This is a genomic window from Baekduia sp., from assembly GCF_035996765.1.
Taxonomy (GTDB): Bacteria; Actinomycetota; Thermoleophilia; order Solirubrobacterales; family Solirubrobacteraceae; genus Baekduia.
In genome coordinates this window covers 1-57,671 of sequence record NZ_DASYJG010000035.1, presented here as the reverse complement: position 1 = coordinate 57,671, position 57,671 = coordinate 1, and the positions used below count along the sequence as shown (strand labels likewise).

The 57,671-nt window shown below is 70.4% G+C and carries 48 protein-coding genes (1 of these 48 running past the window's edge); 17 read left to right on the top strand and 31 right to left on the bottom strand.

The annotated features are described in order from the left end of the window. Positions 1-495, top strand: partial view of a DUF1003 domain-containing protein gene (locus VGO10_RS07735; protein WP_327466878.1) — the 3' portion only. The gene continues 6 nt to the left of window position 1, outside the view; only the last 495 of its 501 coding nucleotides appear in the window; its start codon lies off the left edge, out of view; it ends in the stop codon at positions 493-495. A gap of 25 nt (positions 496-520) precedes the next feature. Here the strand turns inward: VGO10_RS07735 and VGO10_RS07730 are convergent, their stop codons facing one another. The 11 genes from VGO10_RS07730 to VGO10_RS07680 form a co-directional block, all read right to left on the bottom strand. Continuing rightward, positions 521-1,273 (bottom strand): hypothetical protein, encoded by a 753-nt coding sequence (locus tag VGO10_RS07730; protein ID WP_327466876.1) that lies wholly within the window; start codon positions 1,271-1,273, stop codon positions 521-523. A gap of 17 nt (positions 1,274-1,290) precedes the next feature. Further along, entirely contained in the window at positions 1,291-1,623 is a 333-nt protein-coding gene (locus tag VGO10_RS07725) for a hypothetical protein (protein WP_327466874.1), read from the bottom strand. Continuing rightward, positions 1,620-3,005 (bottom strand): hypothetical protein, encoded by a 1,386-nt coding sequence (locus tag VGO10_RS07720; RefSeq protein ID WP_327466872.1) that lies wholly within the window; start codon positions 3,003-3,005, stop codon positions 1,620-1,622. Before VGO10_RS07720 ends, VGO10_RS07725 begins: the two co-directional genes overlap by 4 nt. A gap of 4 nt (positions 3,006-3,009) precedes the next feature. After that, complete coding sequence (locus VGO10_RS07715) at positions 3,010-4,257, bottom strand: hypothetical protein (RefSeq protein ID WP_327466870.1); 1,248 nt, start codon at positions 4,255-4,257, stop codon at positions 3,010-3,012. A 223-nt stretch (positions 4,258-4,480) separates the two neighbouring features. Next, positions 4,481-6,445 carry a diguanylate cyclase gene (locus tag VGO10_RS07710; RefSeq protein WP_327466868.1) on the bottom strand — a complete coding sequence of 655 codons (1,965 nt, stop codon included), beginning with the start codon at positions 6,443-6,445 and terminating at the stop codon, positions 4,481-4,483. 72 nt (positions 6,446-6,517) lie between these two features. Beyond that, positions 6,518-6,967: an SRPBCC domain-containing protein gene (locus tag VGO10_RS07705; protein ID WP_327466866.1), complete on the bottom strand. Its 450-nt coding sequence runs from the start codon at positions 6,965-6,967 to the stop codon at positions 6,518-6,520. Further along, positions 6,964-7,095: a hypothetical protein gene (locus VGO10_RS07700; RefSeq protein ID WP_327466864.1), complete on the bottom strand. Its 132-nt coding sequence runs from the start codon at positions 7,093-7,095 to the stop codon at positions 6,964-6,966. The genes VGO10_RS07705 and VGO10_RS07700 overlap by 4 nt, the downstream gene beginning before the upstream one ends. Next, entirely contained in the window at positions 7,092-7,829 is a 738-nt protein-coding gene (locus tag VGO10_RS07695) for a DUF899 domain-containing protein (RefSeq protein ID WP_327466862.1), read from the bottom strand. The genes VGO10_RS07700 and VGO10_RS07695 overlap by 4 nt, the downstream gene beginning before the upstream one ends. After that, positions 7,826-8,140 (bottom strand): metalloregulator ArsR/SmtB family transcription factor, encoded by a 315-nt coding sequence (locus tag VGO10_RS07690; RefSeq protein ID WP_327466860.1) that lies wholly within the window; start codon positions 8,138-8,140, stop codon positions 7,826-7,828. The genes VGO10_RS07695 and VGO10_RS07690 overlap by 4 nt, the downstream gene beginning before the upstream one ends. 39 nt (positions 8,141-8,179) lie before the next feature. After that, positions 8,180-8,821, bottom strand: a complete 642-nt coding sequence (locus VGO10_RS07685) for a MerR family transcriptional regulator (protein WP_327466858.1) — start codon at positions 8,819-8,821, stop codon at positions 8,180-8,182. 40 nt (positions 8,822-8,861) lie between these two features. Next, complete coding sequence (locus tag VGO10_RS07680; RefSeq protein ID WP_327466856.1) at positions 8,862-8,996, bottom strand: hypothetical protein; 135 nt, start codon at positions 8,994-8,996, stop codon at positions 8,862-8,864. Positions 8,997-9,069: 73 nt separating this feature from the next. On the opposite strand from VGO10_RS07680, the gene VGO10_RS07675 reads away from it, so the two are divergent. Then, entirely contained in the window at positions 9,070-10,398 is a 1,329-nt protein-coding gene (locus VGO10_RS07675) for a D-arabinono-1,4-lactone oxidase (protein WP_327466853.1), read from the top strand. Continuing rightward, on the top strand, positions 10,398-11,606 hold the full coding sequence (locus VGO10_RS07670) for an amino acid deaminase/aldolase (protein WP_327467048.1): 1,209 nt from the start codon (positions 10,398-10,400) through the stop codon (positions 11,604-11,606). The genes VGO10_RS07675 and VGO10_RS07670 overlap by 1 nt, the downstream gene beginning before the upstream one ends. Before the next feature lie 775 nt (positions 11,607-12,381). Here the strand turns inward: VGO10_RS07670 and VGO10_RS07665 are convergent. Then, complete coding sequence (locus VGO10_RS07665; RefSeq protein ID WP_327466851.1) at positions 12,382-12,657, bottom strand: hypothetical protein; 276 nt, start codon at positions 12,655-12,657, stop codon at positions 12,382-12,384. A gap of 203 nt (positions 12,658-12,860) precedes the next feature. Here VGO10_RS07665 and VGO10_RS07660 point away from each other — a divergent pair, with 203 nt between their 5' ends. Genes VGO10_RS07660 through VGO10_RS07645 form a run of 4 tightly spaced genes read left to right on the top strand, consistent with a single transcriptional unit; the run spans position 12,861 to position 16,742 of the window. Then, entirely contained in the window at positions 12,861-13,724 is an 864-nt protein-coding gene (locus tag VGO10_RS07660) for an ABC transporter permease (protein WP_327466849.1), read from the top strand. Between the two features lie 35 nt (positions 13,725-13,759). Then, a complete protein-coding gene (locus VGO10_RS07655) occupies positions 13,760-14,800 on the top strand; it encodes an ABC transporter substrate-binding protein (protein ID WP_327466847.1) in 1,041 nt (346 codons plus the stop codon). Continuing rightward, on the top strand, positions 14,784-15,554 hold the full coding sequence (locus VGO10_RS07650) for an ABC transporter ATP-binding protein (RefSeq protein ID WP_327466845.1): 771 nt from the start codon (positions 14,784-14,786) through the stop codon (positions 15,552-15,554). Before VGO10_RS07655 ends, VGO10_RS07650 begins: the two co-directional genes overlap by 17 nt. 27 nt (positions 15,555-15,581) lie before the next feature. After that, positions 15,582-16,742: an LLM class flavin-dependent oxidoreductase gene (locus VGO10_RS07645; RefSeq protein WP_327466843.1), complete on the top strand. Its 1,161-nt coding sequence runs from the start codon at positions 15,582-15,584 to the stop codon at positions 16,740-16,742. Here the strand turns inward: VGO10_RS07645 and VGO10_RS07640 are convergent. The 8 genes from VGO10_RS07640 to VGO10_RS07605 all read right to left on the bottom strand — a co-directional run bounded on the left by VGO10_RS07640 (position 16,625) and on the right by VGO10_RS07605 (position 25,639). Next, on the bottom strand, positions 16,625-17,275 hold the full coding sequence (locus VGO10_RS07640; protein WP_327466841.1) for an RBBP9/YdeN family alpha/beta hydrolase: 651 nt from the start codon (positions 17,273-17,275) through the stop codon (positions 16,625-16,627). The genes VGO10_RS07645 and VGO10_RS07640 overlap by 118 nt on opposite strands. 53 nt (positions 17,276-17,328) lie before the next feature. Then, entirely contained in the window at positions 17,329-19,341 is a 2,013-nt protein-coding gene (locus VGO10_RS07635; RefSeq protein WP_327466839.1) for a hypothetical protein, read from the bottom strand. A gap of 126 nt (positions 19,342-19,467) precedes the next feature. Then, the gene (locus VGO10_RS07630) at positions 19,468-20,097 is read right to left on the bottom strand and encodes a hypothetical protein (RefSeq protein WP_327466837.1); all 630 of its coding nucleotides are present in this window, start codon (positions 20,095-20,097) and stop codon (positions 19,468-19,470) included. A 181-nt stretch (positions 20,098-20,278) separates the two neighbouring features. Next, positions 20,279-21,331, bottom strand: a complete 1,053-nt coding sequence (locus VGO10_RS07625; RefSeq protein ID WP_327466835.1) for a hypothetical protein — start codon at positions 21,329-21,331, stop codon at positions 20,279-20,281. A 142-nt stretch (positions 21,332-21,473) separates the two neighbouring features. Then, entirely contained in the window at positions 21,474-21,767 is a 294-nt protein-coding gene (locus VGO10_RS07620; RefSeq protein ID WP_327466833.1) for a DUF2149 domain-containing protein, read from the bottom strand. Next, a complete protein-coding gene (locus VGO10_RS07615) occupies positions 21,764-22,444 on the bottom strand; it encodes a MotA/TolQ/ExbB proton channel family protein (protein WP_327466831.1) in 681 nt (226 codons plus the stop codon). The genes VGO10_RS07620 and VGO10_RS07615 overlap by 4 nt, the downstream gene beginning before the upstream one ends. 14 nt (positions 22,445-22,458) lie before the next feature. Then, positions 22,459-22,968 carry a hypothetical protein gene (locus VGO10_RS07610; RefSeq protein ID WP_327466829.1) on the bottom strand — a complete coding sequence of 170 codons (510 nt, stop codon included), beginning with the start codon at positions 22,966-22,968 and terminating at the stop codon, positions 22,459-22,461. Further along, on the bottom strand, positions 22,910-25,639 hold the full coding sequence (locus VGO10_RS07605) for a hypothetical protein (RefSeq protein WP_327466827.1): 2,730 nt from the start codon (positions 25,637-25,639) through the stop codon (positions 22,910-22,912). The genes VGO10_RS07610 and VGO10_RS07605 overlap by 59 nt, the downstream gene beginning before the upstream one ends. A 136-nt stretch (positions 25,640-25,775) precedes the next feature. Here VGO10_RS07605 and VGO10_RS07600 point away from each other — a divergent pair, with 136 nt between their 5' ends. Then, positions 25,776-27,518 carry an acyl-CoA dehydrogenase family protein gene (locus VGO10_RS07600; protein WP_327466825.1) on the top strand — a complete coding sequence of 581 codons (1,743 nt, stop codon included), beginning with the start codon at positions 25,776-25,778 and terminating at the stop codon, positions 27,516-27,518. Between the two features lie 104 nt (positions 27,519-27,622). Then, the gene (locus tag VGO10_RS07595) at positions 27,623-34,060 is read left to right on the top strand and encodes an RHS repeat-associated core domain-containing protein (protein ID WP_327466823.1); all 6,438 of its coding nucleotides are present in this window, start codon (positions 27,623-27,625) and stop codon (positions 34,058-34,060) included. A gap of 1 nt (position 34,061) precedes the next feature. On the opposite strand, the gene VGO10_RS07590 is transcribed toward VGO10_RS07595, so the two are convergent. The 7 genes from VGO10_RS07590 to VGO10_RS07560 all read right to left on the bottom strand — a co-directional run bounded on the left by VGO10_RS07590 (position 34,062) and on the right by VGO10_RS07560 (position 41,486). Continuing rightward, positions 34,062-35,861, bottom strand: coding sequence for an MOSC and FAD-binding oxidoreductase domain-containing protein (locus tag VGO10_RS07590; RefSeq protein WP_327466821.1), 1,800 nt, complete (start codon positions 35,859-35,861; stop codon positions 34,062-34,064). 93 nt (positions 35,862-35,954) lie between these two features. Continuing rightward, positions 35,955-37,076 carry a choice-of-anchor D domain-containing protein gene (locus tag VGO10_RS07585; RefSeq protein WP_327466819.1) on the bottom strand — a complete coding sequence of 374 codons (1,122 nt, stop codon included), beginning with the start codon at positions 37,074-37,076 and terminating at the stop codon, positions 35,955-35,957. A 159-nt stretch (positions 37,077-37,235) separates the two neighbouring features. Further along, positions 37,236-38,459, bottom strand: a complete 1,224-nt coding sequence (locus tag VGO10_RS07580; RefSeq protein WP_327466817.1) for an ABC transporter permease — start codon at positions 38,457-38,459, stop codon at positions 37,236-37,238. Further along, positions 38,456-39,115, bottom strand: a complete 660-nt coding sequence (locus VGO10_RS07575) for an ABC transporter ATP-binding protein (protein ID WP_327466815.1) — start codon at positions 39,113-39,115, stop codon at positions 38,456-38,458. The genes VGO10_RS07580 and VGO10_RS07575 overlap by 4 nt, the downstream gene beginning before the upstream one ends. A 29-nt stretch (positions 39,116-39,144) precedes the next feature. After that, on the bottom strand, positions 39,145-40,212 hold the full coding sequence (locus VGO10_RS07570) for an HlyD family efflux transporter periplasmic adaptor subunit (protein ID WP_327466813.1): 1,068 nt from the start codon (positions 40,210-40,212) through the stop codon (positions 39,145-39,147). Beyond that, a complete protein-coding gene (locus VGO10_RS07565) occupies positions 40,209-40,724 on the bottom strand; it encodes a hypothetical protein (RefSeq protein ID WP_327466811.1) in 516 nt (171 codons plus the stop codon). The genes VGO10_RS07570 and VGO10_RS07565 overlap by 4 nt, the downstream gene beginning before the upstream one ends. Positions 40,725-40,802: 78 nt before the next feature. Further along, entirely contained in the window at positions 40,803-41,486 is a 684-nt protein-coding gene (locus tag VGO10_RS07560; protein ID WP_349258930.1) for a M15 family metallopeptidase, read from the bottom strand. A 131-nt stretch (positions 41,487-41,617) separates the two neighbouring features. Between VGO10_RS07560 and VGO10_RS07555 the strand changes: the two genes are divergently transcribed. Together VGO10_RS07555 and VGO10_RS07550 are read left to right on the top strand one after the other, a co-directional pair. Beyond that, positions 41,618-42,313 (top strand): response regulator transcription factor, encoded by a 696-nt coding sequence (locus VGO10_RS07555; RefSeq protein WP_327466807.1) that lies wholly within the window; start codon positions 41,618-41,620, stop codon positions 42,311-42,313. Beyond that, on the top strand, positions 42,306-43,415 hold the full coding sequence (locus tag VGO10_RS07550) for a HAMP domain-containing sensor histidine kinase (RefSeq protein ID WP_349258928.1): 1,110 nt from the start codon (positions 42,306-42,308) through the stop codon (positions 43,413-43,415). Before VGO10_RS07555 ends, VGO10_RS07550 begins: the two co-directional genes overlap by 8 nt. 6 nt (positions 43,416-43,421) lie before the next feature. Here the strand turns inward: VGO10_RS07550 and VGO10_RS07545 are convergent, their stop codons facing one another. Then, positions 43,422-43,871: a VOC family protein gene (locus VGO10_RS07545; RefSeq protein ID WP_327466803.1), complete on the bottom strand. Its 450-nt coding sequence runs from the start codon at positions 43,869-43,871 to the stop codon at positions 43,422-43,424. 114 nt (positions 43,872-43,985) lie between these two features. On the opposite strand from VGO10_RS07545, the gene VGO10_RS07540 reads away from it, so the two are divergent. Then, positions 43,986-45,164 (top strand): NAD(P)/FAD-dependent oxidoreductase, encoded by a 1,179-nt coding sequence (locus VGO10_RS07540; RefSeq protein WP_327466801.1) that lies wholly within the window; start codon positions 43,986-43,988, stop codon positions 45,162-45,164. Positions 45,165-45,226: 62 nt separating this feature from the next. Here VGO10_RS07540 and VGO10_RS07535 read toward each other — a convergent pair whose 3' ends face one another. Next, complete coding sequence (locus tag VGO10_RS07535; protein ID WP_327466799.1) at positions 45,227-47,023, bottom strand: hypothetical protein; 1,797 nt, start codon at positions 47,021-47,023, stop codon at positions 45,227-45,229. A gap of 615 nt (positions 47,024-47,638) precedes the next feature. Between VGO10_RS07535 and VGO10_RS07530 the strand changes: the two genes are divergently transcribed. From VGO10_RS07530 to VGO10_RS07515, 4 genes are read left to right on the top strand one after another with little or no spacing between them, the layout of a single operon-like run. Beyond that, positions 47,639-48,319 (top strand): hypothetical protein, encoded by a 681-nt coding sequence (locus VGO10_RS07530; RefSeq protein ID WP_327466797.1) that lies wholly within the window; start codon positions 47,639-47,641, stop codon positions 48,317-48,319. After that, positions 48,312-49,079: a vWA domain-containing protein gene (locus VGO10_RS07525; RefSeq protein ID WP_327466795.1), complete on the top strand. Its 768-nt coding sequence runs from the start codon at positions 48,312-48,314 to the stop codon at positions 49,077-49,079. The genes VGO10_RS07530 and VGO10_RS07525 overlap by 8 nt, the downstream gene beginning before the upstream one ends. Then, a complete protein-coding gene (locus VGO10_RS07520; protein ID WP_327466793.1) occupies positions 49,080-49,835 on the top strand; it encodes a protein phosphatase 2C domain-containing protein in 756 nt (251 codons plus the stop codon). Next, positions 49,816-51,492: a hypothetical protein gene (locus tag VGO10_RS07515; protein ID WP_327466791.1), complete on the top strand. Its 1,677-nt coding sequence runs from the start codon at positions 49,816-49,818 to the stop codon at positions 51,490-51,492. The genes VGO10_RS07520 and VGO10_RS07515 overlap by 20 nt, the downstream gene beginning before the upstream one ends. Positions 51,493-51,496: 4 nt before the next feature. Here VGO10_RS07515 and VGO10_RS07510 read toward each other — a convergent pair whose 3' ends face one another. Next, complete coding sequence (locus VGO10_RS07510) at positions 51,497-53,716, bottom strand: FHA domain-containing protein (RefSeq protein WP_327466790.1); 2,220 nt, start codon at positions 53,714-53,716, stop codon at positions 51,497-51,499. A 1,619-nt stretch (positions 53,717-55,335) separates the two neighbouring features. Here VGO10_RS07510 and VGO10_RS07505 point away from each other — a divergent pair. Beyond that, complete coding sequence (locus VGO10_RS07505) at positions 55,336-56,823, top strand: hypothetical protein (protein ID WP_327466788.1); 1,488 nt, start codon at positions 55,336-55,338, stop codon at positions 56,821-56,823. Positions 56,824-56,825: 2 nt separating this feature from the next. On the opposite strand, the gene VGO10_RS07500 is transcribed toward VGO10_RS07505, so the two are convergent. Next, positions 56,826-57,515 (bottom strand): hypothetical protein, encoded by a 690-nt coding sequence (locus VGO10_RS07500; RefSeq protein ID WP_327466786.1) that lies wholly within the window; start codon positions 57,513-57,515, stop codon positions 56,826-56,828. Between the last annotated feature and the right edge of the window lie 156 nt (positions 57,516-57,671).

Genomic DNA, 57,671 nt, shown 5'->3' with positions numbered 1-57,671 from the left:
GATGCGCGCGCAACACCCGACGTTGGCCGGACCCCGGCCGGGCTGCGAATGGCCGAGCACCTGCACAGCCCCTTCGGGACCGATCGCTTCGGGCGCGCCGCCGAGCGCTTCGCCCGGTTCTTCGGCACCCCGCGGTTCATCATCGGCCAGACCGCGCTCGTCGCGGTCTGGATCGCGCTCAACGCCCTGGCCTTCAGCCTGCGCTGGGATCCTTACCCCTTCATCCTGCTCAACCTCGCGTTCTCCACGCAGGCCGCCTATGCCGCACCGTTGATCCTGCTGGCACAGACACGTCAGGCAGATCGCGACAAGGCCCGCAGCGAGGAGACCGCCCGAGCGGCCGATGCCCAGCGCCGGCACGTCGAGCAGCAGACCAGCGGCCTCCGCGACCTCCTCCAGGCCAACACCGAGCTCACGCAGCGCATCGCCGGCCTGACCTCCGGGATCCACGCTGTGACGTGCGAGCCCTCAGCCGCTCCTCTCGCCGAGCCGTAGGAGGCGGCGATGCTCGCATCGCCCGTCAGCCGCGCACGCGGAACGTTCGCGAAACCGTCGCGACCTGTCGGCCGCCCTGGCGCAGCGTGACCGCCGCGGTGTAGCGGCCGGCCTGCAGGCGCCCGCGGCGCAGCCGGATGTCCACGAGCCCGCCCGGCAGGATCCGCTGGGCGGCGATCGTCGCGCGCAGCGTGCCGGTCGCCCCCACGATCCGCGCCGAGCCCGTCAGCGGCTCGACCGTGTTGCCGGTGTTGCGCGTGGGCATCACGACACCCTTGCCGTCCGCCCGCGGCGCCCCGACCCGGACGCGCAGCCGGCGCTGCGCTGCCGGCGGGTTGAGCCGCAGGCCGCCGAGCAGGCGGTAGCGGGCCAGGATGCCGTTGCGGGGCCGCGCGCCCTGCGGCGTGCCGAGGACGTCGATGGCGCCGTAGAGCGAGCCGGAGCCCGGCCGCGCCAGCAGCGTCGCCGCGACCGAGCGCGCCTCGCCGGGCGCCAGCGTGAAGGCGGTCGCGCTCAGCCGCACCTGCGCGAGCGTCTTGGGGCCGTCGGGCGCGACGGCGCCGCCGCGCTCCTGGATCCACGGACGGGCGCGCACCGTGACGGTCAGCGCCTTGGCCGAGCCGTTGGTGACCCGGATCTCCCCCACCGCGCCCGGCTGGGCCTCGTGCTCGAGGAAGGCCGGCGCGATCGACAGGCCACCGGCCGCGGTGGTGCTGGCCGCGGCGGTGCCGGAGGCGATCAGCGCGGCGACGACCGCCGTGGTGCGGATGTGCTGCATCTTGGTGCTCCTTGCCCTCATGGGCCTTGCGGTCCGAAGGTGATGGTCTGCTCGGTCACGCGTCTGCCGTACGCCGTCCCGGGCACGGTCACCGGCTCGCCGGCCATCGGCTTGCGAAAGGTGCGCAGCAGGCGCAGATCCTTTCCTCGCTCAGCGACACTCAGCCGCGTGCCGCCGACGGTCGCGGTCACCGTCGCCGCGACGCGGCCATGCACCGACTGGACCAGCGTCAGCTCGATCGTGCTCTCGACCTGCCCGCTGATCCCCGTCTCCTCCGCGCCCGTCGGCGCCGACGCGGCGGCAAGCGCGACGACGGCCACCAGCGCCCCGTGAAACGCCCGGCACCTCACCGGCTCGCCGTCTTGCGCACGACGGTGATCGAAATACGCACCTGGCTGGTCCCACTGGTCGAGCGATGGCGGAAGATCAGCGTGCGCGAGGACCGATAGGACAAGATTATCGTCAACCGTCCGCCGGTCGCCGTCGTCGCGCCCGTCACCCCGAAGGTGCGGCGCCCGACGCGGTTGAGCACCTCGACCGGCACGCCGCGCGCGGCGCTGTGGCGCACCTTCCCAACCCGGCAGGTGAGCCGGCCGCGAAAGCGATAGCGCGCTTTGGCACGCAGGACGAGACGGCCGTGCGACACGCGCAGCGGCCGCTGGTCAATCGCCATCGAGAGCTGCGGCCGCGGGCACTGCGGGACCGTCCCCGGGGCCGTTGTCGAGCCGGCGCCGTGCGCAGCACCGCCCGGCGGTGCCGGCCGCGGGTCGCCGACCTTCAGCGTGACGCTCGGGGTGAGGACCGGATCCGGGCCTGCGACCGCGAGCTCGCCGTCGTAGACGGCGGCCTCGTTGCCGGCCGCATCGGCGACGCGCACCTCAAGGTGGTGAACACCCACCGGCTGACCGCTGAGATCCAGCGCCAGCGGCACGCGCAATACCTGCTGCGCGCAACCGCTGAGCGGCGCGTCGAAAGTCGGGGTCGCAGGGTCGAGGTCCGCGGCGCAGCGGGCGTCAAGCGCGGCATGGGCCACCGGCACGCCGTCGACGATCGCCCGCGCTGTGGCAAGGCCGACGCCCTCGTCGGTCGCGTCGACCTCGAGCGTGAGCGCGCCGCGCACCGGGCTGCGCAACCCGCCCACCGAGCCACGCGGCGGCGTCGGGTCGTCGACGTCGAGCACGAGCGCGCTGATCGTCAGCGCGCCGGGCGCACCGGCGACGCAGCGCTCGCCGGGCGGCCGCGGGCAGTCGACGCCGGCCGCCGCCGACGCGCCGCTCGCAGGCCCGGCGACCGTCCCCGGCGGCGTCGCCCAAACATCGAGCAAGTTGATGGACTCGATCGGCGCACCGCCGGCGCCGAAGCGGTAGCGCTGCGGCGACCCCGCTCCGTAGGGACCGGAGGCCATGGTGGGCGCGCGCACCACGCGCGCGCCCTGCAAGATGGTGTGGTTGGGCGTGTCCGCACGCCAGCTCGCAGCCGAGCCCCCGGCGGGGTCCGCGCGGGAGAACGACGCGACCAAGCCGGTCGCGCCCTCACAAGCGTCAGCGGCCGCAAAGGCGACACCGTCGCCGGCCTGTGCCGCGGTCAGCCCGGCCGCGCCGAGCGGCTGGCCGAGCGGGCCGTGGCAGCCCCACAGGGCAACGGGGCGCGCCGGGGCGGCGCCCGCGCTCAGCGCGAACACCGCCCAGGTCAGCCCGACGATCCGGGTCAGACGTGTGATCCGGATCGCCACCCGGCTACGGCGTGCCGGCCGACAGGGTGAACGTCAGCGACTTGCCGTACGTGCCCGCGGTCAGCGCATCCCCGGCGCCGATCGCCTGACGCAGCCCGACGGTCAGCGGCGTCGCGGCGGTGCTCGACCCGAAGGCGAGCAGTTGCTGCGAGGCGCCACCTAGCGACGAGTACGCGCAGGTCGGCGACGCGCTGCTGGTGGCGCAGACCTTCAGCGCCGAGGCCAGCGGCGTGCTGCCGTTGAGCAGGAAGCCCGGGTTGGTGCCCGCGTCCTGGACCGTCAGCACCGACGGACCGGTCGAGGTCGCCGTGCCGGTCACCGACGCGTCGTAGTTGGCGGCGACACCCGGCACGAAGCTGCCGAGGCTGGTGCTCGTGGCGTTGAGCGTCAGGCTCAACGCGTCAGCGACCGAGCCGTTGACGGTCAGGTCCTGGTCGGAGCCGACCGGCGGGTCCGGATCGGGATCGGGGTCGGGATCGACCGTCTTGGGCGCGAACGTCACCGAGAACAGCTCGTTCGGGCGATCGATCGTGAACCAGGGGCGAATGCCGTCGAACGGACCCGAGGTGCTCAGGTAGCCGACCGGAGCAGCCGCCGGCGTGCCCGACGGCGCGAGGTTGCTGATGGTGATCGAGCCGTCCGGGTTCTCGGTGGTGATCGCCGCCGAGCCATTGAGGGCGAAGACCGTCTGGCGGGCCGCCGCGGTGCCGTAGTCGACGGGCGGGTCGGTGGAACCGACCGTGCCCGCGGCCACCTGGCCGTTGGCGATCAGTCGGATCGACTGCGGCGCGTCGAACTGCAGACGCGGGTTGACGACGCTGAAGAACGTCGAGTCGTGGGCGGTGAACGTGAGCGTGCCCGCGAAGTTGATCGCGCCGGTCTTGGTCACCGGGTCATAGGTGCCGGTCGCGCCGGCCGGCGTCGCCGGGGTGCCGGTCGTCGTGCCCGGGAAGCCGAAGGCGTACTTGGCGCCCGCCGCCGACAGCGGGAGGCTCGTGGCGGTGATCGTCGTGCCGGTGGCTGGCGCGGTCGCGCTGACGCTGCCGTGCCCGATCGTGGTCGCGTAGTTCGACAGCGTGCCCGTGCCCGGCGCGGGCTCGTGCGGCACGCTCCAGGTGAGGTTCGCCGATCCGACGTCAAACGGCGCGGCCAGCGCCGGCGCCGATCCGGCGAGGGCGGCAACGGCAACCGCGCCGACGGCCGCCAGCGCGCTCGTCCGGCGGCGCGCTCCGCTCGTGATGGTCCTTGTCATGTCCTGCTCCTGTTCATGGATTGCGTTCCCGCGCGTTCCACAGTTAGGTCGCCCTAACGAGGCGGCAACATATCCGATCTCATGGCAGGATGTAGGGCGCCCTAATACGGGCCGCCGGTGGAGCTCGCCGCGGCGGCCGTCCTCGTCGCTTTCAGTTCCCGCGGGCGGCGAGGGCGGCCGGCGCGGCGAGAGCCCTAGCGAGGAGCGCGAAGGGTCGTCGGCGCTAGGCCACGCGCAGCGTGATGCCGGCGCCGTCGCACAGGACGGCGACGAAGGCGTCGACGACGCCGGGATCGAACTGCGTGCCCGAGCAGCGGCGCAGCTCGGCCAGCGCCTCGGTCTCGGACATCGAGGGCGCGTAAGGGCGGGCCTGGCGCATCGCGTCGAAGGCGTCGCAGACGGCGATGATGCGAGCGCCGAGCGGGATGCGCTCACCGGCCAGACGGTCGGGGTAGCCGTCGCCATCCCAGCGCTCGTGGCTGGCGCGCACGAGCCGTCCGACCGGCCGCAGCGATGGCGCCGCGGCGAGGATGCGCTCGCCGATGATCGTGTGCTGGCGCATCACCTGCCACTCAGCGTCGTCGAGCGGTCCGGGCTTGCGCAGGATCACCTCGGGGATGGCGATCTTCCCGACGTCGTGCAACTCGGCGGCGCGGGCGATCTCGTCGAGCGCCTCGACGTCGAGCCCCAGCCGGCGACCGACGGCCAGCGCCAGCAGGCTGACGTCGTCGACGTGCTCCTCGAGCTCGGGCTCACGCTCGCGCAGGATCTGCATCAGCAGATCGCGGCCTTGGCTTCCGGGTGAGCCGCGGCGCGAGCTCTTGTGCCCGTACATGCGCTCATCGGCCAGTTGCAGGGCGGCGCTCGGGGTCGGCGCTTCGGCCGGCAGGGAGACCAGGCCGTAGGAGCTCGAGATCGAGAAGCCCTCGCCGATCTCGACCAGCGCCTCGACGGCGCGCACGACGGCTGCGTCCTCGCGCGTCAGCTCGTGATCGAAGACCACGCAGAACTCATCGCCGCCCAGCCGGTAGGCGGTGCCCACGCCGGCGACGCTCTCGGCCAGCGCACCGGCCAGCCGCGTGAGCAGCGTGTCCCCCGCCCCGTGGCCGAAGTTGTCGTTGTAGCCCTTGAAGCCGTCGAGATCGAAGAAGACCAGCGTCGCCCGCTCATCGGTGCCGGGGTGCAGCATTCGCGCCAGTTCGAGCATCAGCCGGCGGCGGTTGGGCAGGCCCGTGAGCCCGTCCTCCAGCGCTTCCTGACGGCTCTGGGCCAGCAGCGTGACGTTCTCGCGATGGGTCAACCAGGCGCGCAGGCCGACGGCCACCAGCGAGGAGGCCGCGGCGACGACCGCCAGGCCGCCGACCTGATGGAACTGCGACCAGACGAGCACCCCGAGCGAGATCGCGGCGAACATCGCGGGGACGGCGAACACCCCATCGACGAGCCTCGTCCGCAGACGACGGCTCTCCGGGAGCCAGGCCGCGGCCGCAAGCACCGCCAGCGCCGTCGGCCACGTGCTGTTGACCCACGACACCGCCGAGTAGCCACCGACGGCCTGCTCCCAGCTGTAGACCGCGTCGCCCACCGCGCAGACCGCCATCGAGAGCCCGAGCGCCATCCACGGCAGCCCGGGCCGCCAGTCGCCGACGCCGAACGCGACGCCGACGAGGCAGAGCAGCACGACGTCGAGCACCGGATAGGCCAGCGTCACGGCCACGGCGGTGCTCGATCCGGTCGCCGAGTTGAGCACCGGCGCCAGGAACCCCGCGGCGCACAGCGCGGCCAGCGCGCAGCCGCCGATCAGGCCATCAAGCCACACCGACGCCCGGATGCCGTGGACCCGGCTGCGCAGCAGCAGCGCCATGCCCACCGACGCCAGCGCGTAGGCGGTGACATAGACCCCGTCGGTCCAGTTGGGCGATGGCGGCATGGCCTGTCCGGCAAAGGACAGCGTCCAGCCCAGGTCGCCCACCGACCACAGCGTCGCGAAGATCGCCAAGGTGCTCCAGGCCGCGCGATCCTCGCGGCGCGCCGCCACGCGCCACCACACCATCGCCGTCGCGAGGAACTCGATCGCGCTGTAAAGCCCGTCGGCCGTGGCCGCCGGGACGCCGGCCCACACGCCGGCGACCGTCCGCAGCAGGTAGACGGCCAAGCCCAGGCCCAGAAGACCGAACGCAAGTCGCATCGGCTGCGCACGGCTACAGGTCACGCCCATGTTTTCGGATGGCCGGACCTAGGCTTAAGGGCAATTCCGCTGCTATCGGTCTGGTCGGACCGCCTCCAGCATGCGTCCGAGGCTGTCGAGGATCCTGCCCCAGCCGCCCTCATGGGAGCGCACGGCCTCCTCGTCCCACAGGCCGCTGTGGGTGAAGCGGACGGTCGTCGCGCCGTCGACCTCCTCGAAGTCGATCTCGATCAGCGTCCGCCGCGTGTCGCCGTCCCAGAGCCAGGTGAAGGCGAGCCGGTTCGGTGGCTCGATCTCGGTGTAGGTGCCACCGCCGCCGTGCGCGACGTCCTTGTCGGGGTCGTACATGACGACGCGCACGGCGCCGCCCACGCGCAGGTCGACCTCGGCCTCGGAGGTCTCCCAGCCGCGCTCGGCCTGCCACCAGCGCCGCATCACCTCCTCGCTGGTCCAGGCGTCGAACACCCGCTCGGCGGGCGCCTGGTAGGTGCGCTCCATGCGCAGGGTGTTGTTGTCGGTCATGCTCCAGGCCCCCGCCGGCGACGCAGGCGCAGCGTCAGCCAGGCGCGCGCGATCACGAGCCCGGTGCCCGTGCCGGCCAGCGCCGGCAGCATCTCCTCCACCGGCACGCCGCCGACGTGCGCGATCACGAGAGCTGACTCTTCGCGCCGCGCTGCGAGTTCGTGACCTCCGACAGCGCTGCCGCGTGGACGGTCGGGTCGTCGTACTCGTCGTGGAGGTTCCACCACACGTAGGGCTCGGTCTGCGGATAGCCCTCGGGCGAGTCCTCCCACGTCTCCTGGCGGCCGAGCGCGGTGATGTCGAGATAGGACCAGGGGGTGCCCAGCGCCTCGTCACCACGCTTGTCGATGAAGTACGTCCGGGAGATCTGGCCGTCGTCCTCGCGGTAGAAGACGTTGGTGCCGTGCCACTCGTCCACGCCGAAGTCGACGTCGAAGTCGTCGGTGATCGTGTACCAGGGGATCTGCCAGCCCATCCGCGTCCGGTAGCGCTCGATGTCGGCCTGCGGCGCGCGCGAGACGTGCACGAGCGTGGTGTCGCGGGCGTTGAGATGCGCGAGATGGCCGACCTGATCGGCCATGAACGAGCAGCCGCGGCAGCCGCTCTCGGGCCAGGCGGCCACGCCGGGCTCGAAGAAGAAGCGGTAGACGACCAACTGGCGGCGGCCGGCGAACAGGTCGAGCAGGCTCACCGGACCATCCGGACCCTCGAAGGCATAGTCCTTCTCCACGGCCATCCGCGGCATCCGGCGCCGCTGCGCGGCCAGTGCATCGCGGGCGCGAACCACCTCCTTCTCCTTGACCAGCAGCTCTTCGCGTGCGGCCTGCCAGTCCTGCGGCGAGACGATCGGGGGCATGTTCATGCTGACTCCTCCTCCTTCAGATACTCATCGACGACATCGAACAGGCGTCCCCAGAGGACGCGTTGACGATCCATCCAGTCGGCGGCCACGCTGAGCACCTCCGGCTCGAGCGAGAGCCGATGCGTCCGGCCCACGACCACGCGCTTCACCACTCCGGTCTCCTCCAGCACCTTCAGGTGCTTGGAGATCGCGGGCTTCGACACACCAAAGCCACCGGTGGCCTCACCGACCGTCGCCGGACCTTCGGCGAGCCGCTCGACGATGCCGCGGCGGATCGGGTGGGAGAGCGCCTTGAACGGATCGTTCACCATAGGGTGAACAATAGCACGCCGACCGTCCGGCCCCGCGCGCTATGAGATCGAGGCGGCGGCGCTGTCGTCGGAGACGTAGTCCACGAGCCGGCGGAAGCCGCTGTCGCGCTCCGCGCAGAGGATCCCGCGCAGGGCGGCGATCTGCCACCGATCGAGGGGCCGCAGCGCGCAGGCCATCAGCGCCGCCGCCGTGAAGTAATGCCGTCGGCCGTCGATGACATGGGACGGCAGCAGGCCGGCCTTGTCCCAGTCACGGACCTGCTTGTAGGACACCCGGGCGAGCACGGCCAGCTCGGTCGCGTTGACCGGGTACCCGCGGTCCCTGCCGAGGACGCTGTGCGGAAGCTCGCACCGATCGATGTCCGCGGGATCAAGCGCATCGTAGACGCCGGATTCGCCCAGCCGCTGGACGTCATACTCGCCATCCCGGTACGCCGCCTCGAAGATCTCGCGCTGCACCTTCGTCGGCCCCGGGCGCACCCGGAGGAGCTCCTGCTGCACGGCCGACAGCGCATGGCCGAAGGCGTCCGCCCACTCGGCGATCAACTGGCGCTGGAAGGGCGGCAACTGCGGCCGATCCGGGAATCCATCGATGATCTCGTCACCTAGGCGATAGCCCTTGTGATTGTTGCGAAGTCGCGGACCGCTGAGATCGATCGGCGTGGCAGGAAGGTCGGGCATCAGCGTTTTCATGGTACCCCGCTCAAGTGACTTTCGAAAGTTATTCCGCGTAGCATTCATCTGAGAGCTGCCAGCTGCGGCTGCTGCCTTCCTCACGCACGCCGTAGCCGATGATCTGGGCCGGCAGGTGGAGGTCGGTGCCGGCATCCGCGCGGCGACTTGGGAGCAAGGCCATCCGCCATCGAGATCTATAGGCCACAGCGTTGGCAATTCGCCCCCCTTCCGCGAGGGATTACGGTTTGCCGTCCATGGCGGCGACGACCGAGACCTGGAAGAACTGGGCGGGCGATCAGCGGTGTGCGCCGTCGCAGATCGCACGACCCACGAGCGAGGACGAGCTGGCGCAGACGGTCGCGCAGGCCGCGGCCCGTGGCCTGCCGGTCCGTGCCGTGGGCAGCGGGCACTCCTTCACCGACATCGCCTGCACCGACGGGGTGCTGGTCGACACCACCGGGATGCACCGGGTGATCGACGCCGACGCCGAGTCCGGCCGGGTGACCGTGCAGGCGGGCATCACGCTGCACGACCTCGGGCTGGTCAACGCCCGCCACGGGCTGGCGCTGGAGAACCAGGGCGACATCGACGCGCAGACGCTCGCCGGCGCGCTGGCCACGGCGACGCACGGGACCGGCAGGCGCTTCGGCAACCTCTCCACGCGGGTCGTCGGCATGCGCCTGGTGACCGCGTCGGGCGATGTCGTCGAGGTCACCGAGAAGTCCGACGCGGCGCTGCTGCGCGCCGCGCGCGTGTCGCTCGGCGCGCTTGGGATCGCGTCGCAGGTGACGATCGCCTGCGTTCCCCTGTACACGCTGCACCGCCACGACCAGCCGCTCCCGCTGGCCGGGGTGCTCGATCGCCTCGACGAGCACGTCGACGGCAGCGACCACTTCGAGTTCTTCCTCTGGCCCTACACGCGCACGGCGCTGACGCGGTCGACGGTCCGCAGCGACGCCGCGCCGCGGCCGCAGGCGCCGTGGAAGCGCACGATCCAGGAGCGGGTGATCGAGAACCAGGTGCTCCGGCTGAGCTGCGAGACCGGGCGACGCTTCCCGAGCCGGGTCCCGCGGCTGAACCGGATGATGGCCGGCGCGATGTCCGAGGCCCACGCCCAGGACCAGGCCTACAAGATCTACGCCTCGCGCCGCGACGTGCGCTTCACCGAGATCGAGTACGCGATCCCGCGTGCCCACGCACGTGAGGCGCTGGAGCGCGCGCTGGCGCTGGTCGAGCGCCGGCAGCTCCCGATCCTGTTCCCGTTCGAGGTGCGCTTCGCCGCCGGCGACGACGCCTTCCTCTCAACCGCGCACGAGCGGGAGACCTGTTACATCGCCGCCCACCAGTACGGAGGCATGGAGTTCGAGTCGTTCTTCCGGGGCTTCGAGGAGATCATGGACAGCTACGGCGGGCGGCCGCACTGGGGCAAGCGCCACTACCAGTCGGCCGCGACGCTGCGCGAGCGCTACCCGCAGTGGGACCGCTTCCAGGCCGTGCGGGCGCGGATGGACCCCGACGGCGTGTTCACCAACGACTACACCCGCCGCGTGCTGGGACCCGTCGGCGCGCCGGTGCGGCCGTGATGCTCTCGCCCGCCGAGCGCCTGGCGCGCTACGAGACGGCCTTCGCCGGCATCGACGCGCCGTTCGCGTTCGTCGACCTCGAGGCGATGTGGTCCAACTCGGCGAGCATGCTGGCGCGCAGTGCCGGAAAGCCGATCCGCGTCGCGTCCAAGTCGCTGCGCTGCCGGGCGCTGCTGCGCACGATCCTCGACCGCGACGCCGGCTATCAGGGCCTGCTGGCCTTCACGCTGCCCGAGGCGCTGTGGCTGGCGCGCAAGGGGTTGGGGAACCTCGTCGTCGCCTATCCGACGACCGACCGTGGTGCCCTGCGCGAGCTCGGCGCGCTGACCGCGGAGCACCCGGATGGCGCGCCGGTGGTGATGGTCGACTCGGTTGAGCACCTCGACCTGATCGCTGCCGCGGCCGGCGACGTCGCCGCGCCGATCCAAGTGTGCCTGGACTTCGACGCGTCGTTCTGGACGGCGGGCTCGCGCGTCAAGATCGGCGCGAAGCGCTCACCGGTTCGCACCCCGGAGCAGGCGCGAGCGCTAGCCGAGGCGATCGTGGCGCGCCCCGGGTTCAAACTCGCCGGGATGATGTCCTACGAGGGCCACATCGCCGGCCAGGGCGACAGGATCCCCGGCGCGCGCCTGAAGAGCCTGGCGATCACGCGGATGCAGCGCACCTCTTACGCCGAGCTGCGCGAGCGCCGCGCCGCTGCGGTCGCCGCCGTCTTGCAGGTCGCACCGCTGGCGTTCGTCAACGCCGGCGGGACCGGCGACCTCGAACGCGTCGCGACCGAGCCGGCGATGACCGAGGCGACCGCCGGGTCGGGCTTCTACGCGCCAACGTTGTTCGACAACTACGCGAGCTTCCGTCTCGAACCCGCTGCGATCTTCGCCCTGCCGGTCTCACGACGGCCCGGCTCTGGCACCCTCACCGCGCTCGGCGGCGGCTACCTGGCCTCCGGCGCGGGCGCCAAGGACCGCATGCCTACGCCGTACCTGCCGGAAGGTCTCCGGCTCGACACGCTGGAGGGCACCGGCGAGGTCCAGACGCCGCTGCACGGAAAGGCCACCGGCGGTCTCCGCATCGGCGACAACGTGTACTTCCGTCACGCCAAGGCCGGCGAGCTGTGCGAGCGCTTCAACACGCTCTACCTGCTCGAGGGGGATCGCATCGTGGACGAGGTCCTGACCTATCGCGGCGAGGGTCAGTGCTTTCTCTGAAGGACCAACACCATGTTCATGGCCGCCCCGGGTGTCGGCCAGCTCGACGAGGGACGGGGTGCTGGGTTGGGGGTGCGGTGTGTGGTCGGTGGGGCCGGCGCTCCGCGACGATCGCCACCGCGCTCGTGTGGTCTGGGGTGTTGGGTGAAAGTGTTGCGCTGTGGTTCGGCGCTCATTTGTGTGGGCACCGAACGGGCGTCGCGCGGATGTCGACATCACGGATCGCCGCCTCGTCCCGACGCGCTCGCGCCGCCAACGCGCGTCGCGCGAACCGTCACGAGACTGTGACGGGACAGGCACGAGACACCGACGCCTGCCGGTCCTTGGCCCGGGCGATCTCTCGCGGTCGAGGTCCGGGTCGCTTCGTGATCAATAATTCACCACCAGACGCCCCGCATCGATCCGGGTCGTCTGCCCCTCGCATATGAGGGGGCAGACGACCCGGATCCGACGCCCGCCATCCTCGAGACCAAAGCGGACGACAGGCCAGCGCCGAGAGCCACCTATCCCGCTCACTCCCCTCGGTGACGACAGACCACGTCGCACACGCCGACCCCGGTTGCGCTGAGCGCCCGGACGTCGCGCGCCCGAGCGTTGTTGGTGTTGTCGCTTGTCGGACAGGAACTCGATCGACTCTTCAGCACTACACCAAAGCCACCAAGGCCCGAAGCACCTAAGCCCCAGAGCCCGCGACCCAGGCAGGTACGTTGACCGGGCCATTCCCAGTCAACGTACCCCGGCCCGTCACGAAACTGCGGAGAGGCCCGAAGCGCGCCTACCGGGCCTGCACTCGGCGCCCCTGACCGTATGCGCCGAGGTCGATGAGGAACGCCAAGATGACGAAGAACCACTCGAACCCGGCCACGTGGCGGCCGGCGCCCCAGTCCCAGAAGGCGGCGTAGACGAGCGTCGTCCACGGCAGGAGGAAGAAGCCGAGCAGCGGCACGATCCAACTGTCGAAGGCGCGGCTCAGCACGCTGCTGAAGATCCAGAGGACGAACAGGACCAGCCGCGGGGAGATCAGTGCCAGGAGCGCGAGGATGCAGCCCATGCGCTGAGTCTCGCTTCCTGTCGCGGCTGTGGCAAGCGGAGCTAGGGCCGGAGCGTGACTGTCCTGTTCACGCTCCGGCCGCCCGCCCCCGCCGGCACGGGTCGGATGCCGGCGTTGATCACAGGAGGAGATCCTGAGATGAGCAGGAGCGTAGCACCTTCTCGACAATCTTGGTCGAGATTAGGTAGATTGCGCGATGTCGCATGTCGGACACCGCCTCAACCCTCCCTCAGACACCCACCGCTGCCGCTCGCCGGCCGGTGCCGTGGTCGCTGCATCGCTCCCCTCGCGCGCGGCGCATCGCGCTGCGAACCCTGTCGCTGGCCGTGTTCCTCGGCGCGTGGTGGCTGGTCGCCGAGCTGAACGTCTGGTCCGACCTCTTCGTGCCGGACCCCACCGCCGTCTTCGATCGCCTGATCGACGGCGAGACAACGCACAACGGCGCTCGCGGGCTCAGCGGCTACTACCTGCACGAGCACCTGTGGCACAGCCTCTGGCGCATCCTCCGCGGCGTCGGCTGGGCGATCGTCTTCGGCGTCCCGCTCGGCCTCCTGCTGGCAACCGTCACGCCGTTTCGCGTGATCTTCGAGCCGTATGTGACGTTCGTGCGGGCGCTGCCGCCGCTGGCCTACTTCAGCCTCCTGATCATCTGGTTTGGCATCGAGGACGCCTCGAAGGTCTGGCTGCTCTTCCTCGCCGCGTTCCCGCCGATCACGCTCTCGGTGCTGCACGGCGTGCGCGGGATCCCTCGCCGGCAGCTCGACGGCGCGCTCGCCCTGGGCGCTAACCGCTGGCAGGTCACCCGCTTCGTCGTGCTGCCCTCCGTGCTCCCCGAGTTGTTCACCGGCATCCGCCTGGCGATCGGCTTTGCGTGGACGACGATCGTCGCGGCCGAGACCGTCGACGGCATCCCCGGCATCGGCGGGCTGGCCTGGGAGACCAAGAAGTTCCAGCAGACCGACGTTGCGGTGCTGTGCATCGTGCTGATCGGCCTCTCGGCGATCGTCCTCGACCAGCTGGTGCGCGCGCTGGAACAGCGCGTCGTCCCCTGGCGCGGCAAGTCCTGACCACCCCAACCACCACCCCGAAGAGAGACACACCTATGAGACCCCGCGCCGTCCTCGGCCTCCTGCTGACCATTCCCCTCCTCGCGCTGGCCGCCTGCGGCGCCGACGACAAGAGCGACAACAACGCCACGGCCGCCGCGAGCAAGCCCGCCGCCGCCAGCGCGCCCAAGAAGCTCACCATCGCCTACCAGGCCATCCCCAACGGCGACCTCGTGGTCAAGCACGAGGGCTGGCTCGAGAAGGCGCTGCCGAACACGAAGATCGAGTGGAAGCTGTTTGACTCGGGCGGCTCGGTCAACGAGGCCGTCGCGGCGCGCTCGGTCGACATCGGCCTCGCCGGCTCCAGCCCGGTCTCGCGCGGCCTCTCGCAGCCGCTGCCCTACGAGGTGCCGTGGATCCACGACGTCATCGGCAAGGCCGAGGCGCTCGTGGTCAAGAAGGACATCACCTCGATCGAGCAGCTCAAGGGCAAGAAGGTCGCCACGCCGCTGGCGTCGACCTCGCACTACTCGCTGCTGGCCGCGCTGCAGGACCACCAGCTGACCGCCAAGGACGTCAAGGTCATCGACGCCGAGCCCGACGACATCGCCGCCGCGTGGAGCCGCGGCGACATCGACGGCGCTTACGTCTGGAACCCCAACCTGGCCAAGCTGATCAAGGACGGCGGCCACGTGCTGGTCACCAGCGCCGATCTGGCCAAGGAGGGCAAGACGACCTACGACCTGGCCGTCGTGACCAAGGACTTCGCGGGCAAGTACCCCGACGCGGTCAAGACCTGGGTCGCCCAGGAGGATCGCGCGGTCAAGTTGTACCGGTCGGATCCGCAGGCCGCAGCGACCGCCGTCGGCGCCGAGCTCAACGTCAGCGCCGACGAGGTCCTGCCGCAGATGAAGGACTTGATCTTCCTCGACGCGAGCCAGCAGGCCGGGGCCGACTACCTCGGCGGCGGCCTGGCCAAGAACCTGTTCGCCGCGGCGCAGTTCAACAAGAACCTGGCCCAGATCCCCAAGGTGCAGCCCGAGGCGTCCTACGGGGCCGCCGTGAACGCGACCTTCGCCAGTGCCGTCGGCGGCTGAGGCCATCGCCCTGCGGGGCGTCGCCCACCGCTACGACGGACGCGGGGCCGAGGTCCACGCCCTCGGCCCGCTCGACCTCGACATCGAGGCCGGCGAGTTCGTCGCGCTGGTGGGCCCGTCGGGCTGCGGCAAGACCACGTTGCTGCAGTTGCTGGCCGGATTCCTGACGCCGTCGACGGGCAATGTGCTCGTCGGCGGCGCGCAGGTCCGCGCGCCCGGGCCCGAGCGCGGCGTCGTCTTCCAGCAGCCCAACCTCTACCCGTGGCTCAGCGTGCGCGAGAACGTCGCGCTGGGTCCGCGGCTGCGTGGCGCGCGCCGGGCCGCGCGCCACGCGATCGCCGATGAGCAGCTCGCGCGCGTGGGCCTGACCGAGTTCGCCGCGGCGGCGCCCTACGAGCTGTCAGGCGGGATGCAGCAGCGCTGCCAGATCGCCCGCGTGCTGGCCAACGACCCGGCGATCATGCTGCTCGACGAGCCCTTCGGCGCGCTCGACGCGCTGACCCGCGAGCGGCTGCAGACCGAGCTGCTGCGCGTCTGGCTCGGCTCGGGCAAGACGGCGCTGTTCATCACCCACAGCGTCGAGGAAGCCGTCTTCCTCGGCACGCGCGTGCTGGTGCTGTCGCCCCGGCCGGGGCAGATCATCTTCGATGAACGCCCACCGTTCGCTCCTGAAGACCGGACCGATGCCCTGCGCGGGGATCCGGCGTTCGTCGCGTTCCGCGAGCAGGTGCGCGCCGCGATCCGGGATTCGTAACCCTCTCCTGAAATCGACACCACCAACATGCTTGCCATCCACTGGTTCCTGCCCACGAGCGGCGACTCCCGATCCGATCTCAGCCTCGGCAACGCCGTCGGCGTCAGCGGCTCGCGCGTCACCGCCACCGATGTGCAGCGCGCGCCCGACATCGACTACCTCGGGCAGATCGCCCGCTCGGCCGAGCAGCTCGGCTTCCGCGGCGCGCTGACGCCGACGAGCTCGTGGTGTGAGGACGCGTGGGTGGTGACCGCCGGGTTGACGCAGGTCACCGAGCGGTTGCGCTACCTCGTCGCGTTCCGGCCCGGCCTACAGTCACCGCTGCTGGCGGCGCAGATGGCCGCGACCTACCAGCGGATCTCCGGTGGCCGGCTGCTGCTCAACCTCGTCACCGGCGGCGACGACGTCGAGCAACGGCGCTTCGGCGACTTCCTGAACAAGCCGGATCGCTATGCGCGCGCCGGTGAGTTCCTGCACGTGCTGCGCGCGCTGTGGACCGGCGAGGTGGTGGACTTCGCCGGCGAGCACCTTCGCCTGGAGGGCGCGCAGCTGATCGCGCCGCCAGATTGGCCCGACGTCTACCTCGGCGGGTCGTCTGCCGAGGCGATCACGGTCGCCGCCCGCTACGCCGACGTGTACCTGACCTGGGGCGAGCCGCCGGCGGCGGTCGCCGAGAAGATCGCCGCGGTCCGCGCGGCGGCGCAGGACGAAGGCCGCGAGCTGCGCTTCGGCATCCGCCTGCACGCGATCGCTCGAGACACCTCCGCAGATGCGTGGGCGGAAGCCGACCGCCTGCTGGCCGGCCTCAGCCCCGAGGCGATCACGCAGGCCCAGGCCGTCCAGCGCGCGTCGCAGTCCGAAGGCCAGCGGCGCATGACCGCGCTGCACGGCGGACGGACCGACGCGCTGGAGATCGCACCCAACCTGTGGGCCGGCGTCGGCCTGGTGCGCGGCGGCGCGGGCACCGCGTTGGTCGGCAGCCACGAGGACGTCGCCGACCGCATCGAGGAGTACCACCAGCTCGGCATCGACGAGTTCATCCTCTCCGGCTATCCCCATCTCGAGGAGGCCTACCGCGTCGGCGAGGGCGTGCTGCCGGTCCTGCGCCGGCGCGGCCTGCTGGAGGAGAACCTCGGGCTGAAGGTCCCCTCGCGCGCCCAGCGCTCCACCGCCGGCCACGGCCCGTAGCCCTCGTCGAGGGAGAGGTGGCCCGCTCCCTCTACGACGTGCACTGGCACCTCTAGCGCGCGGCCGTAGAGGGCGGCCGCTCCCTCCGGACACCAGGGGTCGGCGTCGGTGCAGACGAGCTCGACGCCGCGGCGCGCGCTGCGCCGTAGGGCATCGGCGTCAAAGGGCGCCGCGTGGAAGGGCGCGAGCGTCGCCGGAAGCGCCGACGGCGCGGGCGGGCAGACCAGCAACACGCGGTCGACCATGTCGGTCGCCGCGGCCGTCTCGGCGTGGCGCAGCCACAGCAGGCAGCCCAGCGAGTGGCAGATGACCACGCGCTCGCCGTCACCGAGCATCTGCAGCTCGTCGCGCAGGATGCTCAACCACTCTGTCAGCGATGGCAGCTCAGGATCGGGCAGCTGGGGATAGAGGACCTGCTCCCCAGTCGCGCGCAGGCTGTCGGTCAGCCAGTGCTGCCAGTGCTCGCGCGGCCGCCGGTTCTGCCAGCCGTGGAGCACCAGGAACCGCCGTTCACCGGTCGCGACGTCGCCCATGATGACCATGTAATCACATTTCCCACTGATTTTGTGCAGTTTGTCGCGCCCCGCTAGCGGACGACCTTCACCTTCGCTGTCGCCGTGACGGCCCGCGCCCCATAAGGGAGTCGCAGGCGGACCGTGTAGGTGCCTGGCGTCACGCGCCGGCCCACCGTGACCTTCACCTTGACCGTCCGGCTCGCCCCCGCGGCTAGCGCGCGGATGGCGATCGCCTTCCCGCCCTTGACCGCGATCGCCTGGGGCGCCGTCGCGGTGGCCGTCGTCGCGACGAGCCGGCTCTTCGTCGCGTTCTTGATGGTGAACGACAGCGTCGCCGTGTGACCGCGCTTGGTCGTCGTCGTCGCCTTCTTGGCCGTGAACGTCACCACGCCGTCCTTGCCGGCCGGGCCAGCCGGACCGGTGATCGAAGCCCCATCCGCTCCGTTTCTGCCGTCGGTGCCGTCCTTGCCGTCCGCGCCAGGGGTGTTGCCGGGCAGCGCCACGCCGAAGCCCGAGATCGGGACCGACACGGTCTCGCCGTCACCGGCGATCCGCAGCGTCGCGTCACGCTCACCCAGGTCGGACGGGTAGAACCGCAGCACCACATCGAGGTACTGGCCGGCGTCCAGCGCGAGCGGCAGCTGACCGACGTCGGCCGGGTCGCCGACCTTGTTGTAGCGGACGATCTCGAAGTCCGCGGCGTTGGCCCCGGTGACCCTGATCGAGGTGATCGTCGACGGATCGCCGTCGCTCAGGAGCGTCGTCGTCCGGGGCGCACTCACCGTCCCCTCCACCTGCGAGAAGAACGGCAGCGGGCCGCTGGCCACGGGCGTCAGGGTCGGCGTGGCCGCCGCGATCTGCACCAGGCCGCCGCTTCCGACACCAAGCCACGAGGCGCCCTTGAGCCGGCCGACGCGCTGTGGGATCTCGGTCGCGTACTGCGAGCCGTCCGTCGCGCCGGGATCCCCGGTGTAGGGGAACACGAAGTCATAGATCGCGGGATCTTGGCCGAACCCGAGCTGCGCGTTGAAGTTGATGCCCCAGCCGTACACGCGCCCACCGTCACGAGCGATCGCGTAGGTGGTGTCCCCCACACCGCTGATCCGTGCCAGTGGCGGGTAGTGCTCCGGATGGGCGGCCACCACGGACTGGTCCGGGGCGGTGGGCACGTCGGCTTCGAGCCCGCCGTTGCCGAGGCCGAGCTGCCCGACCGAGTTGTCACCCCAGGCCCGGAAGCTGCCGTCGTCATAGAGCGCGAAGCTCGCGTACCCCCCGGCGCTGATCGCCGTCACTTGCGGCGCCCCGGCGGCCGGGGGCGCGATCACCTGCACAGGGTCGGCGACGTTGGTCGTGGACCCGTCGCCGACCTGGCCGAGGTCGTTCACCCCCCAGCCCCAGACGCTGCCGTCCTGCAGCAGCGCCAGGCTGTGCTGGCTGCCGGCCGCGATCGCGGTCGCGACCGAGCCGGCGGGTAGCGCGACCTGCACCGGCGGTGCGCTGTCGGCCGTCACGGTGGAGTTGCCGAGAGACAGGCCGCTTCCCCAGGCCCAGACGGTGCCGTCGGCCTTCAACGCGAGCCCGTGGCTCTGGCCGGCCGCGATCGCGGTGACGTGGTCGAGGCCGGCGACCGGCGTCGGCGTCGGCGTCGCCCCGCCGGGCGCGTGGCCCTCCTGTTCGTAGAGGTCGTTTCCGAAGGCAGCCACCGTGCCGTCGCCGCGCAGGATCAGCGTGGTGTTGTAGCCGGCGGCCACGGCCTGGGCCCCCGCCGTGCCCGGGATCGGCGTGAAGGACGGCGCCTCGTCGTAGCCGCCTCCGAGGCCGAGGTTGCCGACGCCCGCGACGAGCACCCCGTCCGGCGTGAGCACGAACGAGTGGTCGGGACCGACGGCCGCCGCGGTCGCCGCGGCCGCCTCCGGGATCTGGGTCGGCCTCACGAACTGGGCGTTCGTGCTGAGCCCCAACGCGCGGGCAGCGCCAACGCCTTCGACAACGGTGCCCGCCGCCTGCGCAGCGGGGACAGCGACCAGCGCGAGAACGGTCCAGGCAACGGCCGGCGCCGCGCAGCGCAACCTCGAAAACGACATCAACGATCTTCCTTGGTCATGGGGTGGTTGTGGTCTGCCTTCCGGCCGCTCGAAACCGGCGAGCGGGCCACAGGGATCAACCCGTGGCCCGCACACCGTCGTTTCGGTCAGGTGGTGCCGTGGCTGCTAGCGGTCGTAGGTCCCGACCAGCTGGAACTGCGCCCGGAAAGTGCCGAAGCCGCCGGGCTCAGTGAGGTCGGTCGTCCAACCGAGCGTGATCGTCGCCGCGCCGTTGGTAGTCGTGTTGCCAACGACTTCACCGCGCAGCGGTTGGAGGCGATGTGGGCCCGGCTCGAACCCGGTGCCGACAGTGTAAGTAGTGCCGTTGTAGACCACCCTCAGCCCGCTCAGGTCGCTCCCAGTAGTCAGCGGCCGAGTGCCGGCGCTGTTGTCATTCCCTCCGAAAGTCAGCACCGGAGCGCTGACCGTGACCAGCGTCCACGGCAAGCCGTTGAAAGCGTCGGTTCCGCTGCCGATGATGCCGCCCGACGGCTGAGCCGCGCCGAGGGTCAACCCAGTCGCTGTGGTCGCTCCGGGACGGATCACCGTGAAGATCTTGTCCGGCGTCCCAGTCCACGTCGAGCTCGGGTTAGTGAAGTACGCCCCGCCGCCATCGTCGGAGGGCAACGTGACCCACGACCCCGTCGGAGGAGTGCCCGTCGTGCTGCCGGCGGTGATAGTGATCTTGCCGCTGTTGAGCGTGAAGTCCGCACGGGCCGCCGTCGTGAACGCGGCCGACCCGAGCAGCGCGAGCACAAGCGCCGCGAGAGCAGTGGCGCGCCGTGACAGGTGCAACACCGATGCTGATGTGCTACTCATGGGATTGCCTCTCCTTTGAGAGTGATCTGGATGTGTGCGCGCACGCCTCACGTGCGCGTCCTGTTGTTCCTCGCCCTGCGGCCGGCAAGCCGCGGGGCGAAGCTTTGAGGGCCGGCCGTCATGCCGCGGCCGGCACGAAGGTGCCTTCGAGATGCCAGCTGCCGGTGTAGCCGTCAAACGGCCCGCCGACGATCAAGCTCTTCCAGTGCAAGACGAAATGCCCGGTCGCGGCGTCATAGGTGCCCGACACCGGCTCGGTGTGGCCCGGCGAGGTGCCATCAGGCTTTGGCGACCCCTGGTTGAACGACAGGCCGTTCCACTGAGCGACCCAGGCTGTCGTCTGGCCGGTGAGCTTGCCGTCCTGTGTGGAGATCTGCGGCAGCGGGTCGGCCTGAAGGGTCTGCGCGTCGACGGCGCCGGTGACGATGCTGAAGTCGATCTGGAAGAACGTCTGCGGCTGCACGATGCGGTTGGCCAGCGCGTCGCCCGTCGGCTGACCGCCGACCGTCCCGGCGAAGGCCGGCGACGGAGCGGGTTGGTAGACGTCGGTCCGCAGGCCGCCGTCGGTGCCCGGCCGCAGCAACGTGTAGTTCTTGTCCAGCGCGGTCGAGTCGCCGTTGGGCAGTGGGCTCTCGCTGGGACCGCCGAGCATCTGGAAGTAGGTGCCGGCAAGCGCCCCGCTGGCCGACTGCGCGCCGGCGTCCAAGCGGAACAGGCCGACCAGCGGCGTGCCCTGCACGGGCGCCGCGGGCCCGCTCGGCGTCGTGGTGGTGGGCGCGCCATTCGAGGCCCCGCCGCCGCCCGGCCCAGCGGTGCCGGGCGCTTGGTTCGCGACCGCCTTGACCGTCACCGCCCGCTTGCGCGTCACGATCGCGCCGCTGCGCTTCCCGCCGATCTTGACGACCGCGCTGAGCCCGAGCGTCCCGGTCAGCTTGGTGGTCTTGGTGGCGCTGAAGCGCCGCTTGCCGTCGAGCCCCGCGGAGAAGGCCTCCTTCTTGCCCTTGGCGTTGACGAGCGTCAACGCGACGCGCGTCTTGCGCCGAATCGCGGCCGTGTCATGGGCCAGCCGCACGCTGCCGGTAATCGTGACCTTCGCCTCCCTGACCGACACCTTGGACACCGTGACCTTCGCCGCGGGCGCGCCCTGCGCGGCCACGGGGACACCGCACATCAGGGCCGCAAGGGCCAGGACCAGAGATCGGATGACAAGTTTCGGCGACACGAGGGCTCCTGAACACGAGATCGTTCTCAACGCGAAACACTATACCATAATCTCCATAGACTTTATGGGGAATAGGTCGGCCGGATGAGGCCTACGGCTTCTTCTTCAGCACGAGCGTGCCGTCCGGGAGCCGGTAGACCTCACCAACCGACTGCCCCTGCCCGCTCGCGGTCCGCTTGGACTGCGGCGTGGTCAAGGTGGTCTGCGTCTTGGCGACAGCGTCCTTCTGCGCCTTCTCGGCGTTCTTGGCCCCAAGCGCAAGACCGGCGATCAGGAACGCGACGGCCAGGACGATGCCGACGTCGAAGAGGTTGACCAAGCCGTCGAGCGGGTCGCCGGCGCTGTCCTCCAGTTGGCCATGACGGCCCAGGCCCACGCGGCTCACAGCGCGTCGCCCCCGATCGTGGTCTCCATCCGCTGATGCGGCTGCGGGTGGGCTTGGCCCGCAGCGACCGCGCGCTCCAGGCTCGCGAGGTCCTCGGTGTAGTTCCGGGTGCGGAGCAACGTGAGCACGTACGCCCCGGTGCCGACGAGGATGCCGACGACCGTTGCGGCGAACGCCGTCTTCAGATCACCGGCAAGCTGCTGGTAGTCCCCGTCCCCGAGGGAGCTCAGGCCCGGCGCCAGGGGGATCAGCGTGCCCATCAGCCCCAATGCCGGGCCGGAGCGGACCAGGATGCGGGTCCGATCCAGCTTGCGCTGGATGCGCAGCTCATATCTGGCCAGCGCGTTCTCGACCGCATCGTCGCGGGGCGACTGCACCGCCGCGGCAAGGTCGAGGACGGTCCGCTCGGTGAGCGAGCTCGGGGTGCCGCGCGCGATCGCTGCGGCGTCGAAGGGATAGGCCATCGCCCGGGCGGCAGTCTCCTCCACCGGCCGCGCCCTGGGGCGCACCCGCCGCCAGCCCTCCATCACCAGCCCGCCCGTCTCAAACGCCAGGACAGCCAGCAGGACCACCGCCAGGACGTGCACGGGAACCTCGAGCAGCCCGGCGAGGCCCGACAGCGCATCGCTGGTCGGATCCGAAGCCGCGAGCGGAATGGGAATGGTCGGCAGGGACATGGCGGCGCTGCTCGCTAGGCGATGAGCTTGCCCTGGAGGTGCCAGTAGCCGGTGAACCCGTTGAACGGGCCGCCAACGATCAGGCTGTACCAGCTGATCTCATACGCCTTGGTCTTCGGGTCATACGTCCCGTTGACCGGCTTGGTGAAGCCCGGCAGCGTGCCGTTGGGCTTCGGCGCCCCCTGGTTGAAGTAGATCTTGTTCCACCCCGCCGTCCAGGCCCGCAGATCGCCGGTCAGCTTCTTGCCCGTCGCAAACAGCCGCGGCACGGTGTCCTTCAGCCCGGTCTGCGCATCCTTCTCAGCGGTCGTGATCGAGAAGTCGATCCCGGCAAACGTCTCCGGCAGCACGATCCGCCGGGCCTGCGCAAAGCCGTTGGCGGCGAACGCCGGATCCGGCGGGTTCTGGAACGCGCCCAGCTTCAGCCCCTTGTCGGTGCCGGCGCGAAACAACGTGTAGGACTTGTCACTGGCGCGTGAGTCGTTGTTCAGGAAGAACTTGTCGGTCCCGCCCGGCAGGATCATCCGGAAGTACGACCCGGTGTACTTCTGCTTGGTCTTCTTCTGCAGCGCCTTGGGCGCGGACTTGCCCGGGCTGATGCCCAGCGTGCCCTTCAGCTCGACCCTCTTCGCCGCCAGCGCGGACCCGCCGCCGCAGGCGACGAGCGAAGCGATCGCGAAGATCAGCGGGGCGACCAGTCGTCTGGTGGTACGGGAACGGGTCATGCGGTGCTCCTTCGAGGGATGAGGGTCGTTCAAGATGCTCAGGGATGCTCATCGACTGCTGCCGTCGCACGCCTTGCGCCAGCCCGATCAGCACGATCAGGCTCACGAGCAGGCCGGGAAGGACGAACAGCCACGGGAAGGCGGTGAACGGCGGGAGCGCGGCGACGGCCTGGAAGCGTCCGACGTTGTCGCTCATCACGCCGATCACGGGCGTGAGGTCGTTCAGGATCGGGATCCACCGCGCGAGCAGGGTCTGGACGGCGGGGAACTGCTGGTTGATCTGCTCCTGGGAGAGACCGTGCTGTCGCAGGGCGGGGACGAGCTCACCGGCAAGCGCTCCCTGGGCGATGGCCACCTGCCCGAAATCGTTCTGTACGCGCACCACAGCGGAGCGACGCTCGATCGGCTTGAACGCGGTGACCAATGCGGACCCCTTCGGGGCACGGTCCCACAGCTGGAAGATCGCCGGGGCGGCGATCAAGCCGACGCCGACAGCCAGGACACCCCACCGCGCAAACCGCCACGCGCCGGGGAACGCCAAGGCGATCGCGCCGAGCAGGACGAGGAGGGCGCCCGGGATCACGAAGAACCAGGGGAACAGGCCGAATCGCGGGAGCGCGGTGAGCGCCTCGTAGCCCCGCTGGTTGGCCGCGATCGGGGTGACGACGCTGCTGAGGCTGCGGTAGGTCCTGGGCCAGGTGGCCTGGAAGCTCGCCAGCATCGGCCCGTCCTTGGCGAACCGCTTGCGGGCCGCCGCGGGCTTCAAGCCCGGATAGAGGACGGCGGCGCCCTTGGTCGACGCCTGGGTGATGCCGTCGTTGAGTTGCGCCAGGTCGCGCTGATAGGCGGCGACCTTGGCGGGCCGCATGTGCGGCGCGAACGCGGTGATCATCGCCGCGCCCTTCGGCGCGCGATCCCACATCGAGGTGGCGAACGGCACCGCGATCAGCGCCAGGCCGACCACCGCGGTGGCAAACGGGGCGAGCGCCCCTCGCGCGCGGGCGCGCGTGACGAAGACGCTGATGGCCGTCAGCGCGACCTGCGCGCGGGGGCGCTCGTCGATGCGGGGCCGGCGCCGGGCCAGCCAGCCGCCGATCGCTATGGCGACGACAAGCAGCGCCCCGAGGCCGATCGTCGCCTTGTCCTGGTCACTCAGCCCTCCGGGGTCCTGGCCGGCCCGCGTCGCGAGCTTGGGCGCCGACGTCGCGCCCACGACTTCGCCGCTCACCGCCTGCCCACCGGAGCCGGCCGCCGGCGTCTTGGCCTTCTTGGCCCCGCTGCGCTTGGCGCCCTTGCGGTCCTGCGCGCCCTTCTTCGCCGTTCCCTGCCGGCCGACCGTGGCTCGCTGGAAGGCGCCGTGGTCCTGCTTGTTGTCGGCCGTCGTGTCGCTGATCCCGGTGGCGCCGCTGCCGGTGCTGACCTTCTTGGACTTCTTCTTTGTGGACGCGGCCTCCGTGCCGTCCTTCTTCTTGGTCTTCTTCGGCGGCCCGCTCGTGGTGGCGGCGACCGGCTCCAGCGGGAACGTGGTGCCGTTGAACGCGGCATAGGCCTGCGCGGTCTCGGTCACCGACGGCGCGAACGTCGAGTCATAGAGCGATCCGTTGGACGACAGGCCGCCGGTGGTCTGCTGCTGGTACTGGGTCAGGCCATCGCGGAACGTCTTGCCCTCCGCGGTGGTCGGAGAGCTGACGCCGAGCGCGTCGAGCGCCTGCAGCGCGAACGCGGTCGCCGTCACCTCCCCACCGGCAGAGCCCGGATCGGTGCGGATCGACTTCATCACCGCCCCGTCGTTGGCTTGCGCCCGATGCAGATACGCGAGGCCCTTCTGCACGACCTCGCTGCTCTTGTCCGCGACGCCGGCCTTCGCCACGGCCTGCAGGACCAGCGCGGTCGACTCGCTGTCAGACGAGCCCCAGCCGCCGTCCTCCCTGGCCGAGCTCAGCAGCACCTGCGCGACGGACTTGGCGGTCGTCTCGTCGCCGACTGCCAGCAAGCCGAGCGTGGCCAGCGCGGACCCTCCGGGGGAAGCGCGCACCGCCGGCTCGGTCAGCTTGTTCTTCAACTTGCTCGCGGGATCGCCGTAGTGCGAGGCGCCGTAGCCCGCCGCACCCTGGACCAAGGCGAGCACGCCGAGTTGCCCGACGGTCGTGTAGGAGCCCTTGTGGTTCCGGAGATACGCGTCGAGGCTGTCACCGCCCTTGTTGAACTCGTCCAGCGGATGCTTCCCGCCCGACAGCAGCGCAGCGGCCACCCACAACGACGCCTCCGGATCCGATCCCTTGCCCTTCTTGGCGCCGAACCCGCCGTCGTCGTTCTGGGCGTCCTCCAGAAACCCGGCCGCCGCCGACGCGTTGCCCTTGGCGAACGCCAGCGGCGCTCGCTCGCCGCTCACCCCGAACGTGAGCGCAGCGACCAGCAGGAAGGCGAGCGCGGGCGCGCAGAGGCGCGAGAAGGGCGAAGAGCGGGGCATACGAGAACCAGACGCGCAGGAGACGGCGAGGCTGCCGAACCCCGGGAGAAATATTACCACTATGTTGATGGGTTTTGTACGGTAAGCGGCGATCGAGCGACCTCCTCCCGGGCCGGGACGTGAGAGGCTTCGCGCCATGACCAGCGCAACGGCGTCCACGACCTCCCGGCTGCTGAATCCCGGCACCTACGACCCGGTCGAGTTCGACCCGGCCACGCGCCGCCTCTTCCGCGCCACGATCGACTGGTTTGAGGCCAAGGGCAAGGCCGACCTGACCTCCGAGGTGCGCACCGACGTCTGGTACGCCGACTTCATCGCGTTCCTGGGCCGGGAGCGCGCGTTCGCGACGCTGCTGACCCCCGCGCGCGACGGCGGCGACGACCCCGACAAGCGCTGGGACACCGCGCGCAACGCGGCGTTCAACGAGATCCTCGGGTTCTACGGGTTGTCGTACTGGTACGCCTGGCAGGTCACGATCCTCGGGCTCGGCCCGATCTGGCAGAGCGACAACGGTGCCGCGCGCCAGCGTGCCGCGGCGCTACTTGACCAGGGCGCGGTCTTCGCCTTCGGCCTCTCCGAGCGCGATCACGGAGCTGACATCTACTCCACCGACATGGTGCTCGAGCCCCAAGCCGACGGTGGCTTCACCGCCAACGGCGGCAAGTACTACATCGGCAACGGCAACGTGGCGGGAATGGTGTCGGTCTTCGGCCGCCGCGCCGACGTCGAGGGCTCCGAGGGCTATGTCTTCTTCGCGGCCGACAGCAAGCACCCCAACTACAAGCTGCGCTCCAACGTCGTACACGGTCAGCTGTACGTCAGCGCGTTCGACCTGGAGGACTACCCCGTCACGCCCAGCGACGTCCTGCACACCGGCACGGCCGCGTTCGAGGCGGCGCTCAACACCATCAACGTGGGCAAGTTCAACTTGGGGTTCTGCTCGCTGGGCATGGCCGAGCACTGCTTCTACGAGACGGTCACCCAGGCTGAGGGCCGCGTCCTGTTCGGCAAGCGCGTGACCGAGTTCGGGCAGGTGCGCCGCATCCTCAGCGAGGCCTACGTCCGGCTGCTGGCCGGCAAGCTCTACGGGGCGCGCGCGGTCGACTACGTGCGCAGCGCCAGCCGCGAGGACCGGCGCTACCTGCTGTTCACGCCGATCACCAAGATGCAGGTCACGACCGAGGGCGAGCGCATCGTGCGGCTGCTGGCCGAGGTGATCTCGGCCAAGGGCTTCGAGCGTGACAGCTTCTTCGAGAGCGCCAAGAACATCATCGACGGGCTCCCGAAGCTCGAGGGGACCGTCCACGTCAACCGCGCGCTGACGCTGAAGTTCCTGCCCGGCTACCTGTTCGGGACCGCGCCCGTCGACGCCCCCGAGCAGCGCCTCGATGCGACCGACGACGCGTTCCTCTTCGACCAGGGCCCGACGCGCGGCCTGGCGAGGATCGCGTTCCCCGACTGGCGGCCCGTCTTCGACGCCTTCGCCGGCGTGCCGAACGTCGCGCGCTTCCGCGAGCAGGCCGACGCGCTGGTGGCCATGATCGGCGACGCCGCGCTCACGCCCGACCAGATGACCGCCGACCTCGACTTCCAGCAGTCGATGGCGCAGCTGTTCACGCTGATCCCCTACGCCCAGCTGATCCTCGAGCAAGCGCAGCTCGACGACACCCCGCAGGACATCGTCGACACGATCTTCGAGACGCTCGTGCGCGACTTCTCGGCGACCGCCGTGGAGCTGCACGGCAAGGCGTCGTCGACCGCCGACCAGCAGGCGTGGGCGATCGGGAGCATCCGCAAGCCCGTGGTCGACGAAGGGCGCAGCGCCCGGATCTATGAAGAGGTCCGCGCGTTGGCGGGCGCGTACGTGATGCCCGGCTGAGGGCTGCCGAGAAGGGCGCGCTCGCACGCCGCGGAGCGCGGCAGAAACCTGCCCTTGTGTCCTCCCGCGCGGTCCATCACGATGGGCCCGATGAGGCCAAACGCGTGACGTTCCGACGATCGATCTGCGTCGCGCTCGCCCTCATCTCGCTCCCCGCCCACGCGGCGACCGCCTCCGCCGCCGCCAAGAAGCGCCCCGACCTCGCGCTCAAAGGGCCAAGTGCCGGCCTGACGTCCGTCAGCCCGGCGCGGCCGCTCAGCCTCGCCGTCACGGTGACCAATCGGGGTCGCGCCACCGCAAAGGCCTCGTCACTGCGCGGCTACCTTGCTCGCCGCCCCCAACGCGGCGCGACCGATGTGCGGCTGCTCGGCAAGCTCCCCGTGCGCACGTTGCGGCCCGGTCGGCGCCTCACCATCCGTGGCACCGTGATGGTCCCCGCCACCACGAAGGTCGGCACGTACCGCCTGATCCTCTGTGCCGACGACGAGCGCAAGGTCCGGGAGAGCAACGAGCGCAACAACTGCGTGGCCATGGCGGGCACCATCGTCGTCGCGACCGCCGGCGCCACGACCATCGGCGGAGGGCTGCCGAGCGGCGTGCCCAGCGCCCCTACGGATCTGACCACCCCGCCCGGTCCCACGCCGCCCGGTCCAACCCCGCCCGGTCCGACGCCGCCCGGCCCCACGCCGCCGGATCCGACGCCGCCCGAGCCCGTTCTGCCCGGCTCCGACGACCCGGTTCCCCCGGCGCCCGACGCCCCGGCCGCAACGCCGCTGTCAGCGACGGCGCCCACCTCGTTCGCGGGTGAGACGAAGTTCCTCTACCAGGGCGCCGGCGCCGTGCAGACCGGCGTCGACCCGCAGGCGATCACCGCAGGCCGCGCCGGGGTCCTGCGCGGTCGGGTACTTCAGGGCGACGGCTCGCCGCTGCCCAGCGTCCGGGTGACCGTCGAGGGGCATCCGGAGCTCGGCTCGACCGTCACGCGCACCGACGGCCACTACGACCTCGCACTCAACAGCGGGGAGCACGTCACGCTGCACTTCGAGCGCCCGACCTACCTGCCCGTCGACCGCCCGGCGGACCCGCCGCTGCGCGATTACGACATGGTCGACGACGTCGTCATGCGCCGCTTCGACGAGAAGGAGACGCCGGTCACCACCGGGGCCGGCGCCGCGCAAGTCGCCGTTTCCAGCACGACGACCGACGCGTCGGGCAGCCGCCGCGCGAACCTCATCTTCCTGCCCGACACCCACGCGACGATGCGCCTCGCCAACGGCTCGACGCAGGCGCTGCCCACGACCATGCACGTGCGCGCGACGGAGTACACCGTCGGCGACCGCGGGCCCGACGCGATGCCCGGCGCCCTGCCGCCCACCTCGGGCTACACCTACGCGGCCGACTACACGGTCGACGAGGCGGTGGAGGCCGGTGCCACCCGCGTCGACTTCGACAAGCCCGTCGTCGTCTACACCGACAACTTCATCGGCATGCCCGTCGGGACGGCGGTGCCGCTCGGCTCCTACGACACCACGACCGACAGCTGGCGGCCCGAGGCCAACGGCCGCGTGCTGAAGATCACGGCCATCCAGGACGGCATGGCCCAGGTCGACGTCGATGGCGACGGCACCGCCGACTCCGGCGCGACGACCGACGCGCTGGGCATCACGACCGCCGAGCGCCAGCAGCTCGCCGGGCTCTACGAGGCGGGCACCAGCCTCTGGCGCGCCTCGGTGTCGCACTTCACCCCGTGGGACCACAACTGGCCCTACGGCCCGCCGGACGATGCCGACCCGCCGAACCCGCCCAAGCCGCCCAAGCCCGACGACCCCCGTGACCCGAAGGACCCGCGCGACCCGTGCCAGGAGCCCACGGGCTCCTCGGTCGAGTGCGACACGCGCGCGCTGCGCGAGTCGCTGCCGGTCGCCGGCACGCCCTACCGGTTGAGCTACAACAGCGACCGCTCGAGCGCGCGCGACGAGCACGCGGTCGACATCGACCTCACCGGGGCGACGGTGCCCGCCTCGCTGGCCCGGGTGGAGCTGAAGGTGAAGGTCGCGGGGCGCGAGACGATCGAGTCGTTTGCCCCCGCGCCCAACCTGACGCATCGCTTCGTCTGGGACGGACGCGACGCCTACGGGCGCCTGCTGCTCCATCGCGTCCACGCCTACGTCGAGATCTCCTTCGTCTACCCCGCCCTGTACCGCACGGCCGGGCAGAACCAGGCCGCCTTCGCGAAGCTCGGCGACGCGCTGACGGCCGTGCCCGCCCGCCAAGAGATGTACGTCACCCAGCGTTTCAACCTCGAGCTGGGACGCTCCGCCCTGCCGCCGGCCGGGCTCGGCGGGTGGACCCTCAGCCCGCACCACGCCCTCGACCCCATCGGCCAGGTCGCCGAGCTGGGCACGGGCGACCGCGAGGTCGCGCCGGTCGCGGCCGTCTCGCAGCTGCTGGCCGATCCCTTCGGCGAGATCACCTATCCCGACCGGCGCAAGATCGGCCAGCCCGCCTGGCAGCCCGACGGGAGCGTCTGGTTCCCCGACGTCCTCACGCGAGCGGGGTCCGACAACGTCTCGGTCCTGCGCATCCGCCGGCACGCGCCCGACGGCACGCTCAGCACGATCGCCACCTTCCCCGAGGCGCCGACCGGCCAGCGTTACAGCCCGGTCCAAATGGTGCGCGCGCCCGACGGCGGCGTCTGGGTCCTGGCGACCATCGACGCTTCCACCCCACCCAACGGCAACCCGGGCGGCGTCATCTGGCACGTGTCGCCCGCCGGGACGATCACCCAGGTCACCGCCGGCTCGGCCTTCACCGCCGACGACCGCACCGATCCGGCCGGCGCAGCGGGCGACGGCATGCCGGCCCACGACGTCGTGCTCGACCGGCCCCAATTCCTGGCCACCGGGCCCGACGGCACGCTGTACATCCTGGAGCCCGGAGACCTCACGACGCAGCCCAACCGCATCCAGCGGATCCGCCCCGACGGCATGTTGGACACGATCTTCACCGGCGGGCCCGACTACCACCTGATGGAGAGCTTCGCCGTCGCCCCCGACGGAAGCATCGTCTTCGAGCACATCGACTTCGGCGGGCGCAAGATCAAGCGCCTGCTCCCCAGCGGCGAGATCATCACCTTGCTCGGTGCCGGCAACCAGACGTGCTGCACGAGCGGCCAGCTCGCCAACCAGGTGGCCTACGGCTACTACGGGCCCGTTGCCGTGCTGCCCAACGGCGACGTCGTCTTCAACACGGGGAACTCGGTGGCCGAGATCCTGGGTGATGGCACGCTCGCCATCATCGGCGGCACCGCCGGCGACGGCAACCCGGACCGGACGACCGCCGCCGAGGCGGCAGCATCGGTGCCGCTCCAGGACATCGACGGCACGGGCTACGGGATCGCGGCCGACGGGCGGATCGCGATCTCCACCTACAACTCGGGCCTGCGGACGATCGAGCCCGGGCTCGCGGGCTACTCGTTCTCCGGCTACCCGCTGCCGTCCCCCGACGGCAGCCAGGTGTACGAGTTCGACGCCGCCGGACGCCACCAGCGGACCGTCGACGCGCTGACCGGCGTCACGCTCGAGACCTTCGGCTACGACACGGCCGGCCGCCTGGCCTCCGTCACCGACCGCGACGGCCGTGTGACGTCGATCGAGCGCAACGGCGCGGGTGATCCGACCGCGATCGTCGCGCCCGGCGGCGATCGCACCGAGCTGGCGGTCAGCGCCGGCGGCGACCTGACATCCGTCAAGCGCCCGGGCGTCGCGGCGACCGAGCTGCGCTACGGCACCGGCGGCCTGCTGACGGGCGAGACCGACGCAACCGGCGGCGTGCACACGTTCGCCTACGACGCCGACGGCCACGTCACCTCCGACACCGACCCCGACGGCGTCACGACGACCGTCACCCACGCGACGCAACCGGCCGGCGAAGCGGTGACCCTCACGTCCCCGCTCGGCCATGCCTCGACCTATCTCAACGGCGGCGACGCGGCCGGTGGATGGACCCGGACGAGCACCGATCCGGCCGGGGCCCAGACCGTCGCCAAGGTCGCGCCGGACGGCACCCAGTCCGCGACGCTGGCCGACGGGCGGGTCACGTCGGCGACGCCGGGTCCGGACCCCCGTTTCGGCGCGCTGCTGCCAATCCCGGCCAAGACCACCGTCCAGGAGCCGTCAGGCCTGACGTTCTCGGGCACCACCAAGCGCACCACGACGCTGACCGACCCCATCGACCTGTTCTCGGTCGACCAGCTCGTCGACACGTTCCGCGCCGGCAACTCCGCCAACACGGTGCGGACCTACGACGGCTCCGCGCACACGGTGACCGTCGCCGAGGGCGGCGGCGCGCGGCGCGCGATCAAGACGCTCGACACGAAGGCCCGCACGACGAAGCTCTCCACCGACGCCGCGGCCACCGACCGCACGTTCACCTATGACTCGCACGGCCGCGTGACCGACATTCAGCAGGGCGCCGCGGACGACACCTACACCTACGACGCACGGGACCGGCTCACGAGCGCGACCGACGCGCTCAGCCACGCCACGACGTTCACGACCGACACGACAGGTCGCACCGCCTCCACGACGCTGCCGGGCGGCCAGACCTACGGCTTCGAGCACGACGGGCTGGATCGGCTGACGCAGGTCACCATGCCGGGCGGCGCGGAGCACGTCCTGACCTACACCGCGGCCGGCCGCCCCAAGGCCTACAAGCCGCCCGGCAGCGGCAGCGGCTACGTCATCGCTCACGACGCCGACGGACAGCCGACGAGCACGACGCTCCCGGGCGGCCGCGTCGAGCAGCTCGGCCGCGACGCCGGTGGCCGGGTCACGTCGATCACCTACCACGAGGCGACCGTCGGGATCGGCTACGTCGGCGCCGACTCCCGGATGGGCACGCTGACGCGCACGCCGTCGGGCGGCGGCACGGCGGCGACGCTCGCGCTCGGCTACGACGGCGACCTGCTCACCTCGATCGCCGGCAGCGGCACGGCGAGTGGGCGGTATGACCTCGGCTACGACGCCAACTTCCGGCTCACGTCGTCCAAGCTCACGGTCGGCGCCGACGAGCGCACCACGACCGCGTCCTACGATTCCGACGACCGGCTCGTCTCCTGGGGCCCGTTCTCGTTCACGCGCAACGGCCCGCGCGGCTCGGTCTCGGCGATCAGCGGCGGCCCGCTGTCGGTGTCGCAGACCTGGGACGGCCTCAGCCGCGTCGCGAGCCGGCAGGACACCGTCAACGGCACGGCGGCTTACGGCATGGCGCTCACCCGCGACGCGGCCGGGCACATCACCCAGAAGGTCGAGACCGCGGGCGGGGCCGCACACACGTTCACCTACACCTACGACGCCGACGGCCGCGTCGTCGATGTCGCGCGCGACGCCACGGCCACCGAGCACTACACCTACGACGCGGACGGCAACCGCCTCCTCAGCACGATCGGCGCGACGACCAAGACGGCGACGGTCGACCCGGCGACGGGCCGGATCACCGCGCTGGCGACCGCCGGCGGCGCCAGCGTCCCGTACACCGTCGACACCGACGGCTTTCTGACCGCGCGCGGCAGCGACTCCTTCACCTACTCCGCCCGCGGCGAGCTGCTCTCGGCGACCGCCGGCGCCACGACGCGCACCTACCGCTACGACGCCTTCGGCCGCCGGATCGCGATGGTCGCGGGCGCCAACACCACCCACTACCTCTACGGCAACCCCGACCAGCAGCTGCAGGTCACGGGTGTCATCGAGCCCGACGGCACGGTCACGAGCCTGGACTACACCGAGGCCGGGACGCTGTTCTCCTTCCTGCGCGGATCCACCCGGTACTACGTGTCGTCCGACCAGGTCGGCTCGCCGCGCGTCGTGACCGATGCCGCCGGGGCGGTCGTCAAGGCCATCACCTACAGCGCCTACGGTCAGGTCCTGGCCGACTCGGCACCGTCGTTCGACCTGCCGCTGGGCTACGCCGGCGCCCTGCCCGACGACGGCACCGGGCTGCTGCACATGGGCCTGCGCGACTACGAGCCCGCAACGGGCCGCTTCACCAGCCGCGACCCCAACGGCCTCGGCGGCGGCGACGCCAACCTCTTCGACTACGTCGGGGGCGATCCCGTCCAGCTCTCCGATCCGCTCGGGCTCGTCAGCGCCGGCGCGACGCTCTGCGAGGGCCTCTGCGTCGGCATGAAGTGGTCGATCACCGACAAGGGCTTCTCGGCCTGCGTCGAGGGCGGCTTCGGCGAGGGCATCGACATCGAGATCACCCCCGACGGCAAGCTCGACGACAACAAGGCCTACCTCAAGGGCTCGGCCGAGCTCAACATCGGGCCGCTGGCCCAATACGAGCTGTCCGAGGAGGTCTCCTCTGACGGCCACTGCCGCAAGGCCATGCACAACCACAAGGCCTGCGTGGTCGGCTCCTGCATCGACAAGGAGGACGGCATCAAGGTCGACCCGGGCAAGATGGCCGACGCGTTCAAGGCCAAGGGCCTAGGCCTCGAGGGCAAGTTCGTCGGCGGGGTCTGCCAGAACATCCTCTGGTAAGTCACAGATCGAGCACGACATCGCCGCGTGGCTGCGAGCAGCAGATGAGGGCGCTTCCATCGGCAGGGGCTTCGACAGGGTCGGGGCTGTAGGCGAGGTTGCCGGCGATGAGGGTCGTCTCGCAGTTGTGGCAGACACCGGTACGGCACGACCAGCGGACAGGGACGTCGCAGGCTTCGGCAAGCTCGAGCAGGCTGGCGTACTCACTGCTCCACGGGATGGCGAGGTTGCTGCGGGAGAACTCGATCGTCGGGCCGTTTCCGGGCGTGCCGGCCGGTGGGTGCGGCGCCCGCACCGGCGTCGCTGCGATGCCCGGCGTCAGACCGGGAGCGGGCCCGAAGGGCTCGGTGTGGATCCGTGATCCATCGATCCCGATTGCCGCAAGGCCGCCGCTGATCTCATCCATGAACGGTGTCGGCCCGCACACGTACGCCTCGGCATGGCGAGGTAGTGCGAGCCCGGCAAGCACTGACGCGGTCAGACGGCCCGCGCCCTCGTAATCACGGCCTTCGACGTCGTTCGAACCGGGACGGCTGTAATACACGTGGGCGGAGGCATTCGGAAGCTCGGCGAGGAGCGCCGTCACCTCGACGGCGAACGGGTGATCGCGGCTGCTGCGCGCGCCGTGCAGCCACCAGATCTCCCGATCGGACTGCCCCTGTGCCAGCGCCTGGAGCATGGCGATGACCGGGGTGGCGCCGATTCCGGCGCTGATCAACAGCACGGGTGCATCCGTCGGGTCGAGGATGAAGGTGCCGCGCGGTGCTGCGATGTCGAGGTGGTCGCCGACGACGAGCCGGGTGTGCAGATAGCCGCTGGCGGCACCATCGTGCTCGCGCTTGACGGCGATCCGGTAGAAGCCCCCGCCGGGCGGCCCGGAGAGCGAGTAGTTGCGCAGCAGCGACCGCTGGTCCTTGTCGCGCGGGACTCGCAGCGTGAGGTACTGACCTGGGCGAGCGGCCGGCAACGGTGCGCCCTCGGGGTCTTCGAGGCGGATCGCGATCACCGAGTCGCTTTCGCGGGTGATCGCGGTGACGGCCAGCGGACGGAAGCCGGGCCAGGCGGGAGGTGGGCTCGTCACCGCGAGGCCGGCGTTGCCGCTGCCCTGCCCTTCCTCCAACAGCGCGCGGAACGAGGCCTGCCATCCAGGGCTGAGGGCCGGGATCCGGACCGCTCGGAGCAGTTGCCGGCGCGTGTGCCCGGGGAGGTACAGCAGCGCGTCGGCGTCGGCGACGGTCATCTCCTCCGGGCCGGACGTGAGCTTGACGATCGCGTCTCCCGCCTGAACGTCGCCCTCCGCGAGCACCCGGAAGTAGAAGCCCGGGCGGTGGTGTGAGACGAGCAACGCGGGGATGCGCGGGTCGTTCATGCGGATCCCGACGCGGTAGCAGGTCACGCGGGGCTGCGTGACCTCGAAGACGGCGGTGCCGATCTGGTAGCGGTCCCCGATGCAGACCTCGTCGTCGCCGAGCCCTTCGACGGTGAAGTTCTCGCCGAACTGCCCGTAGACGAAGTCGTCGCGTCCGAGCTCGCGTTCCCAGTACCTATAGGAGTCGATCTGGTAGACGAACACGGCGCGCTGCTCGCCACCGTGCCCCGCGCGGTCGCCCTGACCGTCGCCGTCGACGTTGAGCTTGCCCACGCGGCGAGGGCCCATGACGGGGTCCTTGAAGACGCCGGTGAAGACCGTCCTGCCGTGCCAGGACACGTCTCTCGGCATGCCGACGTTGACCGACAACAACGTGCCCTGAGGGCCGCCGGCCTGGCGTGGATCGGCTTCGGACAGTCCCGAGCCCGACATCGTCGGCGCAGTATCTCGCAAGCGACAAGCAGCGCTCGACCGCGCCGCCCGAAGCCGTTCGGGCGCGTGGCCAAGCGCTGCTACGAGCCGTGCCTACCGGCCGCGCTTCTTCGGGATCGCCTGGCCCGAGAGGCGGACCGCCAGGCCGGGCTGAGCGCCGTCGTTGCGGCGAACGGTCATCAGGCCCGCGTACCGCCCCGGCTTGGTGGGCCGGAACTCCACCTTGATGGTCTTGGACTCTCCGGGACGCACCGTGAACGCGATGCCCGCGGGGCCAGCACCGACAAGGGCGAAGCCCGCGCCCGACACGGCGACGACGCCGCGCACCGTCCCCGCCGACTTCCCGCCGGTGTTGCGCACCACGATCGACGCGCGTCCCCGGTCTCCGACGCGGATCGTCTGGAAGGAGAGCTGGCCCGGGTTGACGGTCAGCTTTGCGGGGTTCGGCGGCGGCGGTGCCGCAGCCACGGTCACCAGGCCGGCGTCCGCCGTTGCGCTCTGCCCGATGTCGTCGAGCGCGGTCACCTCGATCGCATACTGCGCGGCGGTCGCGGCGGTGTTCACCGGCGCTGTGAAGGTGCCTTCGAACTGGCTGGAGCTGATGCCCCCGAGCGGCACGTTGGTCGTGCTCCCGTCGGGCCCGGTGATCGTCGCGTAGACCTCGGAGATCGCCCGGTCATCCGTCGCGGTCACCCGGATCGTCGAGGCTCCGCCACCGCTGGGCAGGCTGGTCGGCGTCACCAGGGGATCGGCCACGATGGGGCGCTCGTCGAACTGCGGGGCCGCGTCGACGCTGATCCCGCCGCCCTCAGCCGAGGTGCTGTTCCCGTTGATGTCGATCGCCTGGACGAGGATCGAGTAGTTCACCTGCGAGTCGGTGAAGTTCGCCGGGATGGTGAGCGAGCCGCTGTAGGTCTGCCCGACCCCCGTGAAGGCCATCAGCACGATCTCGGGGCCGCCGAACGGCCCGGTGATCTGGGCCTGCACGTCCGAGACGCCGCCGCCCTCGTCGCTGGCGTCCGCGAAGATCGTGACGAGGCCACCCTCGGCGGGGAGGCTGCTCGGCGACGCCGTGACATTGGTGACGACCGGCGGCGTGTCGATGGCCTCCTGAGCGCCCGCACCGGCGGGCGACAGCGCCAGCGGCACGAGGACCGTGAGAAGCACCCCGGCCAGGCGCCAGCGCTTGAGGCCGTTCATCGTCGATTGCAGCATCTCTCTCCTCTTCGGCGGCGTGGAGCTGGCTGCTCCGGGGGCGCGGCACCTTCGGTGCGGGACCACCCAACCAGAGTCGCTAGGGACAATCAACTATTGCGGGCGCGGCGAGCACTTCACGCAGTCGGGACAAGACGTGAAGGACGTCCCCTCTCCCGCTCATGCGGTCCGCAATGCCACGGTCGGGGGCATTCGTGACGCGCGCACGGCCGGCATCAGGCCGGCGAACGCGCCGATCAGGATGGCCGAGGCGATGCCGCCCGACCACGCCTCGCTGGGGATCACGACGGCCCAGCTCTTTGAGCTGGCGTACACGGCTGTTGCCGCGACGCCGGCCAGCACCCCGACGATGCCGCCGATGACGGCGAGCAGGATCGACTCAGCGAGAAACTGCGTCCGGATCTGGCTCTTGGTCGCGCCGAGGGCGCGGCGCAGGCCGATCTCCGAGCGGCGTTCGAGCACCGAGATGATCATGATGTTGGCGACGCCGACGGCGCCGACGATCAGCGCCACGACGCCGAGTCCGAGGAAGAGGCTGTCGAACGCTCCGGCCGCGGCGGCTCGAGCGGTGAGCACGTCGGAGGGCTGGCTGACGTTCACCTCGTTGGGCGCCTCGGGGTTGGCGGTCTGCGCGAGCAGCGACTGCACTTCTGCCTCGTGACCGGTTGCGGTGCGCACGTAGATCGAGCTCGGTGGACCGGCCCGCCCCGCGCCGCCAACGATGCCGAGGTAGCCGAGATAGGTCTGGGCGGCCGGGTAGCCGACCAGGGCGCTGGCGTCGATGTCGGTCGCCAGCTGCGAGGACTTCAGGATGCCCGCGACGTTGAACCACTGGCCGCCCAGCCAGATCCGCTGATCGGGATAGACGCGGTCGATGCCCAGCTGCTGCGCGGCAGCCGAGCCGAGCACCGCGACCGGCTCGCGCGCCGTGCCCGCGTTGAGCCACGCGCCGCGGGCGATGCCGGTGTTGAGCACCGATAGGAGGTTCAGGCTGGTGGCCCGCACCTGAAGGCCACCGGTCGCTCCCACCGGGATCATCGCGTTGCGGTAGACCTTCTCGTCCTTCAGCAGGCCGGTGTGCGCCAGCAGCTGGACGTCGTCTAGCAGCGTGATCCGCCCGGGCGCTTCGAGAGGCAGCTTCGCCGGCCCCCCGGTGAGGCTCTGTCCGGCCTCGACGGTCAGCAGGTTCGTGCCGAGCCGGTCGATCTCCGCAAGGAGCCCGGCCTGTGAGGACGCTGACAACCCGAGGACCGCCACGATCGCCGCCGTGCCAATCGCGATCCCGAGCGCCGACAGCGCGGCGCGCAGCGGCCGGGCGCGCAGCCCGACGCTGGCAACCCGCAGCCCGTCCCGCAGCGCCAACCGTCCGGCCGTCGCGCTCATGCCGTGGCCTCGACGTCGGAGACCACTTGGCCGTCGAGCATCCGGATCTGGCGCGGCAGCTGATCGGCGAGGCCCGCGTCGTGCGTGATCATGATGATCGTGGCGCCGCCGGCGTTGAGCTCGCGGATGAGCTCCATGATCGACGCGCCGGTGGTGCTGTCGAGGTTGCCGGTCGGCTCGTCGGCGAGCACGATCGCGGGACGACCGACGAGGGCCCGGGCGATCGCAACCCGCTGGCGCTCGCCTCCGGAGAGCTTGGTGGGCTTGAAGGTCGAGCGCGCGGCGAGGCCGACGCGTTCGAGCGCCTCATCCGCGCGCCGGTGCCGCTCGGCAGCCGACACGCCGGCGTAGAGCAACCCGTCGGCCACGTTCTCCCGCGCCGTGGCGTGTTCGGCCAGGAAGAACTGCTGGAAGACGAAGCCGATCTGCCGCGCCCGCAGCTGCGAAAGCTCCCGGTCGCTCAGCCGCGCCGCGTCAACGCCACCGATCCGGACAACGCCGCTACTGGGTCGCTCGAGTGTTCCCATGATGTGCAGGAGCGTGGACTTGCCCGACCCGGACGGCCCGACGATCGCCACCAGTTCACCGCGCTGCACGGAGAACGACACCCTGCGCAGGGCGAGCACGGGCGGCTGCTCACCGTAGACCTTGGTCACGGCGTCCAGTTCCAGAACCGCTTCGCCGCTCACAGCGACGGCACCATCACGCGGTCGCCTTCGCGCAGGTCGCCCTCGACCTGGACGCGCCCGCCGGCGGTGTCGAACAAGCCGACTTTCACCGCGACCAACGCGCGTCGCTCCCCGGCGCGCACCACCTCGACCGCGAACCCGCCGCCGGATTTGCCGACCAGCGCCGTGACCGGAACGCTCAGGGCGTCGTCCACGCCCTTGGTGGTGATCTTGACCTGAACCGGGGCGCGGTCGAGCCCGCGTGCCTTGCGTGGCTTATCGAGGCTGATGGAGGTGGGGATGGTCGCGTCCGCGGCGCTGCCGTCCTGTCTAGCCGGGGCTTGGGCGACCCGTCCGAAGCCGACGACCCTGCCCGTGACCGTCGTGTTGCCCGGCAGCGTGATCTGCGCCCGATCGCCCCTCTTGACCTGACCCTGCTGTGACGGATCGAGATCGACCTGCACGTGCAGCGCGTCGGACGTGACGCTCAGGACTTGCGCACCCCGCCGGGCGGCCCCACCGGGCTGACCGCTGACCTTGGCGATCCGCACCGGTTCGGGCAGGAAGACCGCGTCGCCCAGAACGAGCGAGCCGTCCACGTGAGCGCCCCTTTGGCGCTGGAACGCCTCGAGCGCCTTCTCGGTCTCCGTGGTGAACGCTTCACCGGCGCCGCGCACGTGCAGGTTGCGGTTGAGCTGCCGGACGTCCTGGCCCGTATCGCCGATCTGGAGCGCGCGGTAGGCCGGGACCGTGCCGCACAACAGCAGCACCGGCTTGTCGTCGACCCGATAGAGCACGCCGCCGCAGTCGACCTTGTCCCCGGTCTCGGGCAGCTTGGTGTATACGCTGTTATCCTGATTGATCACGACATACGGGGAGCCGTCCGGTCGCGCCCGGTAGGTCAGGGTCCCGTCCTGGGAGACGGCGGCCGAGAGCCTCCCGCGTTTCACCTGCGCGGTGCTCACCGGCGACGCCTGTGGGGCCGAGGTGGTGTGATCACGGCCGGAAAGCGCGACCGCACCGCCAGTGACAGTCAGGGCGATGAGGACGGCCGCGGCGGCCAGCACCCACGTCTTGCGCTTCACGGGCCCGTCACTGCCTCTCCCATGACGCCGCGGCACTTCTGCATCGCGGCGTTGAGCACGCTCATGCCACCGCTGCGGTCGGTAGATGGGATGCGCCTCGTGTCGACGAGGGGCTCGCCCTTGGCGGGGTCCGGAAAGTCCTTGACGCCGTTGTCGCGAACGCACTGGGCGAACCTGAGGGCACTGTCCTGCTCGCGGGCGCTCCGCTTACGGCCCGTGAACCCTGGTGGCTCCAGGTCCTTGCACACGCCGATGGCCTTCTTGAACACCGCGCTGTTCGTGTCCAGGGACGAGCCATTTGCCACCCCATCGATGGTCAACTCGCCCGACGCGTCCGGGTCCGGGAACGCGCTGACACCGTTGTCACGCACGCACTCCGCGAACTTCACCGCCTTCTCGCGGGCGGTGGTCGCGGTGCCGGAGCTGCTGGTGGTGCCGATCTCGGAAGGTGCGTTCGAACCACAGCCCGCGCTGATCAGGCTGGTTAGGGCGACCAGCCCGAGGGCGGCCAACGATCGTCGTCTACTGCTCATATTTGCTCCATATACGTGAAGTCGCGTTGACTGCTGTTCGTTGCGGACGCTCGCTCATCACCGCTGCATCCTTGGATCCTGCGTGGGGTCGGAGTACGTAGGAGGGCAACCGTGATTGACAGCGTCGGGGCGCAGCTCGTAGTGCCAGGGCTCGTTGCCGTAGACCTGGCACAACCCGTATGCGGCGCCGTGCTCGGACAGCCACGCCGCGCCGTCGCGCCCGAGGTCAACCGCGTGCCCCGACACGTGCGCAGACGTGCTGGGGGTGGCCACCCACCGGGAGGCTTCCGCCTCTGAGCCGTACTTCGCGATCGCATCCTGGAGCAGGCGCTCCTGGTACTCCGGGGAACGCCAACCGCTGTCGACGACGAACGCGACGCCGTCAGCCTTGGCATCGGCGGCCGCTCGGCGCAAAGCACCGAGGAGCGCGGGATCCAGCTTGGCCACGCCCGGGATCGCGTCATCGAACACCGTCACGTCGTCGGGAACGGCACCGCCGGCCTCCCCCAGCGCATCTCGCTGCTCGTGGCGAGAGCGGTCGACGGGAGGGGCGGCCGCCGAGGGCGCGCGCGGCGCGGCGCGCGAGGGCATCGCGGCGGCCGAGGGCATCGCGGCGGCCGAGCGCGCCGTGAAAGACGACGGCGTCGTCGTCGAGGACGACGACTCCAGCGACTTGGAGCCGAGAGCTGCGGCGATCGCCACGATGGCGACGACCGCGCCAGCGGCGCCACGCCGGCGCATCCGGGTCCGCTGGCTCGTCGCTCGTGCCGGCCTGCTGGGGGTCACGCCGCCATTGAAGGCAGCGCGGTGTTGCCGGCACGTATGCGATTTTCGATACGCCGACGATATGCGCCAGCTCGTAGCCTCAGAGCATGCGCGTGTTGCTCGTCGAGGACGAGCCCTATATGGCGGAGGCCATCCGCGATGGCCTCCGGCTGGAAGCGATCGCGGCCGACATCGCCGGTGACGGCGACACCGCCATGGAGCTGCTGGCGGTCAACACCTATGACATCGCCGTCCTCGACCGCGACATCCCCGGCCCCTCCGGTGACGAGATCGCCAAGCGCATCGTCGCCTCCGGCAGCGGCATGCCGATCCTCATGCTCACCGCTGCCGACCGGCTCGACGACAAGACGACCGGGTTCGGGCTCGGCGCCGACGACTACCTCACCAAGCCCTTCGAGCTCCAGGAGCTCGTGCTCCGGCTCAGGGCGCTCGACCGCCGACGTGCACACAACAGGCCGCCCGTGCAAGAGATCGCCGGTCTGCGCCTGGATCCGTTCCGCCGAGAGGTCTATCGCGACGACCGCTACGTCGCGCTGACCAGAAAGCAGTTCGCCGTGCTCGAGGTCCTCGTCGCTGCCGAAGGCGGCGTCGTCAGCGCCGAAGAGCTCCTGAAACGGGCGTGGGATCAGAACGCGGACCCGTTCACCAATGCGGTGCGCATCACCGTCTCGGCACTGCGCAAACGGCTCGGCGAGCCCTGGGTCATCGCCACCGTGTCGGGCGCCGGCTACCGCATCAGCACGCAACCAGACGCCAGGCCCGAGGGAGAAGACCGTGGATAGAGCCCCTGGTTTGAGCGTTCGCCTCAAGCTCACCCTCAGCTACGCCGGGTTCCTCATGCTCGCCGGCGTCCTGCTGCTCGCCGTCGTGTGGGTGTTCCTCCTGCGCTACGTCCCCGACCACACGGTCCTGGTGGGACCCGACGGCTTCATCCCCAGCCCCTCTCCCTCCCGCTCCGACCTCCAGCGCGCGTTCGCACCAAAGGTCGCCATCGCGCTGGCGTTCCTGCTGGTGTTCGGTCTCCTGGGAGGGTGGCTCCTCGCCGGCCAGATGCTCGCCCCGCTGGCTCGCATCGCCGACGCGACACGTCTGGCCGCAACCGGATCGCTCTCCCACCGTATCCGGCTGCAGGGCCGCAGCGATGAGTTCCGCGAGCTCTCCGACGCCTTCGACACCATGCTCGCGCGGCTCGAAGCACACGTCGCCGAACATCAGCGATTCGCCGCCAATGCCTCCCACGAGCTCCGCACGCCGCTGGCGGTCACGCAAACACTGCTCGACGTGGCCCGCAAGGATCCCAACCGCGACAACGGCGAGCTCGTCGAGCGCCTCCACGCCGTCAACGCCCGAGCGATCGACCTCACCGAAGCGCTGCTCCTGCTCAGCCGCGCTGACCAGCGGTCCTTCGTCCCCGAACACGTCGACCTGTCGCTCATCGCCGAAGAGACCACCGAGACGCTCCTGCCCTTCGCAGAGCAACGCGGCACCACCATCGAGACCTCCGGCGACGCGACCCCCGCCATCGGCTCACCCGCGCTCCTGCTGCAGATGGCGACCAACCTCGTGCACAACGCGATCGTCCACAACCTGCCCGACCAGGGCACCGTGTGGGTCGCGACCCACGCTCACCCCAAGAGCGTGGTGCTCACCGTCGAGAACACCGGCGAGAAGCTCACCCCACAGCTGGTCGCCACGCTCGCCGAGCCGTTTCGCCGTGGCTCGGAACGCATACGCACCGACCACGCGGGCGTCGGTCTCGGGCTGGCGATTGTCAAGAGCATTGTTCAGGCGCACGAGGGAACGCTGACGCTTGCCCCCAGGGCCGGTGGGGGGCTCTGCGTGACGGTGCAGCTGCCCGCCGCGCCACCGCTCACTGGCAGATGACGCCCATCAGCTGATCTTCTCCGCCAGCTCGACGATGATCCCCGCCGGGCCGCGCACGTAGCAGAGCTTGTAGCTGTTCTCGTAGTTCACCAACTCGCCGACCAGTTCGCCGCCATGCGCTCGGAGGTCGGCAAGAGATGACTCGATGTCGTCGACGACGAAGAGGATGTGGCGGATGCCCGGCGCGTTGGCCGGCGCGTTGGCCGGCGCCGGCCCGGTATCACCTTCGTAGGAGGGCGAGCGGTACTTAGCGAGCTCCACCTTGCCGTTGCCATCTGGGGTCCGCAGGATCACGATGTCGGCCCGCACGCCCTCGAGCCCGTTGATGCGGTCCACCAAGTCGCCCTCGACGGACGTCTCGCCCTCCAGCTCGAGCCCGAGTGCGACGAAGAACGCGGTCGCCGCCGCGAGGTCGTCCACGACGATGCCGATGTGCTCCAGGCGCAGGACGGTCATGAGCTTGATCTCCTAGTGTCGTGGCCGCGCCGCTCGCGGCCTCTCACATGATGAGCGGAGCCGGTCGGCCCTTCTCGACATGATCCCGAAGTTCGTTGTGCTTGAGGATGTGTTGTGCGTTCTACCGACGTGGTGATCATCGGCGCAGGTGCCGCCGGCCTGATGTGTGCCCTGACCGCCGCCGCGCGCGGCCGCCACGTGCTGCTCATCGACCACTCCAACAAGGCGGGCAAGAAGATCCTCATGTCCGGCGGTGGCCGCTGCAACTTCACCAACATGTACACGGACCCGGCCAACTTCTTCTCGCAGAACCCGCACTTCTGCAAATCGGCCCTGGCCCGCTACACCCCGTGGGACTTCATCGCCCTGGTCAGCAAGCACGGCGTGCCCTACCACGAGAAGAAGCTCGGCCAGCTGTTCTGCGACAACAAGTCCAAGGACATCCTCAACATGCTCTTGGAGGAATGCCGACGAGCTGGCGTCGAGCTGCACCTGAACACTACGGTGCACCAGATCGAGAAGACCGAGGCCGGTTACCTGCTGAGCACCGACCTGGGCCCTATCGCCTCGCCGTCGCTGGTGATCGCCACCGGCGGCCTGTCGATCCCGACGCTCGGCGCCACCGGCTTCGGCTACGAGATCGCTCGCCAGTTCGGCCACACCGTGCTAGCCACCCGCGCCGGCCTGGTGCCGTTTACCACCGACGGCCGGCTCAAGGAGCTGTGCACCGAGCTGTCGGGCACGTCGGTGGCCTGCCAGGTCAGCTGCAACGGTCAGAGCTTCCGCGAGAGCATCCTGTTCACCCACCGCGGCCTCAGCGGCCCGGCGATCCTGCAGATCTCCTCGTTCTGGCGCCCCGGCGATGCCGTGGAGATCAACCTGCTGCCCGATGACGACGCCCTGGAGTGGCTGCAAGGCCAGCAGTCCGCGCGCCCCAACAGCGAGCTGAAGACCCTGCTGGGCGAGGTCTTCACCAAGAAGATGGCGACGCTTCTGGCCGACAGCTGGTTCGCATCCAAGCCGCTGAAGCAGTACACCCCGGCCGAGCTGCGCGACATCGCCGGCAAGCTCGGCGCCTGGCAGGTGGTGCCGGCCGGCACCGAGGGCTACCGCACCGCCGAGGTCACCCTCGGCGGCGTCGACACCCGCGACATCTCGTCCAAGACGATGGAGTCGCGCAAGAGCCCGGGCCTGTACTTCATCGGCGAGGTCCTGGACGTCACCGGCCACTTGGGCGGCTTCAACTTCCAGTGGGCCTGGGCGTCGGGCTACGCGGCGGCGCAGTTCGTGTGACACCGACCCCTTCGGTGATCGCGACGCGCGCCCGCCCCTGGGCGCGGCGCCGTGCAGGCCGGTCAGCCGCGGGGAAGAGCGGCCTCGCCGCCGTCCAGCACCGCCGGCCCGAGTCCCTTGCGGGCCAAGGTGTCCAGAGCACGCCTGACCGACGCGCACTTGGTCTGCAGCTCCCTCAGGACCACGGCACGCTCGTCGCTGAACTCGGCCAGACGCGCATGTTCGGCGGTCAACGTGGCCTCCATCTCCAGCAGCATGGGCCACACGCGCCGACCCAGCGAGTGCTCATGGAGGTCCCGGCCGGCGTAGGCGAGGCCCTGGAGGAAGATGACCCGTTGCTCCACCGCCTCCGCCGATCCCGCGATGAGGCCGCGGAGGACGGCCGCTCCGCTCAAGCTGCTGAGCAGGCTGATCGTGCCGATCCCGCCGATCATGCCTCCGGGTCCCAGCGCGGCGAGGCCCGCGACGATCCCCGCGCCGCCGGCCAGCCCGGCCGGAGCGGCCGCGAGGGCGAGGTATGGCGCTACCACGACGGTCGCCACACCGGCCAACACCGCTGCGCGCCGGCGCCAGGCGACGGGAGCCCGGTGATCGTCCCGAGCCTCGTGCTCCGCACCCAGGACGCAGTCGGCGCGGGAGGCGAGGTGCCCGAGATCATGGGCGAACGCGCGAAGGGCGCTGCGTTCGGCCTCGTCCCCGTAGCTGATCGCGTACGGCGCGACGGGGTTCCCCATCGCCATCGCCAGGAGCATCTCCGTGGCCTCGTCGGGGGTGAACGTGCCGCGAAGGAGGTCGGAGTTGTCGTGGCTGAGCCGCGCGGCGACGGCGGCATCGTCCGGATGCTCGCGCAGACGGTCCGCGGTCTCGGAGAGGAGCAGTCGCCGAGCCTGCCCAAAGCGGATGCGCGCGTCGCCCATCGGCATGGCCTGCTCAAGCCGCAACGCGTACTGCGTGAGCGCCAGGACGTTCCGGGCTCCAGCCGAGAGCCTGACGTCGGTGGCCGTTCCCGGATTGACGCAGCGAGCGTCCTCGTCGAAGAGCCAGTTGACCGCCCGGGCGACGACCTCGTGGTCCAGATAGCTCGTGGCGGCATGGACCTTGTCGCGCGATAGCGGCGTCGAGATGTAGGTGTCGAGCACCTCGGGCAGGACCTGCCCCACTCCGCGGCCGCCCGTGATCGGGTCGTTCGTGCCCACGACGTTGACCCACGCCCCGACCCGCTCGAACGGGAACTGGTCTCGCGCCCGACGCAGGTGCTCGCGCAACCGGCGCAAGGACAGCGGGCTGCCGACCGAGAGCAGCAGTCGGAGCTCGATCTGCGGAGGAAGCGCGTACACGAGGTCAGCGGCCAGCACCGAGCCGAGGCTGTGCGCGATCAGGACCACCTCCCCGCGATCCGGAAGCTCGGGCAGCACGGCGCGCAGGCATGCGTTCCGCCGAGCCGAGCTGGCGCAGTACGCCTCGACCTCCGACAGGACCTGGCCGGCCACGAGCCCGCCTGCGATCTCGTGCGCCTCCTCGGGCATCGCGCGAAGCACGCCGGCCGCGCCCACGCCAGTCGCGGCGATCGTGCGCTCCAACGCGCTCGTGCGCAGGTAATACTCAGCGGCCGCCGCACGATGCTGCTCGTCGGTACCGCGCACGTAGGTCAGCGGCGCCGACCCGGGATCGACCTCCGGCTCGGGACCCGCGAGATGCTCTAGCCAAGAGGGCCCGATGGAGACGAAGCCGGCGCCTCGCAGGCTCCCTCGCCCGATGCGCGCGAGGCTGCCGTCCAGCGCCTCGAGCCAGCGCCCCTCGGGGTCGTCGTCGCGGATGCCGTGGAGGAAGACGACGGTCTTCGGCGGGGCGTCGGTCATCGGGGAGCAACCCTAACCGCTGACATGATCCTTCATCGTCCTCCCGTCCCTCCGGGGTCCTTCATCGGGGAGACAGGATTTGAACCTGCGACCGCCCGGCCCCCAGCCAGGGCAAGGGGGTTTCGCTCAGGCGGATTCCCTTTGTTTGTAAGGGTCGTGATCTGCGAGTTGCTGTGGGTGTCGCTCAATTTGGACCGCAAATTGGGACCGCAAGCGGAACGCCGCTCGAGTTACAGATAGGGCTCGCCCTAGTCGCGGCTAGGCGCTGGTCTGCTTAGTTGGCCGGCACGCGGGAGGACGAGACCACAGCGGCGTAAACGCCCAGCGCTTGACGCGCAGCCGCAAAGCCCCTCCTAACGGTTAGGGCTACAGAGCTTATAGTCCCGAAGGATGGTCCTTCGAAGGACATCTTTCTCGATGAACGTGCTGTTCGCCTGCGCTGCCCTAATGCTGCTGCTCGCCCGCGAACCCACTGCATTAGGGCAAACGTTGAGCCAGGCCCAGCCGAGCAGCGTGACCCGTCCCGGGTCCACGAGTGGCCCCACGTCCGCATCACCTCCAGTCACCCAGCAGCGCTCCGCGCGCACGTGCCCCGGCGGTGCGGAGTCGTTCTTGTTGACCCGCTCCCGAGCGATCTCTTCAATCGCCAAGGGCATTGGAACGACATCGACGACGCTCGAGCGGCTCAACCCGGGGCTGAGCGCGATCACGCTGCCGATCGAGGTTCGCGTGTGCCGGCCGAAGCACAAGGGGACCACGACGACCGGCTCCACGAAGACCGCGACCGCTCCCGCTCCCGCACCCGCCACGAACGCCGGCGGACGGATAACGGAGCCATCGTATCCATGGCGGGGGCTCCTCGCGGGGCTGACGGGAGCCGTCGCCGGCGCGGCGCTCGCCCTCATGGCCCTGCTGCTGCTCGTTCGACGGCGGCGACCGGACGATCCGGCTGGCGACAAGCCACCGTCGGAGGACGAGGCGCCCGGGCCCGCGGCGGAATCGCCCACGGTGGACGGCTCATCCGCGCGATCCAAGCCTCGACCCACCCGCGCCCCCGCGGAGGTCCGCGCTCTGGCGCTCCCGGCGACGTTCGCCTTCCAGCAGCGCACCGCGCGCACGCTCACGCCGCTCGAGCCCGAGGGCTACGTGCTCCTCGACGAGCACGTAGCCGTCCTCGCCACAGCCGTCTCCGGCGAGCACATCGAGCGCGACCAGCCGGTGACCCTGGTCCACGCCTCCACCCCATCTTCCCGCGCCACCACCGAACCACGATCCTCGGAAGGACTCGATGCCTGAGCCACGACCGCGCCTCGCCCAAGGGCCCGCCCGCTACAACCGCACGCCGATCATGCTCCTGCTCGACCGCTCGGGGAGCATGATCGCCCCCCACCTCGAGGCACGGGAGGGGGGCGACGTCACGACGACCCGCATGGACGCCCTCGCCGACGCGGTGAAGGAGTTCCTCACGCACCAGACCAACGGCGTCCGAGGCACGAAGGTCGGGCCGACCGCCGAGGTCGCCGTCGGCCTGTTCAGCGGCAGCGCCGTCGAGTGGAAGCACGTGGGCCCCACCGAGAACAGGCCGTTCACGCTGCTGAGCGACGCGGAGCCCGTGGAGATCGAGGTCGCCGAAGGCGAGTACACCCCGCTAGCCGCAGCGGTCAAGGCCGGGGTCGAGGTCATGAACAACCGAATCGCCCAGATCGACCAGGACCCCGACCTGAGCCTGAGATACCGGCCGATGATCTACCTCCTCACCGACGGCAAACCCGAGCCCGACGGCCAGGACCTCGTCGGTGCGGCGAACATGCTCAAGAAGTACGCCTTCGACAACATGCGGCGACCGCACTTCTTCTTCTACGCCTTGGGCATCGGCGACGCCGACGACTCGATCATGCGGCAGCTCGCGCCCGACGCTTACTTCCCCCTGCGCGGACACTCGATGCAGAAAATCATGCGGGTCGTGACCGCAACGCTCGGAGGCGACGGCTACATCGCCGCGCAGAAGCTCTTCGAGCGGAACATGGGCAATGGACGCCGCGTGGACGACGACTGAGTGAGGACGCTGGCCCTCACGGTCCCGCGACGCAGTCGCGAAGCCCTCGGCGACGAGTGCCAGGACGCTGCGACCGCATGGTCGGCGGGTGGCCGCGCCGTACTCGTCGTGGCAGACGGCGTCGGCTCGGTCAAGCACTCTGAGATCGGCGCGCGTCTGGCCACCAGGGTAATGGCCGAGCACCTTGCCGGGGTCGACAGGCCGGCCGCCGTCCCCCGCGCGCTGACGGCAGGCCGCAAGCGGTGGCTCGATGAGCTGGCGCGCACTGGAGCACCCGTGGACTCGGTCAAGACGACGCTCGGGTTCGCGATCGCCAAGCCACCCTCTTACGTCATCGTCGGAGCTGTCGGCGACTGCTTCGCCTTCGTCACCCGCACGGCCGAGGAGCCGTCCGCCGCTCTGGTCATGGATCAGGGGCGGGCGCCGGGCACGCCCGCGAACGAGGGTGTGCCGACGCTCGGCCATGACGCGTGGATCGACCACCTTCGCTGGTGCACGATCTACGACCCGACGATCGATGGCGTGGGGCTCTCGTCCGATGGCCTCGAGCCGGTGACGATCGACGAGCGGCCGGTCGAGAACGAGCACGGCCGCCACGTACGTCAGGTCACGGTCGCGGTCGAGCTGGTCACCTGGCTCGTCGACCAAGCCAGGAGGGAGAAGCCGGCCGCGGCCGCCGCCGCCGAGCTGGCCTCTTGGGATGAGCTGATGACGAGAACCGACGATGACCTCGGCGTTGCCCTTGCGACCTGGTGACTCCGTCTACGTCCACGGCGGGCGGATCTCCGAGTTCGTCCTGGGCGAGGAGCTCTCGAGCAGCCGGACCGCCTCCGTGTTCCGCCTCGAGGGCGTGGAGGGGCAGCTGGCGAAGCTGTTCCACGACGCCAAGAGGCGGCCGGAGCTGCGTCTGCTGGGCAGTCACCTGCGTCGCACGCTGGGGCCGTCGGCGACGCCGCGCGAGGACTCTCCGAACGTCGCCCGTCCGACGTATGAGCTGTATGCCGGCCCCAGGAAGCGGACGCTGGTGGCTGGCAAAGAGGAGCCGGTGGGGTTCCTCATGCACGAGTTCGCCGCCTCGCGCGGCTGGATGACGCTCGACGCCGCCGGCCAGACGGACCTCGGCCAGTCCGCGGAGTGGTGCCTGGCCGTCGCTCGCCAGCTGGCGCATGACGTCGCGTACTTCGCCACGACGGGGCTCATCGTCGGCGACTTGAGCGACGCCAACATCCTGGTCGACCGCCATGCCGCCGTGGCCTGGATCGACGTGGACTCCTTCGGGGCGGAGCCGACAGGCGACCTCGAACGCGTCGTGACGATCGGTGGGACGCCCGAATGCCGGGCTCCCGAGCTCATCCACGACGAAGGCATCGCGTGCAGCCGGCAGACCGACGCCTTCGCGCTCGCCCTGCAGGTCGTGCGCCTGCTCACCTGCCAGTTCGACCACCCTTTCGCGATCAAGCGCGTCTCGGGGAACGGCGGCGCCGAGACGGTGGACGACCGTGTGGGAGCCTACGAGAGCTGGATGGTGGAGCCGGGCGCGTTCAACGTCGCGACGATCGGACATCCGGGCTGCGGCGCCTGGCCGGCCGACCTGGCGGACCTCACGCGACGCGCCTTCACGCGCGGGAGCGACCGACCCATCGCCGCCGAGTGGTACAGGGTGCTCAGCGCCATCGCGCCGGAGGACCTCGCGGTCGAGTCGCCGAGCCGCCCGCCACGCGGCCGGCCCGCGCCGGACGCCGTCCACGGGCCGAACGTCATGTGGCCACCTCCGGACCTGCTGGACGAAGAGGACGACGAGCGCGAAGACGAGCCGGCGAAGGACTCCCGTCTCACGCGACGGCTCGTCCTCGCCGCGATCCTGGTCGCCGCGGTTATTGGCAGCTATCTGCTGAGCCGGCACCTCGGCGACCACGCGGCTTCGGGCCGCACGCTGCGCGACGGCGCAGCCCTGGACTATGCCTCCCCACGTGACGAGGCCCCTCCCGTGCTCACCGCGAGCGAGCACTCGCTGGTGAAGATCCTGCCCGCCGGGGTTGAGGACTGCGTTCCCGTACGAATGGTCGAGGCCGGAGCGCAGGCAGCGCTTCGCTGCCAGCGGTCCGGGCTGAGGTCGATCGAGTACACGCGCTTCGCGTCGGTCGGCGCCATGAACCGATGGCTGCGCGCGCGTGTCGCGTCGACGGAGGCGACGTCCACCACCAAGCGGATCTGCGAGAGCGCGTCCGCGACGACCTCCACCTGGCGCTTCACCGCTCACGAGGAGAACGCGGGCCGGTACCTCTGCTGGACTACCCCAAACCTCTCGCACATCGAGTGGACGGTCACCGCCCGTCGGCTCTACGTCGACGCCGCGAGCACCGATGACATCGCCGTCCTGTGGAAGCTGTGGAACTCCGGAGCCCTGGAATGAGCGCTCAACCGGACTCCCGGCGCAGTCGGAGGACGAGCAGGACGCCCAGTCCCGTGACGAACGCGACAAAGACCAGGACGAGGCGCAGCGGCGAGACCGAGAAGAACGATGATCCGTAGAAGCGCAGGAAGCCGTCGTCCCCGGGCGCGTGCCGGGAGTAGAGGTCAACCGCCGAGCCGGCACCGGCATACGCCCAGCGCACCGGGACGATTTGCGCCGCCCACTTGATCGCGCTCATGTGCTCCAGCGACACGATCGCGCCGGCGAGCAGGAGCTGCGGTACGAAGGCGAAGCTCATGACCGTCGTAGCCTGCGCCTCGGTGCGGGCGCAGGCCGAGAGCACCAAGCCGAGCGCCACGCCGACGATGGCCGTGGCGGCAACCACCCCGAAGATCTCCAAATAGATCAACGTCGCCGCATGCAACGGCGCCAAGGCCACCGTCACGCCGCAGAGGACCGTCGCCTCGACCGTGGCGACCGCGCCGAGGACGACGAGCTTGCTGACCGCATAGGCCACGACCGGCACGCCGAGGGCGCGCTCCCGGAGGAACACGGACCGCTCGCGGACCAGGTCGCGCGCCGCACTCGACACGGCGAACATCATGACCACGAACATCATCGCGAACAGCAGCTGGGCGCCCTTGGTCACCTTGTCGGGCCCGGGCACGAAGACGTCTCGGCCGAAGACCAACGCCACGAGGGCCGCGACGGCGGCAGCCCCCAGAATCCGCCCGAGCGCGTTGGTGCGGTCGCCCAGGACCAGACGCATGTCTCGGGCAACCAGCGCTCGTCCGGCACTGACGACGCTGCGCAGGGGCATCCCGGTGGCGGGTGCCAAACCCACCTTGGACTGTCGCGGGGCCGCGCCCGAGCTGACGCTCACAGATGAGGCGGATTGTTCCTCGAGTCGGTCGTAGATCTGCTCATAGGTCGTCACCCCGAAGTGCCGCAGGGCATCCTCCGGCCGTCCGTCGAACGCGATGTGCCCGTCGCCGGCCATGACCACGAGGCGGTCGCAGGTGCTCAGCCACCGGGTCGAGTGGGTAACGAACAGGACCGTCGCACCGCGGGCGGCGCGCTGCCGCAGCACGTCCATCATTCGCTGATCCCAGAGCGGGTCGAGACCCGATGTCGGCTCGTCTAGGACGAATACTCCCGGGTCTCCGAGAAGCTCGGTCGCGACGCTGACGCGCTTGCGCTGGCCGCCCGAGATGCCGTCGTTGCGCTTGTGGGCGTGAATGTCGATCCGGAGCTCGTCCGTTACGGCATCGAGGCGCCGCTGGAGCTCTTCGTCGCCCAGGTCCCGGGGCAGACGCAGCCGCGCCGCGCAGCGCAGCGAGTCCGCGATCGTGAGCGCCGGATGGACCGTGTCGTGCTGCGCTACGTATCCGATGTCCCATCGTCGGCGCTCCAAGGGCTCGCCGCCAATCTCGATCCTGCCGGCTAACGGCACGGTGTCGGCCGTCAGCATGCGCAGCAGCGTCGACTTGCCCGCGCCGCTCTCGCCGATGATTGCCACGAGCTCGCCCCTCCCGACGGCGAGGTCCACGCTCACACGGTGGTCGTCGACGTCATACTCGAGCCCGACGGCGCGCAGACCTCCGGTGACCTGAGGGGGCGCCATCTGCGCATCAGCGCCGATCTCAAGGACGTACGGCCCGATGACGATCTCGGCCGGTGGAGTGATCGTCGCCTCGTCGACCCGCCTTCCGTTCAACCGCGTACCGTTGCGTGATCCGAGATCGCGGATCTGCAGGACGCCGTCGGTCGCCGTGATGGCCGCGTGGCGCCAAGAGACGTTGGGGTTGGACAGGGGCACATCGAGCGACGGATCGCGACCAATGACGATCCTGCCGTCGACGGGAACGGGCAGGGTCTGTCGCGACGGCGCGGACGACCCGCTGATCGCGACCTCGACGCGGTCTCCCCCGAGGTCCAGGCAGGTCCCGTTCCGGAGCGGGACTTGCGCCTCGGCGAGGACCCCGTCGACATAGGTGCCGTTCAAGGAGTCCAGATCCGTGATGGTCCAGGTCGCGTCGTCGAGCTCGATCAGTGCGTGCCGCGAGGACGCCCGGCGCGACGGCAGCACCAGATCGCTCTCCTCGTCCCGGCCGATCAGGACGATCCCCTGGTCACGCGTCAGCGATCGGCCATCGCAGGTCAACGTGATCGAGGGCGTGAACCGACCGTCGGGGCGGCCGGGGCCCGGTGCGCCATTTGACATTCGATCAGAGTATTGGATCGCGCAGGGCGCAAAAGCGGCGGTCTAGACTTAAGGGCAGTTTTCTCGGCGAGCGACGACGCCGTGCGGGACTGCACCGTCGGCAACGGACCCGGGCCATCACCTCGCCAGACGCCGGCCCTTCGCTGTGATCCTCTCACCAGCACGTGCGTCGAACCGCTGGATCACCAAGGTCGGAATCGACCCGCCGCGCGAGGGCGCCAGCCCTCGGGACTCCTGTGCTCGACTGCGAGCTCGAGCTACCTGACGCTCCTGCGCTGGCGCCCTGATCGATTGTGCCCGGCGTACCGCTCTGGGTCGTTGAGCACGAGCCGTTGACGCAGGACGTCGTGGTGCACGATCCGTTGACGCAGCTGGTCGACTGGCTGCTGCCGGTCGATTCGCCGGTGGCGGGACCAGTCGTCGCCGAGTCCGGCGCTTGCGGAACTTCTTCCGTCTGTGTTGGCGTCGGCATCTCGGAGGGGGCGTTGCCGCCGGTCGGAGCGCCCTCATCAAGGTCGTCCGAGCTCGGCCCCTGATCAGCCGCCGGGCTGCCGCGATCGGGCGACTCCTTCTTGTCGCCGGTCTTGCCGCCGACGCCGACGCCGGGGCAGCCACACCAACGGGACCGACCGCTGCCCCCATCCGACGTCCTCGAAGCACCCACCGCAGGCGGATCGGCCCTCGTCACCACCTTCTCCGAACCGGCGTCCCGGCCACGACGATCGCCGGCAGTCGCCGAGCTCGGCCCGGACGGCGATCCGCCTCTCGCGGATCGCCGCGCACCGACTCCGGGCGCGTGCGCCGGCCCATCCCGATTCGCCATACCGAGCGCCCCCGCCGAATGGCCGGTCAACCGCGGGACCCGATCGTCCCGGTCACCCGGCACGAGCCTCGCCACGCCTGCGCCGATCGCCAAGGCCAAGAGCGCCGTGGCACCGTAGATGGCCCATCTCGACCCGCGCCGGACCGATGCCGTTGAAAGAGCCCCTTCCCGCATGACACCTACCGGTCCTCGAACTGCGAGCTCGCTCGAATGCTCCAGCCGGGGTGGCGTGGCCGCCCGCTCGCGCGGCATGCGTGACGCTCGGTCCGGCCGCTGCAGGCGTGCGGCGCGCCGCGTCTCCTCCTCGGTCTTCGCGCCCGCCTCTCGGGCCGCGATCACCACCTCTTCGGGACTCATCTCGAGCTCCGCGGCGATCGTGTGGTAGATGCGGGCGCTCAATGCCACGACAAGCCTCAATCCGTAAGGGAGTTCACAGCAGCGTGAGGAGCTTAGTGCGCGAGCGCGCTGATCGGACCAGCGGCGGCGCAGGACGCGTGCGCTCGCGCGATGGCCTCGAGCACGGCCCGTCGATCAGTAGAGTTCCGCAGACCGCCGCCGTGGCGGATCGCTCCTTCGGGCCCGACGGACCGCGTTGAAGAGCTGGCTCGAGACCCACAGAACCGTCGCCGACAGCGCGGCCGCAGAGTTCTTTCGATCGGGCCTATGGCCGACCGAGGACCAACTGGACGAGACCGCGTCGATCGACGCCGTGCGTAAGGCGTTCGCCAGCGTCCCTCCGGACGCCGGACACGTCGATGACCATGCGACGCTGCACCTGAGACTCGCTGCGCTTCGCATGCTTCGACCGGACGCGGCCCACCTGCTGGCTCAGGATGTGATGGTCGCCGAGGACGTCGCGACGACCCGGCACCGTCACGCGCCGACCGGCTCGATTGCCGAACTGCGCTCCACCGACCTCGACTTCCTCACCGCAGTGGCGCGGAGGCGAACCGCCGGCGTGTTGCTCGACGAGGCCGCGTACCTGGGCGAGGGGGATGGGGACTACCGCGGGCGCTGGACGCGCCAGATCACCACCGATCCACGCATCGGTCCGGCGGTAGTCGATAGCGCTGAGCGACGGCTGCTGCGCATGTCTCGCGGAGCGGATCTCCCGATTCCACGGTGGATGGTGGCGTTCGTCTTCTGGGTGTCGCTGCTCATCACCGTCACCGAGCTGGTGACGCTGCCGCTCTTGCCGCGCATCTGCTTCATCGCCTCGACCTCAGCGGCGATCGCATACATCTCGCATCGGCTCGTCGCCTGGCCGCCGGCACGCTCAAGCGTCGCGACGGTCGCCCTGATCGCCTTGGTCAGCATCCTCGTCGGGTTCGCGGCTCGCGCCGTGTTCAGCCGACCCGACCGACCGGCGACGTTCTCGCAGGAGCAGATCGTCAGCGGCGCGCGTCGCAATGGTCTGCGGCTGGTCGCGGACGGCGGCTTCCCGAACCCCATCAAGACGCGACTCCGTCCCGATGGCACCCGCTCGCTGGTCTATGTCTTCGCCCCCGTTCGCCAGAACTCGACGGCGTCGGACGAGCTGCGCGTCTATGACGAGATCGGAACCTCTGCGCGCTATCGGCAGGTGCTCCGCTACCGGGCCAAGCCCTATGTGAGCCCACCGGTGGCCGTGAAGACCAGCGCCGCGCTCGGCATCCTCGCGGCGCGCGCCCCAGAGCGGTTCGGGATCGACATCGCCGGGAGGCCGCGGAACCTCGACGACACGCCGGGAGCAGATCTCCTTCTGCAGCTGCGGGAGGAGATCGGCGGCATTGCGATCTTCCCGCGGCCGCTGATCCTGAGATGGAGCGCCAAGACCAAGCGCTACGCCTTGACCGCGCTGCTGTCGCCCGCGTCGATCCGACGACCGGTGACCGACATCGTCACCGCCCGGTACTCCCCCAGCGCGCAGACCATCGCCGGCTACCTCCGTCAATTCCGGTACGGCACGCCGACGACCGTCGCTGACGCGTTCCAGCACGAGTCGTCGCTGCTCGCATACCCGGTGGAGTTGATGGTCTGCAATCGTGAGCCCGTCCATCGTCCGAGCGGCACCACCCACGACGGCATCGCGCTGACCGTCGGCTACATCGTCAAGGCCAGGTCCATCAACGCCCCGCTCCTGATGCAGCCGGTGACGTGGCATATCGACCTCGGTGCCGGCCGCGTGCGAGCGATCCCGGAGACCGACCCGGAAGATCCAATCGACCTCGGCGGAGCACCGGAGCGTGAGCAGCCGGCATTGCGTCGTGCCTCCCTTGGCGGACCGCCCTGCGTCGGCCCTTGACGCTACATCCGGGCCGCTTGCCGGCGGGCGAGCTTGATCGCGTCGGCCGCACGCACCCGACCGACGGGACCGGTCAGCGTGATCGCCCCCTTGAACCGGCCGCTTCGCCATGCGACGAAGAACACGCGTGCGTCATAGCCCTCGAGGCTCGTAACCTCTGTGCACGCCGCAACGCCATCCGCGATCCCACCTCGCACGACCAGGGGATGCCACGCGCCGAGACGACAATGGCTGCGGTTGGCCGATAGCGCACGCCGAGCGCCGGCGTTCGTGGCGTAGCCGCCCGCGTCCGACGAGAGCTGCGCGGGATCGTTGCCGTCCAGGCCACGGTCATACTGCGCCTCCCAGCCGATGGTGTAGCCCCAGTAGCGGATCTGCTTCGGGGTCCACGTCCCCTGTGCGGCGAGCTCTCGGGGCGTATAGGACCGCAGTACCTGGCGCGAGAACCCCGGCGGCACCTGGCCGGGCGGAAGGACCATGCTGCGCACCCGGCCGCGATCGCCGGCGACAGCCGTGGCGGGCGCGACCATTGTCAAGACCACCGCAGCACAGGCGAAGGAAGCGATCCGTGGCGCACGCACCCGACAGATCTTATTACGGGTGAGCGTCACAGCGCGGTAGCCGGGGCTTGCGTCGGCTGGTTTCTTGCCATCCAGGCCTGTTGCGAGCAGCGAGACGGGATCGAGGTTCACTGCGTTTCGTAGGCATGTTGGAGTTCCCCCGGTTTGGTGGACGCCTGATGGCTGAGTTTGCTCAGCCCGAGAGGATGTCTGTTGATGCCGAAGATCCCGCCGTATTCCGAGGCGTTTAAGCGCGAGGCGGTGGAGTTGTTGCGCAGCAGCGGCCGG

Bases quoted from the DNA above. Each gene is read 5' to 3' on its own strand.
- VGO10_RS07730 (WP_327466876.1), bottom strand. From the start codon at position 1,273: ATGCAGCACATCCGCACCACGGCGGTCGTCGCCGCGCTGATCGCCTCC.
- VGO10_RS07715 (WP_327466870.1), bottom strand. From the start codon at position 4,257: ATGACAAGGACCATCACGAGCGGAGCGCGCCGCCGGACGAGCGCGCTG.
- VGO10_RS07710 (WP_327466868.1), bottom strand. From the start codon at position 6,445: ATGCGACTTGCGTTCGGTCTTCTGGGCCTGGGCTTGGCCGTCTACCTG.
- VGO10_RS07705 (WP_327466866.1), bottom strand. From the start codon at position 6,967: ATGACCGACAACAACACCCTGCGCATGGAGCGCACCTACCAGGCGCCC.
- VGO10_RS07695 (WP_327466862.1), bottom strand. From the start codon at position 7,829: ATGAACATGCCCCCGATCGTCTCGCCGCAGGACTGGCAGGCCGCACGC.
- VGO10_RS07690 (WP_327466860.1), bottom strand. From the start codon at position 8,140: ATGGTGAACGATCCGTTCAAGGCGCTCTCCCACCCGATCCGCCGCGGC.
- VGO10_RS07685 (WP_327466858.1), bottom strand. From the start codon at position 8,821: ATGCCCGACCTTCCTGCCACGCCGATCGATCTCAGCGGTCCGCGACTT.
- VGO10_RS07680 (WP_327466856.1), bottom strand. From the start codon at position 8,996: ATGGCCTTGCTCCCAAGTCGCCGCGCGGATGCCGGCACCGACCTCCAC.
- VGO10_RS07675 (WP_327466853.1), top strand. From the start codon at position 9,070: ATGGCGGCGACGACCGAGACCTGGAAGAACTGGGCGGGCGATCAGCGG.
- VGO10_RS07670 (WP_327467048.1), top strand. From the start codon at position 10,398: ATGCTCTCGCCCGCCGAGCGCCTGGCGCGCTACGAGACGGCCTTCGCC.
- VGO10_RS07665 (WP_327466851.1), bottom strand. From the start codon at position 12,657: ATGGGCTGCATCCTCGCGCTCCTGGCACTGATCTCCCCGCGGCTGGTC.
- VGO10_RS07660 (WP_327466849.1), top strand. From the start codon at position 12,861: ATGTCGGACACCGCCTCAACCCTCCCTCAGACACCCACCGCTGCCGCT.
- VGO10_RS07655 (WP_327466847.1), top strand. From the start codon at position 13,760: ATGAGACCCCGCGCCGTCCTCGGCCTCCTGCTGACCATTCCCCTCCTC.
- VGO10_RS07645 (WP_327466843.1), top strand. From the start codon at position 15,582: ATGCTTGCCATCCACTGGTTCCTGCCCACGAGCGGCGACTCCCGATCC.
- VGO10_RS07640 (WP_327466841.1), bottom strand. From the start codon at position 17,275: ATGGGCGACGTCGCGACCGGTGAACGGCGGTTCCTGGTGCTCCACGGC.
- VGO10_RS07635 (WP_327466839.1), bottom strand. From the start codon at position 19,341: ATGTCGTTTTCGAGGTTGCGCTGCGCGGCGCCGGCCGTTGCCTGGACC.
- VGO10_RS07625 (WP_327466835.1), bottom strand. From the start codon at position 21,331: ATGTGCGGTGTCCCCGTGGCCGCGCAGGGCGCGCCCGCGGCGAAGGTC.
- VGO10_RS07615 (WP_327466831.1), bottom strand. From the start codon at position 22,444: ATGTCCCTGCCGACCATTCCCATTCCGCTCGCGGCTTCGGATCCGACC.
- VGO10_RS07610 (WP_327466829.1), bottom strand. From the start codon at position 22,968: ATGATCCTGCCGGGCGGGACCGACAAGTTCTTCCTGAACAACGACTCA.
- VGO10_RS07605 (WP_327466827.1), bottom strand. From the start codon at position 25,639: ATGCCCCGCTCTTCGCCCTTCTCGCGCCTCTGCGCGCCCGCGCTCGCC.
- VGO10_RS07600 (WP_327466825.1), top strand. From the start codon at position 25,776: ATGACCAGCGCAACGGCGTCCACGACCTCCCGGCTGCTGAATCCCGGC.
- VGO10_RS07590 (WP_327466821.1), bottom strand. From the start codon at position 35,861: ATGTCGGGCTCGGGACTGTCCGAAGCCGATCCACGCCAGGCCGGCGGC.
- VGO10_RS07585 (WP_327466819.1), bottom strand. From the start codon at position 37,076: ATGCTGCAATCGACGATGAACGGCCTCAAGCGCTGGCGCCTGGCCGGG.
- VGO10_RS07580 (WP_327466817.1), bottom strand. From the start codon at position 38,459: ATGAGCGCGACGGCCGGACGGTTGGCGCTGCGGGACGGGCTGCGGGTT.
- VGO10_RS07560 (WP_349258930.1), bottom strand. From the start codon at position 41,486: ATGCGCCGGCGTGGCGCCGCTGGCGCGGTCGTCGCCATCGTGGCGATC.
- VGO10_RS07555 (WP_327466807.1), top strand. From the start codon at position 41,618: ATGCGCGTGTTGCTCGTCGAGGACGAGCCCTATATGGCGGAGGCCATC.
- VGO10_RS07545 (WP_327466803.1), bottom strand. From the start codon at position 43,871: ATGACCGTCCTGCGCCTGGAGCACATCGGCATCGTCGTGGACGACCTC.
- VGO10_RS07535 (WP_327466799.1), bottom strand. From the start codon at position 47,023: ATGACCGACGCCCCGCCGAAGACCGTCGTCTTCCTCCACGGCATCCGC.
- VGO10_RS07525 (WP_327466795.1), top strand. From the start codon at position 48,312: ATGCCTGAGCCACGACCGCGCCTCGCCCAAGGGCCCGCCCGCTACAAC.
- VGO10_RS07510 (WP_327466790.1), bottom strand. From the start codon at position 53,716: ATGTCAAATGGCGCACCGGGCCCCGGCCGCCCCGACGGTCGGTTCACG.
- VGO10_RS07505 (WP_327466788.1), top strand. From the start codon at position 55,336: ATGCTTCGACCGGACGCGGCCCACCTGCTGGCTCAGGATGTGATGGTC.